We start from the raw sequence: 57,671 nt of genomic DNA, 5'->3' as shown, positions 1-57,671 counted from the left end.
TTACGCAGGTCTATCACGTGGGAGTGACCCGTTTCGCCTTCCTGCTGGCGGACCACTCGCATCACCAGACCGAGGGCCTGCTCGACCGCCTGCGCGTGCGCATGCGCCGGCCGCTGATGGCCGGCAGCATCCCGATGTCACCGCAGTTCCATGCCGGCGTCTGCGACTTCCGCGCGGTAAGCGAGGAGACCGCGGATCTGGTCCGCAAATGCCTGGTCGCCATGCATCATGCCCTGCAGACCGATGCCTGCCTGTGCTGGTATTCGCAGGAACGCGACGATGCCCTGCGCCGCCGTTACCGGTTGGCCTCCGATGCCGGGCGCGGCCTGGCCCAGCACCAGTTCAGCCTGGTGTACCAGCCGCGCTTCGATCTGATCGATGGGCAGCCGGTGTCGGCCGAAGCCCTGCTGCGCTGGACCCATCCGATGCTGGGCCCGATCAGCCCGGGCGAATTCATCCCGGTGCTGGAGCGCACGGCGCTGATGCCCGCGCTCAGCCGCTGGGTCATCGACCACGCGCTGGCCCAGGCCGCGCACTGGCAGAAGACCGTGCCCGGCTTCAGCCTGTCCATCAATCTCTCTCCGCGCGACTTCGATGACCAGTGCGTGTGGAGCGTGCTGTCCGAGCGGCTGCATGCCTACGGCCTCGCCCCGGGCCTGATCGAAATCGAAATCACGGAAGGCCAGTGGCTCAACCACCATCCGGCGGCGCTGCCGCAGTTGCGTGAGATGGCGGCGGCCGGCGTGCGTATCGCGATCGACGACTTCGGCAGCGGCTACAGCAACTTCGGTTATCTCAGCGAGCTGCCGATCAGCCATATCAAGATCGACCAGACGCTGGTGACCGGGCTGGCGCGCTCACGCACCGCCCGGCTGAAGGTGGAAGCCATCATCAAGCTGGCCCGGCAGCTGGGCTACCGTACCGTGGCCGAAGGCGTGGAAAACGACGCCGAGCTTTCGCTGCTGCGGCTGTGGGGCTGCGATGAAGCGCAGGGCTACCAGCTGGCCCGGCCGATGCACCCCGACGCGGTGCTGCACCTGGTCAACGCCTGCCGCGCCGGCCCGTTGCCGGATGCCGGCTGACCCGACCGAACATCACCGCCAATCGGTGCGCGGGGCGATAATGGGCCCCCCGTCTCTGCTACCGCCGCCATGTCCGATCTTTCCCCGCTGCCCACCCTGCCGCTCGGCCACTACCGCCATTTCAAAGGCGGCAACTACGAGGTGATCGGGGTTGTACGCCACAGTGAAACGCTGGCGCCGATGGTGCTGTACCGGCCGCTGGATTCGGATGTCGGCCTGTGGGTGCGTCCGTACGAGATGTTCGTCGCACGGGTGGAGGTGGAGGGGCAGTGGCGGGCGCGCTTTGCGCCGGTGGAGGCGGGCGGCTGAGACGCCCCACGCCTTCCCTGAAGGGCCTTCAGCCCGCCACAGCCCGCGCCCCGTCCACCAGCGCACGCAACTGCGTGCTCACCGCGCGGAACTGCTCCGGCAGCGCGGCCGCGTCGAGCGCGTCGAGCGCGTCCACCTGACGCGAAAGCACCGACAGCGCCTCGGCCATGCTGACCACTGGCTGCCCTTCCCCGGCTGGCGCATCCTGCACATCCAGCTGCGCGCCGATCAGCCCCGCCAGCACCTCGAAGCCTTTCACCGTCGCGGCGTCGAGTCTGGAAGGATTGGGATCCAACGCGCACAGCGTGCCGTGGAAGCCACCATCGCGGCGGAACATCGGGACCGAGATGTAGCTCTCGAACCCATACAGCGCGGGCGTGGGATGGCTGGAGAACACCGGATGGGTGCTGGCCTGATCGAACTGGACCAGATGGCGATGCTCGCGTATCTCATCGCAGATGGTGGTCTCCAGCACCAGGTCATCGCCCGGGCGCAGACCGAAATCCAGACGATCATGCACGGCGCAGGCGGTCCACCGATCGGCGGTGACACGGGCCACTGCAACGAACCGCATGCCGGTCATCGCACTCGCCAGCTCCAGCATGCCCGGCACGGCCGGCATCGCAAGCAGTGCGGCCACGTCGTCCAGGCGCGGATCCGTGGCATGGGCCAACGACGCCGCAGGCGCGCTGCCCGGACCGTCGTCATCCAGCGGGTTCTCCATCGCGGCGAGGCGGCGGTCCAGCGCTTTCGCGTTGACCTCGTTGAACAGGCCACGCACCGAGGCCGACAACGCCCTGGCATCGGTGATCGCACCCACGAAATGGAGGCCCTGCCCGACCAGGCGGATCTGCTCGACGCCGTGATCCAGCCGCAATGATGGCCACGCCAGGCGGTGCAGGATGCGCAGCCAGTCAGCGCGCGGGGTGTCATCCAGCAACGCGGTGACAATCACCCGCTGCGAACGGGTCCCCGCCTGTGGGCCGGGCAGATCGAAACCGATAAGGGCAGGAAAGCCTGGACTGGAAGACATCGCAACCTCTCTGGCGGCATCGCGCAGCCATCGACGGGTGGCCTTGAAGCCAAATTGTCGCATGAATGGGCGAGACTGGCCGTGATCGACTGGTGATATTTCGTCGCCGCACACTGGGCAATGCTCCTGGGCGTGCAATGCGGCCCGGGTACAAAACGCTACGGCTATCATTGAGGTGATCTAGCACCTCTCAACGACAAGGAAGTAAGACATGGGTCCTGCGGGTTCAGGGTTTTCGCTGTTGGTCGCGCTCATTGGCGCGCTGCTCGGGTTGTTGTGGCTGTTCGTTCCGTTTGCCATCTTCGGCATCAAGGGGCTGCTACAACAGATCGTGGCCGAACAACGACGCACCAATGAGATCCTCAGCCGCGTGCACGGCGAGCGCCTTCCGCCGGCGGCGCCCGAGCCGCAGCCGTTCAGGGCGCGGCCGTATCCGTGAAAAGGCGGCGATAGCCAAGCGCGGCGGGCCTGTCCGGACGCTGCGGTACGCCGCTCACGGGGCAGCGCGCACCAGGCAGATCCAGCGTTCCATGGGCCCGGCTGATTAATGCTGCGTCGCAGCAGTACAATGCCGCGCTTCCCCGTTCGACGCCGCCGCCTGCATGAGCTCCTCCTCCGTCCCTCTGGCCGCCCGGCTCTCGCCGCGCGAGCGCACCCTGATCCTGCTGGCCTTGTCGCTGGGCGGCTTTGCCATCGGCACCAGTGAGTTCGCCAGCATGGGCCTGATGCTGGAGATCAGCCGCGGGCTGTCGATCAGCGAAACCCAGGTCGGCCACCTGATCAGCGCCTATGCCATCGGCGTGGTGGTCGGCGCCCCGGTCCTGGCCTTTGCCGGCGCCGGCTTCGCGCGCCGCAACCTGCTGCTGGCGCTGATGGGCTTCTACGCCATCGGCAATCTGGCCAGCGCGCTGGCGCCCAACTACGGCACGATGCTGCTGGCCCGCTTCGTCGCCGGGCTGCCGCATGGCGCCTACTTCGGCGTGGCGATGCTGGTGGCGGCGGCGATCAGCCCGCCAGCGCAGCGTGGCGCGGCGGTGTCCAAAGTGCTGCTCGGCCTCTCCGTGGCGATCCTGGTCGGCAATCCGCTCACCACCTGGCTCGGCCAGCAGGTCAGCTGGCGCACCGCGTTCGCCCTGGTCAGCGTGCTGGCGATCGCCACCGTGGCGATGATCGCGCGCTTCCTGCTGCCCGATCCGGATGAGGTGCGTACCTCGCCGATGCGCGAACTGCGTGCCTTCAATCGTCCCCAGGTGTGGCTGGCACTGGCGATCGGTTCGGTCGGCTTCGCCGGCATGTTCTGCGTGTTCACCTATCTCGCCCCGACGCTGGTGCAGGTCACCGGCCTGGCCGAATCGTGGATGCCGCTGGCCGTGGGCATCTTCGGCATCGGCGCGATCATCGGCAACGTCGCCGGTGGCTGGCTGGTGGACCGCTTCCAGTTCCGCGCCGCCGCCGTCGTGCTGGTCTGGTCGATCCTGGTGCTGCTGGCCTTCCCGCTGGCCGCGCAATCGGTGTGGAGCGTGTTCCCGATGATCATTGCGGTCGGCACCATGGGCGCCCTGGCGGCCGTGCTGCAGACCCGCCTGATGGACGTGGCCGGCGAAGCGCAGACGCTGGCCGCCGCCTCCAACCATGCCGCGTTCAATACCGCCAACGCACTGGGCCCGTGGTTCGGTGGCATGGCGATCGGCGCCGGCTTCAGCCCTGCGGTGACCGGTTACGTTGGCGCTGCCACCGCGCTGGGCGGGTTGCTGCTGTGGTGCGTGGCGATGCTCGTGGACCGCCGCGCGCGCAGCGTGCCGGTGCTGCAGCAGTAAGCGCGCGCCCCGAACCACCGCTCGATCCGGATCCCCGCCCAGGCGGGGATTTTTTTTATTTCCCCTATCATGGGCATCCGATCAAACCGCGCCACCCATGCTGTTCCGGCCACGGCCGCAACGAGGGCCGCACCTGGAACACCGATGACGTACGAATGGGCCCCGAGCGACTGGGGCCAACGCCTCACGCGATCGCCGCACTGGCGCCTGCGCCTGGAAGACGACCAGCTGCTACTGACCATTGGCGGTCATCGGTATCACGCGCCGCTGGATGCACTGCAGGTGTACCCGCGCCTGCCCTGGGCACGGCTGAGCCTCCATCGTGAAGGGCACCCACCGTTGATCCTCGGCGGCCTGCCCGCCGCGTCCGCGCGCTTGCTGGTGTCGGCACTGGAGGAGCGAAGCGGCAAGCAGCGCCAGCGCGACCATGTCGCCTTGTTCCAGCAGTCCCACACCGCCATCCAGCACTGGCTCGCCCAGGTGCAGGCGGCTACCGATCTGGCCGACGAGGAATCGCTGTGGCTGACCTGCGAGCAGCAGCAGGTACTGCTGCAGGCACGCCCCACCCTGCCCCTGGATGAGGACGCGCTGTGGACGGTGTTCGATGATGCCGACCTGCGCAGCCAGCTCCATGGCGACCCGGCCGCGATCGAAGAAGCGCTGATGCTGTGGCTGGCCGACTGGCCAACGATGTGGGCCCGCCGCAATGAGGTCCATCAGGCGCGCGAACGGGTCGCCAGCCGTGCGTTGCTGGACCGCGTCGAAAGCCGGCCACTCACCGATGAGCAGGCCCGCGCGGTGATCTGCTTCGACAACCGCGTCCAGGTGGTGGCCGCAGCAGGTTCGGGCAAAACCTCCACGATGGTCGCCAAGGCGGCGTACGCCATCGAACGCGGGCTGGTCGCGCCCGAGCGCATCGTCATGCTCGCCTTCAACAAGGAAGCCGCCACCGAGCTGCAGGCGCGTGCGGACCGCGCGTTCCAGCGCCTCGGCCTGGATCAGGTGCAGGTGGAAACGCGCACCTTCCATGCGCTGGGCCGGCACATCATCGCCCAGGCCACCGGCCGGATGCCGCAGGTGCCGGACTGGGCGGTCGATGCCACCCAGGGTTTCCATCGGCTGGCCGAGATCATCGACCAGCTCAAGGACCGCTCGCTCGCCTTCCGTACCCAGTGGGACATGTTCCGGCTGGTGTTCGGCCGTGACCTGCCGGTCACCGGCGGGTCGCTGGACGCCGAGGAGTGGGACAAGGATGGCCAGGGGTATGTGCGCACCCTGCAGGGCGAGCGCGTGCATAGCATCGAAGCGTGCGTGATCGCCGACTGGCTGTTCTACAACGGCGTGGCGTACACCTATGCACGCCGCGATGCATTCGATGCCGGGACCGATGCGTACCGCCCGTACCGCCCGGATTTCCATTACCCCGGCATTGCGCTGTATCACGACCACCTCGCCCCGGCGGGACACGACCGCGCGCCCGCGCCTCGCGCTGGCGAGCCGGGCGCCCGCGATGGCATCGAGCGGATCCAGACCACCCCGCAGCAGTTGCGCACCGGCGAACTGTTCGTGCAGTTGGGCGAGGCCTTGTCGCAGCGCGGTATCGAACTGGACCCGAATCCCGACCGCGACCTGCCCGAGGGCGGCGCGACGCCGATGCCGGACAGCGACCTGATCGGCCTGGTCCGTACCTTCATCAGCCACGCCAAGAGCAACGCGCTGCACGTGGAGGACATGGTCGAACGCCTGCGCCGCCTGCCCGACGATCACTTCAAGCACCGCTACCGCCTCTTCCTCGCGCTGATCGTCCCGATCCTGGAAGGCTGGGACGATGCGCTGGTGGCCGAGGGCGGGATCGATTTCGAAGACATGCTCAACCAGGCCGCCGAGCACCTCGAACAGGGGCGCTACGTCGCTCCCTTCGACCTGGTGATGGCCGATGAATTCCAGGATGCCTCGCGCGCCCGTGCGCGGCTGTGCCGGGCACTGGTGCAGGCACCGGGAAAACACCTGTTCGCGGTCGGTGACGACTGGCAGTCGATCAATCGCTTTGCCGGCGCGGACGTGTCGGTGATGACCGGCTTCGTGGACTGGTTCGGTCAGGGCCAGGTGCTCAAGCTGCAACAGACGTTCCGCTGCCCGCAGGCGCTGTGCGATGTGTCCAGTGCCTTCGTATCCCGTAACCCTGCGCAGATCCCGAAGGACGTCCAGTCGGTCACGCCGGCGTACGGCGCGGTGCTGCAGGCCTACCAGGTCGCCTCGCGCGACCGGCTGGCCGGAGCGGTCGAGCAGTATCTGGAGCGATTGCACCAGCAGCTGTTGTCCGGCCAGGTGCCGCCCGGCCGCGATGGCAAGGTCACGGTGTTCGTACTCGGCCGCTACAACGCAGACCGCGCGATGCTGCCGGCCACGTGGCGGGCACGGCATGGCCAACACATGGAGGTCAGCTTCCTCACCGCGCACCGCTCCAAAGGCACGGAGGCGGACTATGTGATCCTGCCCGGCATGCTGGACCGGCGCTTTCCCAACACCCGCGCCGATGATCCCGTGCTCGCGCTGGCGATGCCCGACAGCGATGCGTATCCGCTGGGCGAAGAACGCCGCCTGTTCTACGTAGCGCTGACGCGCGCGCGCCGCTCGGTGGCGATGTTCACCGTGCAGGGTCGGCGCTCGGCCTTCCTGACCGAGCTGGTCAATGACGGTGCGGTGCGCGTCACCTCGATGGCCGGTGAGACCATCCACGAGCAGGCCTGCCCGGCCTGCAGGGTGGGCGTGATCGTGCCGCGCACCGGGCCGTATGGCGCCTTCCAGTCGTGCTCGGGGTATCCGCGATGCGAGTACAAGCCGCCGAAGGCACGCGCAGTGACGGGCTTCCAGGAATAGAAAAAAACCATTGCAGACGCGGTAATCACCTACGAGAAAATCGTAGTTTGTGTATGGCGACAGGGCGCGATCCAGCTTCTTATTCATTTGCACGGCAGCCGCCGGCGATTTGGACAGGAACAGGTAACCCGCATGAGCAATGCCATCAGCGCAGTACGCATCGCCGTCTTGCAGTTCGACCCTCAGGTCGGGGTGCATAACGGTCAGGTCAATCTGGGCAAGAGCCTGTCGCTGGCGCGGGAGGCGGTCGAAAACGGTGCCACGCTTATCGTGCTGCCCGAGCTGGCCAATACAGGCTATCTGTTCGCAGATCGTCAGGATGCCTATGCACATGCCGAGGTCATTCCCGACGGGCCCAGCACCCGCGCCTGGACCGATTTCGCAAGGGAACACCAGATCCACCTCGCCGCCGGCCTGGCCGAGCGTGATGGGGTGCATCTGTATGACACGGCTGTCCTGATGGGGCCGGATGGCCTCATCGGCAAGTATCGAAAGGCGCATCTCTGGAACAAGGAAAAGCTGTGGTTCTCGCCAGGAAATCTCGGTTTCCCGGTGTTCGAAACCAGCATCGGCCGGATCGGATTGATGATCTGCTGGGATGTCTGGTTCCCGGAGGTGCCACGCCTGCTGGGCCAGCAGGGCGCCGACATCATCTGCAGCTTGAACAACTGGGTATGGACACCCCCGCCGCTGTTCGACGACGCGGGAAAGTGCATGGCGTCGTACCTGACAATGACCGCAGCGCACGTCAACAACGTCTTCATCGCTGCCGCCAACCGCGTTGGCAGCGAGTGCGGTGAACGCTTCCTTGGATGCTCACTCATTGCGGGTACCAACGGCTGGCCAATCGCGCCGGTGGCCCCGGCGGAGCACCAGGCCATCGTCTATGCCGACATCGACCTGTCGACCGCCCGCAGCGCTCCCATCTGGAATGCTTTGAACGATCTGCATCGTGATCGACGCACTGATCTCTACGACCCGATGCTGGGCTATCGCCAACATCCCTCTCTGCCGCGGTGAGGCCGGACGAGATGCCGACGCCCTCCACTCTCGACCGGCGTGGCATCTCGGCCTCGCCGTGGGTCTTGATGATCGCCGCCACAGCGATCACGGTAGTGCTGCTCGGCGCGACGGCGCTCGCCCATCGCTCCAGTGGTGCGGGCGACTGGCCGGGCTACGACGACATGATCGCCGGCCTCAGCGCTTCGCCATGGGCAAGGTGGCGCTGGATTGCCGGTGACCTCAGTGAGGTCACCTTCTACAAGCACGAGTGGGCCTCGGCAGGCCTTCTTCTGGGTGCGGCGGTCGGGCATCTCGCCAGTCGCGGCGGACATCGCTGGCAGGGCTTCAGCATCTGCTACGGCAGTGGTTTGTGGCCCTGGGTAGTGTCCAGCTCGCTGCTGGGTATGCTGCTGAGCCATGCACTATGGGGATGGTCACTCGGTACGGGGACTTGGCAGCCCACCTTTGTCGCCGCTGTTTCCTTGCCTGCCGCCATGGTTCTACTGTTCGGGCGAGGGTGGAAGATCGCTGTCAACGGGGCAGTGCTGGGCGCCGTGCTGGTGACTCCGTCCTGCCTGCTGCTGGTCAACTACGTATGCACCCCGCTCCAACTCCCGGCCGTTGTGGGCAATGTACTCGGCATGGCGCTGGGCAGCGCGGCCGCCTTCTTCCTGTGTCGGCGCATCCCGTGGCTGGTCAGCCCGCCTGCTCCGCAGCGGAAGCTTCCGGTGCCGTCAGCGCCGGTGGTCACGCAACGATATGGCATCACCTGGACCGTTCGTCGTGTACTGGCAGATTTCTCAGAAGCCCCCTTCTTCGGTAACGAATGGGCCAGCATTGGCCTGCTCGCGGGGGTATTGCTCGCGTACGCGCTGAATCCGCTCGCGCCAGCCTATGGCTCGGGCCTGCTGCTGCCTCTGATTGCCGGCCAGGCGCTTGCATCCCTCGTCGGTGTCATCCTCTGGCGCCGGCAATGGATGTCGCACGGCTGGCACCCCACCTATGTCCCACTGGTCTCCGTTGTCCCCGCCGCGGTTCTGACCCACGGCGGCGGAATGGCGGTGGTGATCAGCAGCGCGGTGCTGGGCGCCCTGATCGCCCCGCCACTGGCGAGAGCTCTTTCATCCCGGTTGCCCAACCATGTACATCCGTACCTCGGCAATGTCCTGTCGATGGCTGTCAGCACCCTGCTCGTCGTGCCGTCACTGGGCCTGGTTTTCCGCGGTTGAGTTCCCGGAACGTCACGAATCCTCCCTGTTCCCTGAGGTCTGCCTTGCCCACACCCCGAATCTCCATCGCCACGCTTGGCGGCACGCTGAGCATGCAGCACCAACAGGGAGGCGAAGGAATCACACCCGTCCTGGCTGGCGACGCCTTGCTTGCCACCGTGCCTGCCATTTCCGATATCGCGCAGATCGGCGTGCAAAGCCTGAGTCTGGTCCCCAGCGCATCGCTGGACTTCAACCTGCTGCTGCAGGTGCTGGCGTGGGCGGACCGTCAGATCGAAGAAGGTGCTGACGGCGTGGTTGTCACCCAGGGCACGGACACCTTGGAGGAGACCGCCGCATTCCTCGATTACCTCTGGACTCACGATGCCCCCCTGGTCGTTACAGGGGCGATGCGCCCGGCGGGACAGGCCGGGGCGGACGGCCCCGGCAACATACTGGACGCCACCCTGGTTGCCTGCACTGCCGACAGTCGCGCACGCGGTGTCCTGGTCGTCATGAACGCCGAGGTCCACGAGGCCAGGCATGTACGGAAGTCGAGCACGCTGGCCCTTCATGCCTTCACTTCGCCCGTGGTGGGTCCCGTCGGCCTGATGATCGAAGGCCGCGCCTGCTTTCTTCGCCCGGCGCGCGCCCGCATGCTGGTGCCCTTGCCAACGCGTACGCACCAGAAGATTGCGCTCCTGGAAGCAACACTTGCTGCCGATACCCTGCTGTTGGAGCAGTTGCTGCCGCTGGGCTACGAAGGCCTCGTCATCGCGGGTTTCGGCGCAGGTCACGTCAGTGCATCCTGGTCCAACGTCCTGGCGCGCATTGCCACGAAGATTCCGGTCCTCGTGGGCACGCGTACGGGGTCGGGACCGACCGCACAGTGCACCTATGGCTTTGAAGGTGGCGAGATCGGTCTGATCCGCAATGGTCTCCGGATGTGTGGGCTGCTGTGTCCGCGCAAAGCCCGGCTGCTTCTCTGGCTGTTGGCAGGTAGCGGCCGACAGGACGACCTCGTCGACTACCTCCGCGAGTACACCTTGCCCACGCCAGGCCGACCCAGTTGAGCAGCAGATCGATACGGCGGCTCAGCTCAGCCCAGCGCAGCCACCCCCTCCGCATCCATCTGCGCAAGCAGTGCACGGCGGTCCCCCACACCCGGCATCACCCGCACCAGGTTGCGCAGCATCCGTAGGTCCTGCTGCCAGCCCAGCTGATCGCCCAGCGTGTGCAGTGCCCGCGCCTGTCGGCCCGGGCGGCTGCGCTTGATCGAGGCAGCCAGCGCGCTGTCCAGCGTTGGCAGTGCTTCCAGCTGCATGCGCAGGCGGCGTACCCGCCGGCGCCAGCGGTGCAGATCCTCGGTATCGCGGCTGCGTGCGGCGCGCTTTTCCGCCTTGGCGGTACGCCGCTCACTACGCGCCAGTCCCTTGCGCAGGTCACGCCTTCCAAGGGACTCCCATGGCTGGGCCTGGAGATCCCGCACGATACGTCCCAGTGCCGCGTGGCGGCGTGCAAACGCCGGGTCGCGTGCGAGCGCCTGGGCCAGGCGTGCGTCGCGGCGCACCGTCAGCCGTCTGCCGACCTCCGCCCATGGCAGGGCGGGCTGCTGCGCGGCCAGGCGCTGGCAGGTGTCCACCACCACGTGGGCATCGCGCAATGCCGACAGCCCTTGCCCGAGGCGCCGCAGGGCCGCATCGGCCTGGTCTGTCTCAAAATGGCTGTTCTCCAGCAGTGCGAGCAGCGCGCGCAGGCGGCGGATGGTCTTGCGCGCGCGATGCACGGCATCGTGGACATCGGGTTGGGGCGAAAGCGCCTCGGCGATGGCCGTGCACTCACGCGCCGCCAGTGCGCGGGCGGCCGGGCCGATTGCGGGTGGCGACATGGTGGTTTCCCCCGGAGGCGTCAGGGGATTGTACCCAGGCTGCGGGCGAAGCCTGTCAGCCCGGGTTGAACATCTGCCGCACGCCCCGCAGCAGTTCGTTGACACTGAACGGCTTGGGCAGCAGGGACATCCCCTGCCCGAGGAATTCATTGCGGACAGCGGCGCTTTCCGTATAGCCGGTGACGAACAGAACCGGCAGGTGCGGCCGCAGGGCCCGGGCCGCATCGGCAAGCTCGCGACCGTTCATGCCGGGCAGGCCGACGTCGGACAGCAGCAGGTCCAGCTCACGGTCCGAATGCAGTTCCAGCAGCGCCTGCTGCGCGTTGATGGCCTCGACCACCTGGTATCCGGCTTCGACCAGCATCTCCCGGACCATCATCCGCACCGAATCGGTATCGTCCACCAGCAGGATGCGTTCGGCGCTGCCACGGGGCAGCTGTGCCGGTACCGATGCCTGGGCGACCGGCTGGAGCCGGCCCTCCGGCAGCAGCAGCTCGATTTCCGTCCCCTCGCCACGCTCGCTGGCGATGCGTGCGCTGCCACCGGACTGACGCGCGAACCCGTAGGTCATCGACAACCCCAACCCGGTGCCCTCGCCCTGCGGCTTGGTCGTGAAGAACGGCTCGAACACCTTGGTCAGCAGCTCGGTGGGAATGCCCACGCCGTTGTCCAGGACGGTGACCGTGATGTAGTGGCCCGGGGCCAGCTCATGGTCACGTTCGATCTGCGCACGCCCGGCGCGGATGCGGATCAGGCCTTGGCCGGCCAGCGCATCGCGGGCGTTGATGACCAGGTTGAGGATCACGTTCTCGAACTGGTTCGGGTCGGCCACCGCGATCAACGGCTCCGGGCCCAGCTCCAGTTCAAGCTCGATGTTCTCCCCGATCGAGCGCTGCAGCATGTCTTCCAGCGAGCGCACCCGCGCAACGACGTCGAAGGTCTGCGGGTCCAGCGGTTGTTTGCGCGCGAAGGCCAGCATGCGCTGGGTCAGCGCTGCGGCACGGTGTGCCGAGCCGTTGGCGATCTCGACGTAGCGCGAGGCCTTGTCCCATTTACCGCTGGAGGCGGCGATCTCGATCATGTCCAACCCGGAGATGATCGTGGTCAGCAGGTTGTTGAAATCATGCGCGATGCCGCCGGTGAGCTGGCCGAGCGCATCCATCTTCTGCGCCTGCATCAGCTCGATCTCGGTGCGCTCGCGCTCGGCGATCTGGAAGGCCAGTTCGGACGTGGCGCTTTCCAGCTCCTGGCGCTGCTCGTTGGCACGCGCATGGTGCTCGGTCGTGTCTTCGATCAGCACCAGCCCTTGGCCGGCGGCCTGATAGGGGGTCACCCGCCACTCGGTCATGCGGATCGCACCGCCGACGCGAAGGCTGAAGGTTCCCTGCCAGCGCTCGCCCTCGGCGAGGGCGACCTTCAACGCACTCAGCGGCGCAGCCTGATCCTGAAGCAGCTGATCGAGTTGGCCCGGACCGATCTGCTGGCCCAGCAGACGGGTGAACGCGTCGTTGGCGTCGTGCGCGTTGAGGTTGGCATCGAGCACCGCGATGGGCGCATTGATATGGCGGAAGATTTCGCGGAAGCGCGCTTCAGTCTCGCGCAGCGCTTCCTCCGCGCGGCGGACGCGCAGCAGGCTGCGCAGCGTGGCCAGCAGCACATCCGGGTCCACTGGATGGATCAGATAGGCATCAGCGCCTGCGTTGAGGCCGGTGATCATGTCGCCGGTCGCGATCGAGGCCGCCGAGACGTGCACCACCGGCAGCAGCTGCAGCCGCGCGTTCTCGCGCAGCTGGCGGACCACATCGAAGCCACTCATGTCCGGCAGGTTCACATCCAGCACCAGCGCATCGAAATCATGCTCGGCAAGGCGCTCCAGCCCCTCCCCGCCGGTACCGGCTTCCTCGACATGGAACCCGTGATGCTCGAGCACCCGGCGCACCGCATAGCGGGTCGCCACGTTGTCGTCCACCACCAGGATGCGATCAGGGTTCGCCATTCGCGGCCTCCGTGGCCAAGGTCAGCGGCAACACCACATAGAAGTCCGAGCCTGCGCCGATTTCACTTTCGACCCCGACGTGCCCACCCAGCAGCTCGGCAAAGCGCTTGCACAGTGACAACCCCAGCCCGGTGCCGCGCAGGCGTTTCTGCAGCGGTGTATCCACCTGCACGAAATCCTCGAACAGGGTGGACTGCAGTTCGGCGGGGATGCCGATGCCGGTATCGCGCACACTGAAGCGCACGGCGCTCTCCCCTTCCAACCGGGTCGACACCACCACCTGCCCATTGGGCGTGAACTTCAGTGCGTTGGAAATGAAGTTGCGCAGGATCTGCGCCAGCTTCTTGTCGTCGGTGTACAGCAACGGCATCACCGGCGGATCTTCGAACACCAGGTCCACCTGGTTGCCTTCCACCAGCGGGCGGAACATGCCGCGCAGGGCCGAGAACAGGTCCATCAGGTCGAACCAGGCCGGTGAAATGGTGATCCGCCCGGCCTCGATCTTGGCCAGGTCCAACAGGTCGTCCACCATCTCGCGCAGCTCGCTGGTGGAGGCGCTGATGAAGCGCACCTGGCGGCGCTGCTCGTCGGTCAGCGGGCCGTCCATGCCGTCTTCCAGCAGCCGCGTCATGCTCAGGATCGAGCCCAGCGGCGTGCGGAACTCATGACTCATGTATGACAGGAACCGGCTCTTCAGCTCGGAGACCTCGCGCAGCTGCTCGGCCTGCTGGTCCAGCTCGGCATACAGCGCGAGCACGCCCTGGTTGGTTTCATCCAACTCGGCACGCAGCGCATCGGCTTCCAGGCGCAGCCGCTGCAGTTCCTCATCATTGGGGGTGACGCTCAATGCAGATCTCCAAGACGCAGTGCAACAATGCCGGCGTCATCCCGGCCACGATCAAAATCACGCTGCAGCACCGCCACGATCACTGCTGGATGACGGGGAAACAGGCCGGGGTAATCACGCAGGCTCCAACGCGCCTGTAGTCCATCGCTGTGCATGACCAGCAGCGTGCCTGTGGCCGCGTGAAAATGGAATGGTTGTGCCTTGCGGTACTGCACGCCGACGATCCCCGGGTGCGAGGCCAGCCCACGCGAACTGGTGGGCTCGCACAGGCTTGCGGCGATATTGCCGATGCCGGCGAACTCCACCTGGCCCGTCGCCACATCCACGCAGGCCACCGCTGCCGCGCCACCCCGGGTACCGGACATACCGGCATGCAGCACGCCGATCAACGCCGGTGCACCGCCCGCGGCAGAATGCGCGACCGCATCCACACCGGCCCACGCAGCATCGGCCGCAGGAAGCCCGTGGCCGAGGCCATCGATCACCGTGAGCGACACGGTCCGTGCGTCTGCGCGGATATGCCATGCATCGCCGCAGGCCAGCTCGTGGCGCATCGGCAGGCGCAGGGCGCCGTAAGCCACGTCGATGTCGCGCGGGGTGCGGCTGGCGTAGATCCGCGCCACGACCACCGCCCCCTTGGCATCGGACCAGGCATCGAGCACGCTGGCCTGGCGCTGGATCGCCCCCAGCCCGAGGCCCTGGGTGCCGCAGGTCGAATACCCGTCCGGAAGGCACTCGGCCAGGGAAAAGCCCGGGCCGGCGTCCACGGTGCACAGCTCCACCCCGTTGCCGCCGCGGCCACAGACCACGGACAGGTACATGCGGCCACCGCGCCCATGTTTGAGCACGTTGGTCGCCATTTCGGTCGCCACCAGCGCCGCGCGGCCGGCGTCCATTTCATCCAGGCCGACATGATCGGCCAGTGCCAGCGCTTCGCGTCGCGCCTGTCCGACCTGTGAGGTTTCTTCGACCACCACGACCCGCGTTACCTGGCCTGCGAAGTTCAGCTCCATTTGGTGATCGTGATGCGGGTGCCCTGCCCCGGCGCACTCTCCAGCTCGAATTCATCCACCAGCCGGCGTGAGCCGGACAGCCCCAGGCCCATGCCCGAGCCGGACGACCAGCCATCGGTCAGCGCCTGCGCGACATCCGGAATGCCCGGCCCGTTGTCGGCGAAGACCAGCCGCACGCCCTTGCGCAGCCCCTTCTCGACCACGTCCCAGTCCATCGTCCCGCCGCCACCGTAGATCACGGCGTTGCGGGCCAGCTCACTGGCGGCAGTGACCAGCTTGGTCTGGTCGATCAGGCGCAGCTTGCAGGCCACGCACACCTGGCGCGCGGCCTGGCGGGCCAGCACCACATCCTGCTCGATGCGGATCGGCAGCGAACCACTGTTGGCACTCATGAGGCCGCTTCGTCTTCGTCGGTGCGCTGCAGCAGCTTCATGCCGCGCTCCACGTTGAGTGCGGTGCGCACGCCGCTGAGGGTGAGGCCGAGCTCCACCAGCGTGATCGCCACGGCCGGCTGCATGCCCACCACCACCGTGGTGGCATCCATGATCCGGGCCAGCGACGAAATGGTCGCGATCATGCGGCCGATGAATGAATCGACGATATCCAGCGCGGAAATATCGATCAGCACGCCGCGCGCGGAGGTGCTGCGGATCTTCTCGGTGAGGTCATCCTGCAGGGTCAGCGCGAGCTGATCGTGCATGTCCACCTGGATGGTCACCAGCAGCAGATCGCCCATCTGCAGGATCGGGATGCGTTCCATCTCAGCGGGCAGTCCGGGTCACGGTCTGGCCGGTGCGCTTGAGCGCCAGTGCCAGTGCGTCGGCGAGGTTGGCCTTGGTCACGATGCCCTGCAGGTCCAGCCCCAGGTGCACGATGGTCTGGGCGATCTGCGGCCGCACGCCACTGATGATCGCATCGGCGCCCATCAGGCGGATGGCGGTCACGGTCTTCAGCAGATGCTGCGCGACCAGCGTGTCCACGGTGGGCACGCCGGTGATATCGATGATCGCGATTTCCGAACCGGTATCCACGATGCGCTGCAGCAGCGATTCCATCACCACCTGGGTGCGCTGCGAATCCAGCGTGCCGATCATCGGCAGCGCGAGGACGCCTTCCCACAGCTTCACCACCGGCGTGGACAGCTCCAGCATCTCTTCCTGCTGGCGCTGGATCACGTCTTCGCGCGTCTTCTGGAACACGCTGACCGTGTGCAGTCCCAACTGGTCGATCAGCTCGGAGACAGCCCACAACTGGTCGCCCAGCTGCGCCGGATCATTCGCGTAGCCCTGCTGGATCACCTCGAACAGCGGTCGCTTCAGCGAGAAGATGAAGCTGGCGGTCTCCGACGAGTTGAAGCCCTTCAGCACGCGCTCGCGGGAAAGTTCCTCCAGGAAGCGGCGGATGTCCTGCCACTCGACCCGTGCGATGGAGCTGACCTCCGTAGCCGACAGCGCCTCCAGGAACAGACGCCAGAACTCGCGGACCTGCTGGTCCAGCTCGCGGGAGGACAGGCGGCCGTCCTGGGCCTGGCTGGAACCGGCCAGATTGCCGGCCCATGCGGCCAGCAGGGACTCTTGATGGCTGCGAATGAGATCGATCGTGCGCTGCTGCAAAGCCGCCATGGAAAAGGTCCTGAAAGAAGGGAAACACCGGGTGGACAGACGCCCCATCACCGATATGAATGGGGGTCGCAATCGTCCAAGCTTAAATGAATTCAGGAAGATTGGGCATGACGGCAGATGCTGATGGCGTGAAGGTTGTTTGCACTTCCCTGACTCATTCAGAAAGACCGGACCTGGGCTGTTCACCTCGCCAGTTTCCCGGCCGGGCCGCCACAACGCATCAGGCCGCCCGAAGGCGGCCTGATGGTGGAACGGTCAGCGCAGCAGCGCGAACAGGAGCAGCAGCGGAATCGGAATGCCGAGCATCCACAGCAGAATGTACTTCATGGTGTTTCCTCCCTTGGGATGGTCAGGTTCACAGGTCGCGGCGACGGCCGCCCCAGGTGGCACTCAGGCTGGCGATGAAGGCACCGATCAGCAGCGTGATGAACAGCCACAGCGCGGCATAGGCGGTCGCCTTGCGGGCATCGTCGGCCGCCTGCTTGGCCTGCTGCTTGGCGTTGTCCAGCGCAGCGCGCAGGCGGGTCTGGACATCGGTCACGCGGGCCTGTGCTTCGGCCTGGCTCATGCCGGTCTGTGCCGCCACCAGCTGGCCCAGGTACTGGGTATCGGCCGGGTCCATGGTGTCGGACTTGAGGCTGTTGACGATGATGCGATTGACCTCGGTACGCACCTCACGGCTGTCCGCACGACGGTCGGCACCCGGCATCGGGCGCGGCGGCGGCGGTGCGCCGTTGACCGGCGGTGCCGGGGGTGCCGCTGCATCGGCCGGACCCACCGGCGGCGCGGGCTGCGCTGCGGTAGGGTTGGCACGGAACAGCGAATCCACCCAGTACTGCACGTCACCCTCTTCGTTGCCCATCGCGGCCGAGCCTGCGCCCGCTGCGGCAATACCGCCGGCAGTGGACGCCGCCGCACCTGCGGTGGCACCGGCCACCTTGGCGCCAGCGCCGAGAATGCCGCCGATCGCGGAGGTCAGCAGTGCAGCGGTCAGCAGAGTGGCCACCGCCCACGACACGAAACCATGTGCGGTATCGCGGAAGTAGGTCTCATCGCCGTGCAGGTTGCTCCACTTCGTGCGCAGGCGACCGGCCAGATAGCCACCCAGGCCGGAGGCTGCGATGGCGGTGAAGGTCAACCAGGCAATGCTGGACCAGCCGAAGGTCTCGGCAGTCACGCCTTCAAACGACCACGGCGATACCGACGACAGGCCCAGGCCCACGCCGAGAATCACCAGGATCAACGAAAGCGCGGCTGCGGCGATGGCACCGGCCAGGATCGCGCCCCATGACACGGCGCTCTCGCGCGGAAGATCCACCACCGGCGGTGGGGTGACCACGGCCACGGTCGCGGCAGCGACGGGCTCGGGGTGGGCGTAATCGCCTCGGGTATTCATAGCGGATGGCACTCCTTTTCATGCGCTGCGGATGCAGCTCGCATCGGCAGGCTGCGCTTCAGGTCGTGAAATACGCGAGACGCTGAAAACAAGACCGTGTGGACGGCCGCGCCAGACTCACACCCGCCGGCCAAGCAGCATGATCACGCCGACCAGCCCACCCAGCGCGCCGACAACCGCCAGCTCGATGGACGGCTCACGCAACCGCAATGCCATGACGATGCACAGCGCGCCCAGCCCGATGATCACCGCGCCGATGGCCGCCGCACGCGCCGAGCCATAGAAGTGAGTACGCCGGATCGGCTCGCTGAGCGCAGGCTGCCTGCGTTGCCAAGCCTCCAGTGCGTGTTCGAATTCGCGCAGCAGGCGGTCACGGCTCTGCAGATCGGCTGCACTCACCATCAGTGTCGCCCGGCCCGGCCGCACCAGTTTCAGATAGTCATCGGTGCCCCAGCTGGACAACTGATCGAAGGGCACCGCGTCACGTCGCGAAAACATCAGGCCATCGGCCATGACCATCACTTCATTGCGCGTCGGGAAGCCCTGGAAGGCCAACATCGGCGGCAGCACCAGGCACAGCAGTGCCACCACGATGGCGATACCCACCGGACCGCGATTGAGCACGATGAACATGAAACTGCCCGCGGCCAACAGGAATGCGAGCGGGACGGCCAGCTGGTGCCAGCGGGTGTAAACCGAGACCTGGATACCTTCCCTTGGCTTCACGATGGGCTCCCTCCTTAGTATCGGCGCGTGGCCAGGCGCCTCGGGCACCATGGTCTTCGATGCAGGCCACGGCGGCAAATGCGCTGATGTCAAAACGGTTATCAGCCTGCCATCGTCGCGCCGGTGAATATGCTGATGAACATGCGTTCCAAGCCACGATGAACTTTTACGACATTCACGTGGCAATAATCCAGTCACGCCATGGATGGCACGTGACCGGCCAGGGATGGCCTTTCAGCGGATGCAGTGGAACGGGGGCTGCATCGCCGGCGACTTGGCGCGTCCAAGGGGATTATCTGGAAGCACTCTCATGACACTGGCATTATCCGGTCGCGTCGTCGCGGCCCTGTTCCTCGCCTCAAGCCTGTCCTTGGCCCTGCCTGCAGCGGCCGCAGCCACCGCCCCATTTCCTGCCGAAGGCGTGTGGCGCGGCGAATTCAATATCGATGGCGATCCCATTCCGTTCAACTTCGAAGTAAAGGGAAAGCGTGCGCAGGACGCGACCTTCACCCTGCTCAACGGCAGCCGCACCGACAGATTCAAGGTCACCCCGCGCGATGACGGGACCTTCTCGGTGCGGATGAACACCTACGATGCGGTGCTCGAAGGCAAGGTCTCCGAGGATGGCAAGCACCTGGTCGGCCAGTACAAGGACCTGGTGCCCAGCCGCAAAGGGGCGCGCAACCTTGCCTTCACCGCCGAACAGGGCGCGGCATGGCGCTTCGTCAAGCCCGGCCAGGACGAGGCACCGGCGGCGGACCTCAGCGGCAAGTGGGCCGTGCAGACCATCGACAAGGCCGCCCGCCAGGACAAGCGCAACCAGGTCGCCCTGCTCAAACAGGAGGGAAATCGCCTCTCCGGCGTGTTCATGACCGTGGTGGGTGATACCCGCGAGCTGGAAGGCACCGTGCAGGGCAACCGTTTCTACCTGTCCGGCTTCAGTGGGCCCAGCCCGCTGCTGATCCGCGGCACGATCGATGAAGACGGCAACATCCAGGGCGCGTTCGGCAGCGGCATCTACAACGTGGTGAAGTTCGAGGCCGAGAAAAGCGACAAGGTGGAGCTGCCGGATCCGTACAAGCTCACCTTCCTCAAGGATGGCCAGGAACGCATCGATTTCAGCTTCCCCGATCTGCAGGGCAAGCAGGTCTCGCTGCGCGACGACAAATACCGCGGCAAGGTGGTCATCGTTGAAGTGATTGGTACCTGGTGCCCGAACTGCACCGACCAGACCTATTTCCTGGCCCCGTGGTTCAAGCAGAACCAGCACCGTGGCGTGGAGGCGGTGGCGGTCGCCTTCGAGCAGGAAGACAACTTCGATTACTTCAAGAAGACCCTGACCACCTTCAAGGACTACTTCGATATCCGCTACGACATCGTGTTCGGCGGCATCGCCGACAAGAAAGTCGCTACCGAGAAACTCAAGGGCCTCAATTACATGGCCGCCTTCCCGACCACGATCATCATCGGCCGTGACGGCAAGGTCCGCGAGATCTACACCGGCTACACCGGCACCGTGACCGGGGAGTATCACCAGGATTATGTGGCCCGCTTCAACAGCCTGCTCGACGGGCTGATTGCCGAGCCCGATCCGTATGCGGCAAGCGCCGCGACCGCAACCACGACGCCGGCACTGGCCGTCGCCCCGTAACCCTCCGCGGCGGCCGGCCTGCCCGCCCGCCGCGGCCCTCCCTCCTGCGCTGCGCGCCCGCCCGGCCTCCCCGCGATGCCGCGGGCGGCTGCGCGCCACCACGAAGAGACCCGCCCCATGCGCACCACCGTGCTGTTGACCCTGCTCACCGCTGCCACCGCACCTGCCGTGGCGATCGCCGCGCCGGTGACCTACCAGCTCGACCCGACCCATACCGATGTGCTGTTCACCTGGAACCACAACGGCTTTTCATTCCCGACCGGCCGCGCCGCGATCAGCAGCGGCACGCTGGTCTACGACGCCGCCAGGCCCGCCGCCTCGCAGGTACAGGTCGAGCTGCCGCTGGCCGAGCTGGCCACCCACGTGCCGAAACTCGACGAGATCGTGAAGAGCGACAAACTCTTCGATGTCGCCAGGTTCCCGCAGGCTGCCTTCCGCAGCACCTCGGTCGTGTCCCAGGGCGCCGGCCGCCTGAAGATCACCGGCGAGCTGACCCTGCATGGCGTCACCCGCCCGGTCGTGCTCGACGCCACCCTCAACAAGGTGGGCGAGCATCCCAGCCGCAAGGTGCCGACCATCGGCTTCAACGCCACGGGCGTGATCCGCCGCAGCGAGTTCGGGCTGGATGCGTTCCTGCCCAACATCGCCGACGAGGTGCAGCTGCGCATCACCACCGAGGCGCAAGGGGGCAAGGAGTGAGGTACGGCATCCTTTCCCTGGGCGTTGCGTTGCTGCTGAGCGGTGGCAACGCGATCGCCGCCGATACGCCAAAGGTCGCCCTCAAGCCGCGGCTGGAGGCCGCGCCCGACGGGTCCCGCGAGCTGGTCATCGATGCCCGCATCGAACCGGGCTGGATCCTGTACGCCTCGGACTTCGAGCAACCGCAGATCGGCCCGCGCGCGGCACGGGTGATCCTGGCGGACGGGGCGCAGACGCAGGGCCCGCTGCGCTCGGTCGATGCCCGCGAAGGCCACGGCCGCAGTTTCGCCGGTGACTACCGCTACACCTATTTCAGCGAACAAGGGCAGCTGCGCCTGCCCGTGGCGGCGGGCGGCACGCCGGTGAACGGCACCCTGCGCGCGCAGGTCTGCTTCGAAGAGAGCGGCCTGTGCGAGCTGGTCCAGCAGGAGATCGCCGCGCGTTGAGCGCGGCGCCCGCCATGCCACGCCCTGCCCTGTCCCTCTCCCTGCTTGCGGCACTGGCCGGCGGCGCGTTCCTGGCGCCGGTGCTGTCCGCCGATGCGCCGACCTACGACGGCGATCTGTCCGACAACCCGCGCGCCCGGCTGGGCCGACAGCTCTTTTTCGATCCCATCCTGTCTCGTGACCGCACGGTGTCGTGCGCCAGCTGCCATCAGCCGGCCCGCGCCTTCGCCGATGACCGCGCGCTCAGCCTGGGCGTGGAAGGTCGCCTGGGCACCCGCAACACGCCCAGCGTGATGAACAGTGCCGGGCGCACCCGCTTCTTCTGGGATGGCCGCAGCGAGACCCTGGAGGAACAGGCGCTCGCGCCGATCGCCAACCCGCTGGAGATGGACCTGCCGGTGGATGACGCGGTGGCGCGGCTGCGTGCCGATCCTGCGTGGGTGGCACGCTTCCAGGATGCCTACAGCGCCGCTCCCAGCGCGCGCACGCTGGGCCGCGCCCTGGCCGCCTACCAGAAGACCCTCAACACCGTGGACAGCCCGTACGACCGCTACGCGCTGGGCCAGGAGGATGCGATCAGCGACGCGGCCAAGCGCGGCCGCCTGCTGTTCATCACCAAGGCCCAGTGCGTGAGCTGCCACGCCGGGGAGGACTTCACCTCGGACCGCTTCAAGAACATCGGCATCTACAACGGCCGCGAGTTCAACGACGAAGGCCGCGGCGGGATCACCGGCGATCCGGCGCAGAAAGGCGAGTTCAAGGTGCCGGGCCTGCGCAATGTCGCACTGACCGCGCCCTACATGCACAACGGGATGTTCAAGAGCCTGCGCGAAGTGATCGTGTATTACGACGACCCCGGCAAAGTGATCCCCGATTCGATCGGCCGGGACGCGCAGCTGCGCGATCCCCTGCACCTGACCGAGGCGGAGATCGACGACATCGAGCAGTTCCTGCACACCCTTACCGACGACCGCTTCGCGTCGCGCGCGACCTCTTCGACGGCCTCACCTCCATGACCTCTTCCGCTTTGCGCCGCCTGGCGCTGCTGGCTACCGTGCTGATGATCGCGCTGCCCATGGCATCGTTCGCCGCCCCGCCCACCACGGCCGCGCCTGCCGGCCAGGCGGCACCGGCCCTGCACTGGACCGATCTCGAGGGTGCCCCGGCGTCGCTGGCGCAATGGCGCGGCCGCCCGGTGCTGCTCAACTACTGGGCCAGCTGGTGCGGCCCGTGCCTGAAGGAACTGCCCGACCTGCAGGATTTCTCGCAGGCGCAGACCTCGCGGCCGAACGGCGTGCACGTGGTTGGTGTCGCGCTGGATGATGTGGAATCGGCCAAGGCCCTGCGCGACCAGCTACGCCTCACCTACCCGCAACTGGTGGAGGGCGACGGCCCGCCCGGCACCGCCGCCGCGTTCGGCAACCGCATCGGCACACTGCCGTTTTCGGTGCTGATCGATGCGCACGGCACCGTGCTGCAGGTCCACAACGGCCCGCTGCATCCTGCCGACCTCGCCCGCTGGGCTGCCGCCGCCGGCGGTGCGCCATGACCCGCACCGGACGTGGCGCCGCCGCTGCCGAGTGCTGTTGCACGGTTACGCCAGCCACCGGCTGATCCGGTCCATCCGCCCTCGCCTGCCCGCCGCATGCCGCTGTGCATCGGCCTTTCTTCTCCTGGGGATCTTCCATGCTGTCCACGCACCATCGCCTGCCGTTGGTTGTCGCCGTCCTGTCCGCGTTGTCCCTGCCCCTCGCCGCATACGGCGCAGCCGAGGTGGAGGTCGCCACCAGCGTGAGCACCGCCACCTTGGATACGGTCACCGTGACCGGCACCCGTGCACAGGGCCGCACCGTGCGCGAAAGCGCGGCGCCGATCGATGTCCTCTCAGCCGAGGACATCCGCGCCGCCAACGCAACCAGCCTGCTGGATGTGCTCAACACCACCGTGCCCAGCTTCAACCTGCCGCTGGAGACCGGGGATCTGAACAGCATGGTGCGTGCCGGGCAGCTGCGCGGCCTCAATGCCAGCCACGTGCTGGTACTGGTGGACGGCAAGCGCCGCCACGCCACCGCGCTGCTGGGCGCGGGTGGCTTCGGTGGCGCCGCGCCCGCCGATCTCGCCCTGATCCCCACCGGTGCGATCGAACGCATCGAAGTGCTGCGCGATGGCGCCTCGGCGATCTACGGTTCGGACGCCATCGCCGGGGTCATCAACATCGTCACCCAAAAGGCTGCCCGCGGCGGCAACGTCTCCTACCGCGATGGCACCTACTTCGCCGGCGATGGCCGCGCGCGCGTGGTGCAGGCCGATGCCGGGTTCGGCCTGGACGACGGCGGCTATCTGCACCTGGCGGCGCAGCTGGACGACCAGGAAGCCACCAACTACACCAGCCCCGCACGCGATACATTCCTGTACTACTTTCCGCGCAACGCGGCCGGCAATGCGATCCGCCCCGGCGGCAACCAGGCCAGCAACCCGACGCTGCCACCCGGCGCGACGCCGGATCCGCGCGAGGCCACGCGCGACAACAATGCCTGGCGCAACCGGGGCATCCGCGCGTTCCGCACGAAGACCGCCACGGCCAATGCCAGTATTCCCCTCGCCGCGACGGTGGAGGCCTACGGGCTGCTGACCCTGGCCCAGCGTGATGCCTGGGCACCGCAGAACTTCCGCCAACCGCTGCGCAATGAGGTAGTACGCGCGATCGATCCGGATGGCTTTGCACCGACCGAGCACATCGACGAGAACGACGGCGCGCTCACGCTGGGGGTACGCGGCCAGTTCGGCGAGTGGGACTGGGACTTGAGCAGCGGCTACGGGCGCGATGCGATGGATATCAACCTGCACAACAGCATCAACCCCACCTACGGCCTGGACAGCCAGACCGATTTCTACATCGGCGACCTGCGCTACAGCGCCTGGACCCATAACCTGGATCTACGCCGCCAGCTGCAGACGGCGTGGCTGGCCGCGCCACTGGAACTCAGTGCAGGGGCGGAGTATCGCGACGAGCGCTACCGGATCGGCGCGGGCGACGTGCAGTCCTACACCCATGGCGGGCAGCGGGTGCTGGACGGCCCCTACGCGGGCACCGTGCTGGGGATCGGCCTGGGCGGCTCGCAGGCGCTGCCCGGTTACCGGCCCGAGGACGCGGTCGATGTCAGCCGCAACAGCGGCGCGCTGTACCTCGGCGTCGCAGCCGACCTGGGCGCGCGCTGGCGCGTGGACCTGGCCGGCCGGCATGAGCGTTACTCGGATTTCGGCAGCGAAACCACCGGCCGCCTCTCCACCCGTTTCGCGCTGCATCCCCGGCTCGCCCTGCGCGGCACGATCAGCAACGGTTTCCAGGCGCCGTCCCTGGCCGCGCAGGCGTACCGCAACACCTCCAACGGCAATTTCTACACCGACCACATCCTGCAGGCCGGTTCGCCGCAGGCCATCGCACTGGGCGCGCAGCCGCTGCGCCCGGAAACCTCGCGAAGCCTCAGCCTGGGCATCGTGGCCGAGCCATGGCAGGGCGCATCGCTGACGGTGGATGCCTACCGCATCGATGTGGATGACCGGATCGCCCTGTCCACGACCTTCCGCGAGGGGCTGTATCCCGGCTCCGGCGTGCTGGTCACCTCGGTGGGACTCGGCGCACAGGATGGGGTGCGCTACTTCATCAATGCCGCCGATACCCGCACCGATGGCGTGGAGGCCACGCTCGAAGGCCGCGTCGATCTGGGCCGCGGCGGCACCCTGCGCTGGACCCTGGCCAGCAGCCATAACCGCGCCAGGATCACCGGCCTGGCCCCCACCCCCGCCGTGCTCGCCGCCTTCAATGTGCCGGTGTTCAGCACCGGATCGCAGAACGAGCTGCTCTACAAGGCGCCCCAGTCCCGGCAGGTGCTGGGTCTGGACTGGAGCCTGGGCCGCTACCGGGTCGGCCTGCGCCAGAGCCGCTATGGCGACATCCAACGCTATGGTTCGCCGACCACGGTGGCCAGCAGTGGGCCGTATGCCGGCCAGGCCGAGATCGCCTATGACATCGGCGGCCTCTGGATCACCGATCTGCAGCTGGGGGCCACCCTGCCCGGCGGCTGGGACGTGGCGCTGAACGCCAACAACGTGTTCGACCGCAAAGTCACCAGACTGCCCGAGCCGCTGCTTGCCGCGAACGAATACTACCGGTATGCCAATGGCGGACCGGTCGATGGCTCGGGGGGGCTGTGGTCAGCCACCCTCCGTTACCGCTGGGACTGATCCGCGCGCAGCGCAAGGAACACCGTCGCATCCTCACAGATCCGGGCGCCCGCCTATGCAAAAATAAGGGAACTGTGGCACGCCGCGTCGCAGGTGACGGTGTGTGCTCCTGACAACCAGGCGCAGCCGTGCCATTCGTGCGGTGGCCAGTACTGGTAAAGATCAGGAGTCAATGAATGTCCTCGAGGAATTCCGGCGCAAGCGCCTTGGATCTGTCCAGCTGCGCGCGTGAGCCGATCCGTACCCCCGGTGCCATCCAGCCGTACGGATTGATCCTGGTCCTCGATCACACGACATTGACGGTCAACGCCCGCGCGATGGCCGAGCCGGGCCTGCTGGAGGCGCTTGGCGATCCGCTGGGCCAGCCGCTGGATCAGGTGCTGGCCGGCACTCTGGCGCCATGCAGGCCGGTGCTGGAGGCATTGCAGAAGGGTGCCTCGCATTTCCTGGGCGCGCACCCGGTGGGTACGGCGGGCAACCACCACACCGTGGCCCACCGGATCGGTGATGACGTCATCATCGAGCTGGAGGCCCCGGTGCCGGGCGAACCGGGCTCGCTGGAGGACCTGTATCCCTCGATCCGCCGCTTCATGGCCGCCATCGAGCACGCGCCGACGACCCAGGCATTGTGCGAACTCGCTGCCACGCATATCCGCGAGCTGACCGGCTTCGACCGCACGATGATCTACCAGTTCGACAAGGACTGGAACGGCGCGGTGGTGGCCGAGGACCGCAACGACGTGCTGCCCTCCTACCTCGACCTGCGCTTCCCGGAATCGGACATCCCCGCCCAGGCGCGCGATCTGTACCGGCAGAACCGCGTCCGCCTGATCGCCGACAGCCATTACACCCCCGTGCCGCTGGTGCGCGTACCGGCCCTCGCCGATGCGGCGCCCATCGATCTGGGCCCGGCCATGCTGCGCAGCGTCTCCCCGGTGCACCTGCAGTACATGCGCAACATGGGCACGGGCGCCTCGATGTCGGTCTCGGTGCTGTCCGAAGGCGAGCTGTGGGGCCTGATTTCCTGCCACAACCAGGTCGCCCGCCGGGTGCCCTACCACGTGCGTACGGCCTGCGAGTTCATCGGTCAGATCCTGTCGCTGCAGATCGCGGTGAAACAGCGCGCGGTACTGGTCGAAGAGCGCATCGCGCGCCGCGCGATCCAGGTCCGGCTGCTCGGGCGGATGGCCGGTGACACCGACTTCATGGCCGCACTCGGCCGCGACCAGCAGAGCCTGCTGGCGCTCACCCAGTCCACCGGCGCGGCGATCGTGCACCGTGGCGAGTGCATCCTGCATGGCCAGTGCCCCGGCCAGCGCCACGTGATGCAGCTGGTGCAATGGCTGACCGCGCAACAGATCGAGGGCGACATCTTCTGTACCGACACCCTGCCGCTGGACTGGAAGGAGGCCGAAGCCTTCGCCGGCGTGGCCAGCGGCGTGCTGGCCATCTCGATCTCGCAGATCCACGACAGCTTCGTGATCTGGTTCCGTCCCGAAGTGGTCCGCACCGTGCGCTGGGGCGGCGACCCGCGCAAGGAAGAGACCGGACAGCCCCTGTCGCCGCGCACCTCCTTCGAGGGCTGGAAGCAGACCGTGCGCCAGCAGTCGCTGCCCTGGAACGACGTGGACCGCGATGCTGCGCTGGAACTGCGCACGGCCATCGTGGATATCGTGCTGCGCAAGGCCGAAGAGATGGCGGCATTGAACGAGCAGCTGTTGCGCAGCAACAAGGAACTCGAAGCGTTTTCCTATTCGGTGAGCCATGACCTGCGCGCCCCGTTCCGGCACATCGTCGGTTACTCGGAACTGCTGTGGTCCTCGGCCGGCGAAAGATTGAACGATTCAGAAAAGAGATTTCTCGACACCATCGTGGAGTCGGCAAAATCGGCTGGGACCCTGGTCGATGACCTGCTCAGCTTCTCGCAGATGGGCCGCTCGACGATGGGCCAGATCGCGATGGACATGACCGCCCTGGTGGAAGACGTGCGCCACAAACTCGACATGGAGTACGCCGGGCGCGCCATCGACTGGCAGATCGCGGGGCTGCCCAAGGTGCAGGCCGACCCCGGCATGCTGCGGCTGGTCTGGCAGAACCTGCTGGCCAACGCGATCAAGTTCACCCGCGACACGCCCGAGCCACGCATCGAGGTCGGGCATGAACGCAACGACACGGAGGACGTCTTCTTCGTGAAGGACAACGGCTGTGGTTTCGACATGCGCTACGTGGACAAGCTGTTCGGCGTGTTCCAGCGGCTGCATCACGTCGATGAGTACGAAGGCACCGGTATCGGTCTGGCCAACGTGCACCGCATCATCACCCGCCATGGCGGCCGGACCTGGGCGAAAGGTCAGGTCGGCGCCGGCGCGACATTCTATTTCACCATTCCCTTTGTTACTGGAGACCACCTATGAGAGATCTGCGACCGATCCTGCTCGTAGAAGACAACCCGAAAGACGCTGAATTGACCATGGCCGCGCTCGCCCGCTGCCAGTTGCTCAATGACGTGACCCATGTGCGCGACGGCGTGGAAGCGCTGGAGTATCTCCGCTGCCAGGGGCGTTATGAAGGGGCCATGCATGGCGGCCCGGTGGTCGTGCTGCTGGACCTGAAGCTGCCCAAGCTCAACGGCCTGGAAGTGCTCAAGGAAATCCGTACCGACCGTGCCCTCAGCAGCACCCCGGTGGTGATGCTGACCTCCTCGCGCGAAGAGCAGGACCTGATCCGCAGCTACGAGCTGGGCGTCAACGCGTTCGTGGTCAAGCCGGTGGACTTCAAGGAATTCCTTGAAGCGATCCAGGGCCTGGGCATGTTCTGGGGCATCACCAACCAGCCGCCACCGCACGGCACGCTGTTCGGCGGGAAGAGTAGACACGATGGCTGAGGCCGCCACAGCAAAGACCATCAGGATCCTGATGGTCGAAGACAGTGCACTTGATGCAGAACTGATCACCGCGCAGCTCAAGCGCGCCGGGGTGCCGTTCACCGCCGAGCGCACCTGGTCGCACCAGGGCATGCTCGATGCCCTGACCACGACGCCGTTCGATGTGATCCTGGCCGACCACGTCCTGCCGGGCTTCGATGGTGACGCCGCGCTCGCCCTGGCCAGCGAGATCGCCCCCCAGATTCCCTTCATCTTCGTCTCCGGCACGCTCACCGAAGAACTCGCGGTGCAGGCGCTCAAGCGCGGTGCACGCGATTACGTGGTCAAGTCACGCCTGCAGCGCCTGCCCGATGCCGTGCTCAGGGCCATCGGCGAAGCGCAGGAGCGCCGCCGGCTGCAGCGCGTGGAGGCCGAGCTGCATGAGAGCCACCAGCGGCTGAGGCTGATCACCGATTCGCTGCCGGCGCTGATCGCCTACTTCGGTCACGACCATCGCTACCGCTTCGCCAACAACGCCTATGTCGAGTGGCACGGCCGTACGCCGGAGAGCCTGATCGGCCGGCACACCCGCGAGGTGATCGGCGAGGACACCTTCAACAGCATCCAGCAGCACCTGGACCGGGTCCTGCTCGGTGAGAAGGTGAGCTTCGACCTGCTCTCGCTGCGCAGCGATGGCACGCCCCGCCACGCGCAGGTGGACTGCGTACCCGAGCTGGCGCCGGACGGCGCGGTGCTCGGCTATTACGCGATGGCGCGCGACATCAGCGAGCTCAAGCACGCGCAGGCGCAGCTCAGGGCCAACAACGAATCCCTGGAACGCCAGGTCGACGAGCGGACCTCGGCGCTGCACCGCAGTGAAAGCCGGCTGCAGGCGCTGTTCGAATCCAGCTTCCAGCACCAGAACCTGCTGACCCTGGATGGCCACATCATCGACACCAATTCGGCGTCGCTGGCGGCCATCCTCGCCGACAAGGAAGACGTCCGCGACAGCCTCTACTGCGAGTCTGCCTGGTTCGCCGATACCCCCGGGGTACCTGGTGTGGTCTGCACGGCCATTCTCGAGGCGGCGGCCGGTACCGCTTCCCGCCATGAACTGGAGCTGCGCCTGCCCACCGGCAAGCGGACCTTCGATTTCTCCTTCCGCCCCCTGTTCGATCATCAGGCGCGGATCACCGCGGTCGTCTCCGAAGCGGTGGAAACCACCGCGCGCCGGCAGGCCGAAGAGGCGCTGCGGCACAGCCAGAAGATCGAGGCCGTCGGCCAGCTGACCGGTGGCATCGCGCACGACTTCAACAACATCCTGACCGTGATCGCCGGCAACATCGAATACGCCAAGATGCTGACCGACCGCCTGGGTGACGCTGCGGGCAATTCATCGCGCTCGCTGGACAACGCGATGAAGGGCGTGATGCGCGCAGCCAACGTCACCCAGCGCCTGCTGGCGTTCTCGCGCCGGCAGCCGCTGAAGAACATGCCGGTGGACCTGAACGAAGAAATGCGCGGCATGCAGGACATGCTCAAGCGTTCACTGGGCGAGCTGGTGCAGATCGACATGCTGCACAGCCCGGATGTTTGGTGCGTGGAGATCGACCCGAACCAGCTGGAGGCCTCCATCCTCAACCTGGCGGTCAATGCCCGCGACGCCATGCCCGAGGGCGGGCGCCTGACGATCGAGATCGACAACATCCATCTGGACAAGGACTACGCAGCGCAGCACCCGGATGTGCCGCCCGGCCAATACGCCATGATCCGGGTGCGCGACAGCGGCCAGGGCATGTCCGCCGAGGTGATGGGCCGGGTGTTCGAACCGTTCTTCACCACCAAGGAGGTCGGCCGCGGCACCGGGCTGGGCCTGTCGATGGTGTACGGTTTCGCCAAGCAGTCCGGTGGCCATGTCCTGCTCGACTCCATCGAAGGCAGCGGCACCACGATCACCCTGCTGTTCCCGCGCTCGGCCTCGGCCCTGCCCGGCACCCGCCAGGCCGAGGCGCAGGAAGCCAACGCCTACGAGGTGGAGGAGGAGACCACGGTGCTGGTGGCCGAGGACAATGACGATGTCCGTGCCTACACCGTGGATACCCTGCGCCAGCTGGGCTACCGCGTGCTCGAAGCGCATGACGGACCCTCCGCCCTGCGCCTGCTGGAGCGGCCGGACGTGAGCGTGGACCTGCTGTTTTCGGACATCGTGATGCCGGGCATGTCCGGCTGGGCACTGGCCAAGCAGGCGATCGGCCGGAAACCGGGGTTGCGGGTCCTGTTCACCTCGGGCTATCCGCGCGATATCGACGCAAGCGGCACGGTCGGTCGGACCATCGCGCTGCTCGCCAAACCGTTCACCCGCACCGATCTGGCCCGCTCGATCCGGGCCTCCCTGCAGGACGAGAGCCCCGCCCAGGGCGGTGAGACCTTGGACCGAGGGTAATGAAGGAGGCTGCCGTCATCGGCGCCTCCCGGGGATCATGACGCCGGGCTGGCGCGCGATGCACGGCCGGCTAACGCGCGCGGGCGCTAAGGTGGAGCTCCGCACAGGTGGCTGCATGCCACGAGGATCCGCGCCCGCAATGACTGCTGCCCGTTCCCACCCACGATGCCGCGTGCTTCTCGTCGAAGACGATGCGCCCATCCGGGAGATGACCAAGGACATCCTCAACGACGATGGCTTCGAGGTCCTCGACGTTGCCGACGCCGAGGCCGCGCTGGGGTGCCTCAGGCATGACGGCCCGTTCGACCTGCTGGTCTCCGATGTCGGGCTGCCCGGAATGGACGGCCGCGACCTGGCCACGATCGCCACCACGCTGCACCCGGCCATGCCCATCCTGCTGGTCACCGGCTATGCCGGGGCGGCCGGGGCCCGGCCGGACTTTCTCGGCGAGGACATCAAACTGCTGCGCAAACCCTTCACGCTCAAACAGCTGGTGAGCTCGGTCAGGTCCCTGCTCTGAGCGCAGCCAACACCGTCACTGGCTGCTGCCTGCAGTCGCCAACAGCGCGCGCGCACGCCGCTCCAGTTCGGCAGTGGTGAACGGTTTGGTCAGCACTTCCATCCCCTCCTCCAGCTGCCCGGCGCCCACCGCCGCCGACGCCGCATAGCCGGTGATGAACAACACCGGCAGCCCGGGCCGCACTTGGCGCCCTGCATCGGCGACCTGCCGGCCATTGAGCCCGCCAGTGAGGCCAACATCGGTGATCAGCAGGTCGATGGGCTGCCCGGAGTGGAGCAGCTCGACCGCCTGGCCGCCCTCCGGCGCCTCCAGCACCCGATAGCCGGCGCCGCCCAGCACCTCGCTGAGCAGCGCGCGGATCGCCCCCTCGTCTTCAACCACCAGGATCGTCCCGACGCTGGGCGTGGATGTGGCGGGCGCATCCTGCTCGGTCTCCTGCACCGCATTGGCCGCGGTTTCGCCGATGAAGCGTGGCAGGTACAGCTCCACCGTCGTGCCCTGGCCGACCTGCGAATCAATCCGCACCTGGCCGCCGGACTGGCGGGTGAAGCCATAGATCATCGACAGGCCCAGGCCGGTGCCCTGCCCGATCGGCTTGGTGGTGAAGAACGGCTCGAAGACCTTCTCGATCACCGCCGCCTCCATGCCGGTTCCGGCGTCCTTGACGGCCAGCCGCACGTAATCGCCCGGGGGCGTATCCAGCGCTGCCGCAGCCTCGCCCTGCAACGTCACGTTCGCCGCACTGATGGTCAGCGGGCCGCCCTCGGGCATCGCATCGCGGGCATTGATGCACAGGTTCAACAGCGCATTCTCCATCTGCGGCACATCCACCAGCACCGACCATGGATCCGAATCGAGCTGCGTGGCGATCGCGATCGACGGCCCCAGCGTGCGCGAGATGATGTCCAGCATCCCGCGCACCAGGGCATCGGCCACCACCGGCGTCGGCGCCAGCGTCTGCCGGCGGGAGAAGGCCAGCAGCCGCTGGGTCAGCGCGGTGGCGCGCGACGCGCTGGACTGCGCCATCTCCAGGTACCGGCCCACATCATCGTAGCGACGCTGATCGATGCGCAGCTCCAGCAGCTCCAGGCCGACCGAGATGGCGGTCAGCAGGTTGTTGAAGTCATGCGCCAGGCCGCCGGTCAACTGGCCCACGGCCTCCATCTTCTGGCTTTGCCGCAACCGCTCTTCAGCCACCTGCAGCTCGGCGCTGCGCGCCTGCACCCGCTCTTCCAGGGTCAAGGTCAGCTCGCGCAGCTGGTCTTCGGCCAGGCGCCGCTCGGTCACGTCCGAGGCAGTGCCGAACCATTCGGTGATCTCGCCGTTGCCGTCCAGCAGCGGCAGCCCTGCACGAACACGCCCGCAGTGCTGCCGTCTTCGCCGGCCACCGGCTGGAAGACGAGATCCAGCAGGCGCCGGGCCGATGAGGGATCGGACGGGAACGGCGCGTCGTAGACCATCTCGCTGCCGATGTACGGCTTGCCGGTGCGGTACACCTCGTCCAGCAACGGCATGAAACCCTGGTCGACGATTTCCGGCAGCGCCTCCCGGATCGACTTCCCGAGCACGTGGCGGTTGCCGACCAGGCTTTGGTAGCCCGGGTTGGCCAGCTCGACGCGATGCTCCGGCCCGCTGAGGAAGGCCATGAACATCGGCGACTTGTCGAACAGCGCGATCAGGCGCTCGTTCTCCTTGGCCAGGCGCTGCTGCGCCACGATGATGCTGGTCACCTCGTTGGTCACGCAGAACGCGCCGCCGACACTGCCATCGTCCAGGAAGATCGGCGAGAAGGAGAATGTCCACCAGGTCTCTTCAGGCACGCCCTGGCGGCTCATCGAGACAGGCAGGTTCTCGTAGCGGGAGGACCCGCCTGCGAAGGCAGCCTCGATCGGTGCGCGCACGGCGTCCCACGCATCCGCCCACAGCTGCCTCAGCGGCGCCCCCAGCGCCCCCTCCAGGCGCGGCCCCAGGATGGGGCTGTAGGCATCGTTGAAGAAGAAAGTCAGGTCATCGCCCCAGACCACGTACATGCTCTCGGGCGAGGCCAGGATCAGGTTGACCGCATTGCGCAGCGCACTGGGCCAATGGTCGATCGAACCCACCGGCGTCGCCTGCCAGTTCCATCCACGCACCTGCTCGGCCATCGGGCCGGTGCTGCCGGGAAAACGCCCCACCCCTGCACTCATGCGCGCCGCTCCAGGACGGCCGGGGCACGCGCGCCGCGCAGCCGCGCGACAGACCAGGGAAGGACAGACATCATCGGGTCACCGAACCTTGAACTGAAAGGCATCGCAGCAGCAGGGGGACCGGCAGGCAGCGGTCGGCCGGCCGGCCGGTAGGGGGAGAGCAATTTAATCCACGCGGGGCCAACTCCATGTCAACGCCCGCAGCCGTAAACGAACGCTGCCCACGGCCACGGATTATCCCGCGCCACGGGCGGCGGGTACAGCCCCGGCCGCTCAGCGCCGCACTGCCGCCCGGCCTGCCAGGCCCGGACGTGCACGCGCCCGGGACGCGCCGTTGGCGATGATGCCGCACCCTCCCCACCCCCGCCTCCGCCATGGCCAAGCCGACTGGCTCCCGTCTCGTGATCTATGCCGCGCTCGCCGGCAACCTGGCCATCGCCATCGCCAAGTTCGTCGCCGCCGGCATCTCCGGCAGTTCGGCCATGCTCAGCGAGGGCGTCCACTCGCTGGTGGATACCATCAACGAGCTGCTGCTGTTGTACGGCCTGCGCCGGGCCGAGCAGAAGCCGGACACCCTGCATCCCTTCGGCCATGGGCGGGAACTGTATTTCTGGAGCTTCATCGTGGCGCTGCTGGTGTTCGCCGCCGGTGCGGGCGTCTCGGCGTATGAAGGCATCCAGCACATCCGCAACCCGGAGCCGGCCACCAACCACCTGATCAGCTACATCGTGCTGGGCATCTCGCTCGTGTTCGAAGGCACCTCGTGGTGGATCGCGCTGCGCGAATTCCGCGCCACCAAGGGTTCATTGGGCTACTTCGAGGCATTCCGCCGCAGCAAGGATCCCTCCACATTCACGGTGCTGCTGGAAGACAGCGCCGCCCTGCTCGGCCTGGGCTTCGCGCTGGTCGGCCTGCTCGCCGCGCAGCTGCTGGACATGCCCATCCTTGATGGCGTCGCTTCGCTGTGCATCGCCGGTGTGCTGGCGGTCACTGCCTTCCTGCTTGCACGCGAAACCAAGGGGCTGCTGGTGGGCGAACCGGCGCACCCGAGCGTTGCCAAGCGCATTCTCGCCGTGGCCAACACCGATGCCGACCTGCGCCGTGCCAATGGCGTGACCACCATGCAGATGGGACCCGAACAGGTCGTGGCGATGCTGAGTGCCGAATTCGAAGATGATCGCACCACGCCGCAGATCGAGGCGTGCATCACCCGGATCGAGAAAGCGGTGAAAGCCGAGTATCCCGAGCTGGTCGCCTTGTTCGTCAAGCCGCAGACGCCAGAAGTGTTCCAGGCGCGGCGGGCCGCGCTGGCCGAGCCGCATCCGGACACATGAGCGCCGAGCACAGCAGGCAGCGCCCGGGTGAGCAATGCCGGCGCTGCCTACGAGGCCATCACGGATATCGTCGGATGCTCGGCCCATGCGCCGTTTCGCACAAGCCATCGCCGACACCGAGTCACTCCCCGCCGGACTGCCTGCCGCGCTGGCGCGGACGCTGGCCGCCGGCCCGGACCACTACAACATCGCCAATGGCAGCGTGGCCACGGTGCTGGCGCGCGACCACGACGGCTCCATTGCCGTGGCCGACATGGTGTGGGGGCTGGTGCCGCGCTGGTCCAAGGAACCGGCCACGCCCTATACCACGGTGACCGCACGGCTGGAGCGCGCGCCACGCAGCCGCATCTACGCGCAGGCCTGGGCACAGCGCCCGTGCGTGCTGCCCATGACCGGCTATTACAAATGGGACCGCGCGCGCCGGCCGCCGTGGCCGCTGTTCGTGCAGCGCAAGGACGGGCTTGTCCTGCTCGCCGCCGGCCTTTGGGAACACTGGGAAAGCGAGGATGGCCAGCAGCTGGACAGCTTCACGGTCCTGACCGGGCCGAACCACGCGATCCCGGCCCCGCTCACGCCGGATGGACCGATCTTCATCGCACCGGCCACCGCACTGGACTGGTTGAGCGGCGCCTTCAGAACGCCCGCGGCGCTGAACGCCCGCGCCACTACGCCCGCACTCGAGGCCTATGCGGTCAGCCGCGCGTTTCGTGATCCCGCGCGCGACGATTACACGCTGTTGGAACCTGTCGATCCGGATGCCGCCGCAGCCATCACCGAACCACCGCAATGGGATGGCGATGCGTGGGATGAGCGCGATGCGGATGAATGACGTGCAGCGCGCGTGAGCGTCAACCTTTCCGGCGCTTGAACGGATTCCGCATCACCAGCGAATTTCACCTTCGCGCCACTGCCGCCCCGTCAGGGTGGAGATGCCCAGCAACACGGGCCCTCTCTCTCTAACTACATTGTGGAGTCAACCATGGACAAGAATCGCACTGAAGGCGCCAAGAACCAGGTCAAGGGCACCGTAAAGGAAGTCGTGGGCAAGGTCACCGGCGACAAGACGAAGGAAGTGGAAGGCAAGATCCAGAAGGGTGTGGGTGAAGTGCAGAGCGACGTGGGCAAGGCCCGCGACGACGCGCGCCGCTGAGTCTCATCCCACGGCTCTCTGACCGCATCAGCGGCAGGGGGCAGTGGGAGGTCAGCTGAGCGCCGTATCAGGGTGTTTTTCATCTGCCACGCCTTCCATCCGCCGTGTTCTCCACCGGCGTAGGCGATTCGGCCTCTGAGCAACAGCGCGGCATGGAACAAGCCTGGCTGCTCCAATTCCGTTTCTTCCAACGATGCGGCATCTCCCTCGGGCGCTATTCCAGCAGCCCCATCAGGGAGTGGTGCACCGCCACGCCCGCCAGCGCCCCCTCGCCCACTGCCAGCGCGATGCTGCCTGCCATCCGGGCCGCGTCGCCGCACGCAAACACGCCCGGTACCGTGGTCTGCTTGGCCGAATCGGTGGTGATGCACCCGCCATCCTTGAGCTCGCAGCCCAATTGCTCGGCCAGATCACTGGACAATCGCGAATGCGGTGAAATGAACAGCGCATCCACCTCCACCCGGCGCCCATCGGCGAGCACCACGGTGGCGCTGTCTTCCACCGCGCGTACGCGGGTCGATTCGATCACGACGCCGCATGCGTCCAGCCGTGCACGCTGTGCGGGATCGATCCTCGCGGAGGCCTCGCTGCAGAACAGCGTGATGTTGCCCCAGTCGCACAGCAGCAGCGCCTGCGCCGCACCACCATCCTTTGCGCAGCCGATCACCCCGATGCGCCCTTCGAACACCTCGTAGCCGTGGCAGTACGGGCAATGAAAAACGCTCCGGCCCCAACGTTCGCCGATGCCCTGGATGTCGGGCAGATCATCGGTTACGCCGTACGCCAAGATCACCCGATCCGCCAGAAACGCCTGGCCGGCGTCCACCTCGACCCGGAAGGTCCCGCCCTCTTCCGATGCAGTTGCCATTACCGTAGCAGAACGGGCAATACCGGCGAGCCAGGTCAACGAGGGATAGCGCAACAACTCTTCGCGGGCCTGGGAAGCGATATCCGCCGGCGGCAGCCCCTCCCGCCCAAGGAACCCATGCGCGACGCGCGCATTCCGGTTGCGCGGCGCCCCCCCGTCGATGATCAGTACTTTGCGGCGGGCACGCACAAGCTGCAGCGCGGCGGACATGCCCGCGTAGCTGCCACCGATGATGATGACGTCGTAACGATGGGGAGGCAGATCGGCCATGGCGCTGTCCCGGGCGTTGGGAGAGTGACGAATGCGCCAGAGTGCGGGAGCCTGGATCAACGCCGTGCGTGCTGCGCGTGAGCCTGGGCATCACACCGCCCGCACGATCCGGCAGGCTGGAGGGACCGGCATGTTCTTCGACTGCTACTGCCCACGCCGTGATCGCACCGCTTCGGCTCGCGCACGCCAGGTTCAATTCCGGGGGCTGAAGCCGCTACGTTGTCGGTGCGTTCACCAAGGAAGATCACCCATGCACGGAAGGCCAATACGACCCATAGCAACCCGGGCGGCAACGCTGACGGTCGCCCTGTTCGCCGCTGCCGCTGCCGCGGCTGCCGCCGCCGAGCCGGCCAGCTTCTTCACCGCGCTGGATGCCTACGGCAACAACGACTACGCCGCCTGCGGCGCCACGTTGAGTGACCTGTACACGCACGGCATCCCCTTCCCCGACGGAGGCGAGCTGCTGCTGATCGAATGCACGGCGGCAGCCGGCGATCATGCCGCGGCGTTTGCGTACGTCGATGCGCTGCTCGCCAGTGGTCGCCTGCCACTGGAGGAACTGCGGACCAAACAGCGTCCCGGGCTGAATGCGCTGCGCGCCGATCCCGCATGGCCAGCGGTGCTGCAGCGGGTCATCGCCGAAGAAAAGAAGCACGAGGCGCTGCGCGATGCGCCGTTGAGGCAGGCCTTGCTCGCACGCGAGGCAAAGGACCAGACCGCGCAACATGCCGCCATCGCCGCTGGTGGCGGCGATGCGTGGCGGCAGACGGCGCCGGTGAGCGAAGCCAATGCAACGTGGTTGAAAGCCGTGATCGCCGAAAAGGGGTGGCCAGGCACGACGCGGGTCGGCCGCGACGGGGCCAAAGCCGCATGGCTGATCGTGCAGCACGCCGACCATGACCCCGCGTTCCAGGCGCAGGCGTTGGCGTTGATGCAGACCGCCGCCGAGACCGGCGATGCCGACGCCGCGGATGTAGCGCTGCTGACCGACCGGGTGCCCATCGCGCAGGGCAAGCCGCAGCGTTACGGCACGCAGTTCAAGAGCGCCGCCGACGGCGTGATGGAGCTTCAGCCCACCGAAGACATGCAGACCCTCGACGCCCGGCGGCGCGCGGTGGGACTCCAGCCTCTGGAGGCCTACAAGGCAATGCTCTCGGATAGCTACGGAAAACCGGTGAGATAGGTTGGCCGGCCACCGGCGGTAAATCGATCCGGCGCGCCGCCGCCAGTACTTCTACCTAGGCCGTGGCCCGTCTATTTTCGCGTGCCAACGCAGACCCCGCTGGCCACACTGGGGCCTCAGTCCATCGAGGCGCGACCATGAGCCAGGAACTCCCCGGTAGCATCCTTCTGATTCCCGACCAGGCCTACCAGGGCCCCCTGTCGTTCGATGCGAAAAAGCTTGGGGTCAAGCTTCCTCCCATCACGGCAAAGCGCCCGCCGGACGGCGCACCCAATGTCCTGCTGATCATGTTCGACGATGTTGGCTTCGGTGCCGCCAGCGCGTTCGGCGGCCCGTGCATACGCCCACCGCCGATCGGCTGGCCAATAGCGGCCTGCGCTACACCCGCTTCCACACCACCGCCCTGTGCTCGCCCACGCGCGCCGCGCTGCTCTCCGGCCGCAACCACCACGCGGTGGCCATGGGCCACATCACCGAGACCGCCACCCCCGCGCCGGGCTATCGTTCGACACGGCCCAATTCGGTCACGCCGCTGCCGGAAATCCTGCGCCAGAACGGCTACAACACCGCCCAGTTCGGCAAGTGCCACGAAGTGCCGGTGTGGGAGTCCGGACCGACCGGCCCGTTCGACCATTGGCCGGCCTTCAGTGGCTTCGAGCGTTTCTACGGCTTCATCGGCGGTGAAACCAACCAGTGGACGCCCGCACTGGTCGATGGCGTCTCTGCCGTGGAGGCGCCGCTGGATCCGGACTACCACCTGATGCCGGACCTGGCCGACAAGGCCATCGACTATGTCCGCCTGCAGAAGAGCCTGACGCCGGACAAACCTTTCTTCGTGTACTTCGCACCCGGAGCGACGCACGCCCCGCACCACGTCCCGAAGGACTGGATCGCCAAGTACAAAGGCGCGTTCGATCAGGGCTGGGATGCCATGCGCACCGCTACCTTCGCGCGCCAGCGCGAGCTGGGTGTCATCCCCGCCGATGCCGTGCTCACCCCGCGGCCGGAGGGCATTCCGGCATGGGAGGACATGCCGGCCGAACTCAAGCCGATCCTCGCGCATCAGATGGAAGTCTATGCCGCCTTCCTCGCGTACGCCGACCACCATACCGGCCGCGTGATCGACGCGCTGGAGGAACTTGGCGTTCTCGACGACACGCTGGTGTACTTCATCATCGGCGACAACGGCGCCTCCGCCGAGGGCGGCATCAACGGCGCCTTCATGCTCACCACCGCCTCCAACGGGGGCGCCGAGTACGAGACCGCAGCGTTCTGGCAGCAGCACCTGGACGAAGTGGGCGGACCCACGGCCTACAACCACTACGCCGTCGGTTGGGCGCATGCGTTGTGCACGCCCTACCAGTGGACCAAGCAGGTGGCCTCGCACTACGGCGGCACGCGCAACGGCACCATCGTGCATTGGCCGGCCCGGATAACCGGCAGTGGCGAACTGCGCAGCCAATGGCACCACGTGATCGACGTGGCGCCGACCATCCTGGACCTCGCCGGGCTGGCACAGCCGCATACGGTCAACGGTGTCACCCAGGTACCGATGCACGGCGTTTCCATGGCCTACACCCTCAACGACGCCGATGCCGAGGAGCGTCACCTCACCCAGTACTTCGAGATCATGGGCAACCGCGGCATCTACCACAACGGGTGGACCGCGCAGACCAAGCACCGCACCCCCTGGAATGTGGTGGCCAAGGGCGTGGATTTTTCGCAGGACGTCTGGGAACTGTATGACACGACCAAGAACTGGACCCAGGCCGACAACCTGGCCGCCGCGCAGCCGGACAAGCTGGCCGAGCTGCAGCAGCTGTTCCTGATCGAGGCGGTTCGCCACAACGTCCTGCCGATCGACGATCGCGCCGCCGAACGCATGAATCCCGAACTTGCCGGACGTCCCACGCTGACCACCGGCGACAGCCTGCGGCTGTACCCCGGCATGACCCGCCTGGGCGAGAACGTGGCGATCAACGTCAAGAACCGTTCCTACGCGGTAACCGCCGAGATCGAAGCGGCCGCCAGTGGCACGCTCAACGGCGTGATCGTCGCCCAGGGCGGACGCACCGGTGGCTGGTCGTTCTTTGCCGAAAACGGCAAGCTGGGCTACCACTACAACCATTGCGGACTGCTGCGGAAGACGGTGCTGTCCGAGGCCGACATCGGCACCGGCCGCCATCAGGTGCGGGTGGAATTCGCCTACGCGGGCGGCGGCATCGGGCGCGGTGGCACGGTCACCCTGTACATCGACGGGAAAGCCTCAAGCACCGGCGAGGTGGAGCGTACCCATCCGCTGTACTACTCCTTCGATGAGGGCCTGGACGTGGGCATCGACACCGGCATGCCGGTGTATGAGGGCTATGTGACCGAGCGCGGCAGGTTCAACGGGGTCATCCACTGGGCGGAGATCCAGCTGGATCAGGATGACCACTCGCACATGATCGATCCGGAGGCGCATCTTGAGGCGGTGATGCGGCACCAGTAGCGGCCGAGCTGACAGGGCCGTCAGGGACCGCCCGGCGCCGGGCGGGAGGCCGGCGTGGGCGTGGGAGCGAGTTGTTTCTGGACCCGCGCATGCTCCTCGGGCTGCGTGCGAACGAACGAACGACTACGTCGCCTTGCGCCGGACATTGGCGAGGTGCGCCTCCTGCTCCTTGGCGGACATCCTGCTGAACTGGCGGATGAGCTCCGCGAGGTCATCCGTCTCCGCGTACAGATAGGCAACGGAAACCCCCAGCACAGACGCGATCCTCTGCGCTGTCTCGATATCGCAATTGTGCACGGCCCGTTCGTATCGGTTGATGCGAACGCCCGCCACGTCTTCCGGTAATCCCACAAGCACCCCCAACGCGCGTTGAGACAAGCCCTGATCTACCCGGCACGCCTTCAAGCGGCGGGCGAATACAGAGCGGATCGAGGTAGGCGTGCGGGTCATGGCAACAAGCATGACCCGGACCTACGCTGAACGTAAATTACGTTCAACGTAGGTCCGGGTGCAAGGCCAGAAACGTCATCGGCGCCACTGCTTTTCTATAGCGCCCCTCGGACATCGACCTTCCGGTCGACGATGGTCGACGTGTCGATACTTCCCGTGAGGAAGCCCTTCCCAGGACAAGGGTCAGATCCTGATGTTCATCTCCCCGGATGCTTCGTTTCGACCCATCGGTGAACGCGGTATGTGCAGGGACACAGGCGGATGGGACCCGCCGTCAACAGCCATCGTCGACATCTCTGGAGAAACCGTGCTGCTCTGTTGAAAGCCTTCCTGCACCGCTGCAAGCAATCGGCTGGCACAGCGCACAGCGCTTCCCAGGGCCGGGTCCAGCCCGACGAGGTAGACGAAGCAGCCGTCGAACTTCGCCGACGCGGTCTCCAGGCCCTCCGAGTACATCATCTCCCGCTTGAGCGCCTTGAACCAGCGCTTCGGTGGCTCGGCGGCCAGCTCGATCACGACGGCGGCTTCGCCGAAGCCCAGCGGCATCGCTTCGATCCTCAGCACCTGGGGGTTTGACGGGGTCTTTTGTCTGGCGGCCATTGCCCTTCTCCTCTGGAACAATGACGGAAAAGTATCCTCAGCAGGCGCCAAGAACGCGTCAAAATCTGCTGACCGCCTGCGCTATTTCTCTGCAACTGCAGTGGCGCTGCGTAGCCGCGCAGGAAAAGCGCGACGGCGGCATCGCCTCTGGACTGACGGTGCTCACAGGCGCCTGAAGAGCGCACTGGCATTCACTCCGCCAAACCCGAACCCGTTGGTCAGGGCGTATGCGATGTCCGCCTCTCGGGGCACACCGCCTACGATCGAGAGCCCGTCTGCCAGCGGATCCGGTTGGACCAGGTTGAGCGTCGCGGGGGCGACCTGATCACGCAGGGCAAGCACGGTAAAGATGGCCTCGATGCCGCCTGCCGCCCCGAGCAGATGGCCGGTGCTCGACTTGGTGGCGGAAATCAGAAGGTCGCCACGGGTGCCGAACAAGGCACGCATGGCGGCAAGCTCCGCCCGATCCCCGACCTGGGTCGAGGTTGCGTGGGCGTTGATGTGGTCAACCTGCTCAGCGGCAATACCCGCCTGCGCCAACGCGATCTCCATCGCGCGGCGTGCCCCGCTGCCGTCGTCAGGACCGGCGGTCAGGTGGTACGCATCCGCGGTCGTACCGTAGCCGACCAGTTCGGCCAGCGGCCTGGCGCCCCGCGACAGGGCGTGATCCAGTCGCTCGATCACCAGCAACCCGGCGCCTTCGGACATGACGAACCCGTCCCGCTGCGTGTCAAACGGGCGGGACGCGGCTGTGGGTGTGTCGTTGAACGCGGTGCTGAGCGCCTTGGCAGCGGCGAAGCCGCCCAGGCTGACGCGGTGCATCGCCGCTTCCGCACCGCCGCACAATGCGATATCCGCTTCGCCGGACCGGATCAGGCGCGCCGCATCACCGATGGCCTGCACGCCCGCCGCGCAGGCCGTAACCGGCGCGCCCTGCGGGCCCTTGAACCCGTACCGGATGGACGCCTGCCCCGCGGCCATGTTGGCCAGGAAGGTGGGTGCAGTGAAGGGCGACAACCGGCCAGGTCCACGGCTTTCGGTGGTGTGGACCGCATTGACGATGGAACCAAACCCACCGATCCCCGTCGCAATCACGGTCGCCGTTCGCAGCAGGCCACGCTCATCGGCTGCGTTCCACCCTGCCTGCGCAAGCGCTTCGTGGGCGGCCACCAACGCGAACTCGACAAACCGATCCATCTTCTTCAGATCTTTCGGCGCGATGATGCCGCCGGAATCGAAGCCCGCCTCAGGATCCTGTTCCCGGTCCGGCACACGGCCGCCTACGTTGCAGCCCGTTCCGGCCGAAAGCGCCTCGCCCAGCGGGCCAATCCCGGAGCGTCCCGCCAGCAGGCGCGACCACACCGTTTCCACTCCGCACCCGAGGGGGCTCTCCACGCCCATCCCGGTCACCACGATGCGATCTTTCTCGGCAATGCTCATCACTCACTTCCCATATAAAAGAGGTCCCGGCCGCACTCAGGCAACAGGGGGCGTTTCCGCTCGGACCTTGAACCAGATGGCATACATCGCCGGCAGGAACACCAGCGTCATCACGGTGCCGGCGATGGTGCCGCCAATCAACGTGTAGGCAAGCGTTCCCCAGAACACGGAATGGGTCAGCGGAATGAACGCAAGCACCGCCGCCAGGGAGGTCAGAATCACCGGGCGGGCGCGCTGGACGGTCGCCTCGATGATCGCGTGGAAGGTCGCCATCCCTGCCATTTCGTTCTCGTGGATCTGGCCGATCAGAATGAGCGTGTTGCGCATCAGGATGCCCGACAGTGCAATGAGTCCCACCAATGCGTTGATGCCAAACGGCTGCTGGAACAGCAGCAGGGTCGGCACCACGCCGATCAGGCCCAAGGGGCTGGTCATGAAGACCATGATCATGGCGGAGATGGAGCGCACCTGCAGGATGATGATCAGCAAGGTGACCGCCAGCATGATCGGGAACAGCGGCAGCATGGCGCTCATCGCCTTGCCGGATTCTTCAATGGAACCGGCCTGGGCAATGGCGTAGCCGTCAGGCAGCGACGCGATGAGCGGCGCAAGCTGCTTGCTGATGGCCGCTGATACGTCCGGTGGCTGCAACGCATCATCGATATCACCCCGCACGGTGATGGTCGGCACACGGTCGCGCCGACGCAGCACCGGCTCTTCCATGCGAACCTCAACGGCACCGATCTGCGACAGCGGCACGCGCTGGCCAGCGGCGCCAACCAAGGTGAAATCCGCAATGCGCGCGGGGTCCAGGCGCGTGTCCCCGCCCGATCGAGCGACCACCTCCACGGTCCGGATGTCCTCACGAACGGCGGTGACCGGCACCCCGCTCAGGAAAAACCGCAACTGCTGCGATACCGACGCCGAGGTCATGCCCATCGCCTGCAGGCGGTCCTGGTCCAGCGTGAAGTGCAGCGTGGGCGTGCGCACACCCCAGTCGGTGTTCACGGTCCGCATCATCGGGCTGGCGTGCATGATCTGCTCCACCTTGGCGGCAATGCCACGAATGACATCCGGATCCGGACCACTGACCCGATACGCCACCGGATACGGCGAGTAAGGCCCGAACACCAGCTGCGTCACGCGCACGCTGGCTTCGGGCGCCAGGCCCTCTGCCACGGCCTGGCGAAGCCTCGCCTTCAGGGCATCGCGCTGTTCCTGGCTGTCGGTGCGGACCACGATCTTGGCAAACGCAGGGTCCGGCAGCTCCGGCGAAATGGCGAGGTAGAAGCGCGGCGCACCCTGACCGATGTAGGCCGTGACGATCTTCGATTCCGCCTGCGCCGACAGCCACGTTTCGACCTTCCTGGCCGCCAGGCTGGTCTGTTCGATGGCGGTGCCATAGGGCATCTGCACCTCGACCAGCACCTCCGGGCGATCAGAGATGGGGAAGAACTGCTTCTTCACCGCCCCCATGCCAACCACCGAAAGCACGAACAGGCCGATCACCGACCCTGCGGCAAGCCACTTGCGCGCAATCACCCGCGCCAGGATCGACCGGAAGCGGTTGTAGCGCGGCGTGTCGTAAAGGCTGCTGTGACCGCCCTCCACTGCCTTCAGGTCAGGCAGAAGCTTCACGCCCAGGTAGGGCGTGAAGAACACCGCGACTACCCACGACACGATCAGCGCAATGCCGACGATCCAGAACATGTTGCTGGTGTATTCACCGGCGGTGGACCGGGCAAAGCCATTGGGCATGAAGCCCACGGCCGTCACCAGGGTGCCGGCCAGCATGGGCGCTGCCGTATGACTCCACGCATAGGCCGATGCCTTGACCCGGCTGTAGCCCTCTTCCATCTTCACCACCATCATTTCGATGGCAATGATCGCGTCGTCTACCAGCAACCCCAGGGCCAGGATCAGCGAGCCCAGCGTGATGCGGTCAAAATTCTTTCCGGTGGCCGCCATCACCAGGAACACCGTGGCCAGCGTCAGCGGCACGGCAGCTGCCACCACGATGCCCACCCGCCAGCCCATGCTGACGAAGCACACCACCATCACCACCAGCAGGGCGACGAAGAACTTCATCATGAACTCGTCCACCGACGCGCTGATGTTCACCGCCTGGTCGGTGACCTTCTCCAAGGCCATCCCCACCGGGAGGCCGTCGTTGATCTTCTTGACCTCGGCGTCAAGCGAGGCGCCCAGATCCAGGCCGTTCCAGCCGTCGCGCATGACGATCCCCAGCAGCATGGCCGGCTCGCCCCCGTTGCGGATCATGAAGGTCGACGGATCTTCATAGCCACGCTTCACGGTGGCGATGTCCTGCAGCTTCAGCGTCCTGCCCTGCGCAACGATGGGGGTATCGCGGATCTTCTGCAGCTGATCCAGCGCGCCGTCGAGGCGGATGAAGATCTGCGGGCCCTTGGCCTCCACTGAGCCGGCGGGCGTCAACGCGTTCTGGCCGTTCAGCGCCGCGAACACCGCCTGCGGCGTCATCCCCAGGTTTGCCAGACGTTCGTGGGAAAGTTCCACATAGATTCGCTCGGACTGCTCGCCGATGATGTTGACCTTCTTGACGCCGGGAACATGCAGCAGGCGCTGACGAAGGGTTTCGGCGTCGCGTGCAAGCACGCGGAATGGTTCGCCCTTGGCCTTCAATGCGAACAGCGCAAACGTGACATCGGCATACTCGTCGTTGACCATCGGGCCGATCACGCCTGCGGGCAGGTTCGCGGCTTCGTCGGCCATTTTCTTGCGCGCCTGGTAGAACTCCTCCTGCACTGCGGACGGGGGCGTGCCGTCCTGCAAGGTCAGCGTGGTGAACGACAAGCCGGGACGCGTATAGGTTTCACTGCGGTCATACCAGCGCAGCTCCTGCAGGCGCTTTTCCAGCTTCTCGGCCACCTGGTCCTGCATCTCCGTGGGCGTGGCCCCCGGCCAGGCCGTCACCACGGTCATCACCTTCACGGTGAATGCCGGGTCTTCTGCGCGGCCCAACTGGAAAAACGACACGATGCCGGCAACCGAGACCAGGAAGATCAGAAAAACCGTGATGGCGCGCTCGCGCACCGCAAGCGCCGACAGGTTGAACCCACTCACGGGTGGGCTCCCTTGCCCGCTGTGGCGGTGGCCGTGGCGGTATCGGCCAGACGAACCACCTGCCCTTCGTGGAGCAGGTGCGCGCCCAGCGCGGCCACGCGGTCGGATGCTTTCAACGCGCCCTCAACCAGGGCCAGGTCGTCCCCCAGCCGCTTGACCACTACCGGCGTCCAACGGGCGCTGAGTGGCTCGCCCCCGATCACCCAGACGCCGGTTCCGGTGCCAGGATCAAACACCGCGCCCAACGGGACCTCAACGCCCCCCGCCTCACCTGCGGTGCCTTCAACCGCTACCGTCACGGTAGACCCCAGCGGCAATACGGTGTTGCCGTCCTCCAGGGTGTAGCGGGCTTCAAAGGTGCGGGTTGCAGGGTCTGCCGATTCGGAGAGCACGCGCAACCGTGCCGGCATCGAAACGCGCGCACCAAACAACGACGCCGATGCGGCCGAGCCGATCTGCGGGCGAAGCGTCTCGGGCAGTTGGACCACGGCTTCACGACTGCCCGCACGGGCAAGCCGGGCGACGATCTGCCCCGCCGCCACTACCTGGCCGGGCTCGGCCAGAACGGCCATGACCACCCCATCGGCATCGGCAACAAGCGCGGTGTACTGACTGGCGTTGCGTGCCACCCGGGCCTGCGCGTCGGCCGCCTTGAGCTGCGCAGCCGCCGCGTCTGCCGCCGCCTTCATCTGATCGTACGCCGAGCGGGACACCACGCCCTTGGCTGCCAAGTCGCGATAGCGCGCCTCGTCCGCCGTGGCCTGCACGCTCTGCGCACGGGCCGCGATGACGGCCTGCTGCTGGGAAGCTGCAGCCAGATTCAGGTCGAGCGGATCCATCCGATAGAGCACGTCGCCGCGCTTGACCGTCTGTCCCGTCTCAACGCGGCGCTCAGTGACCTTGCCTCCCACCCGGAAGGCCAGATCGCTCTGCACCCGTGCGGCGATGGTGCCGGTGAAGGTGCGCGCGTTTCCGATGCCCGGCTGCACCTGCGCCACCCGGACGATCGGCGGTGCGGTTCGGGGGTCGCTTTCACCCGGCTTGCTGCAGGCCACAAGGAACAACGGAACAACACAGGAAATGGCTGTGAGTACAGAACGGCGCCGCATACGGTCTTCCGGAGTGGGATATCCGGGCGCATTCTGTTCCTAGTGACCAATCCAGTCAATAGTCACTTGGGTGGCATCGCAAGGCTCCGCAGGACCAGTTGGTGCAGAGCCTCGGGCGCTTCCGCATGCAGGGCCGATACGTGCGGCAGCGTCACCGGGTTCAGGTAAGGCACCAGAACCTGGTAGACGGCGCGGCTGGTGTCGCCCAACGGTGTCGTGCTCTCGAACACCCCGGCAGCGCGACCTTCCTGGACGATGTCCTCCACCCGCTGGCGGATGCGGTGCTTGTACGCCTGGACGGAGGGCCAATCGTCCGTCGCGGCCGCGACCGCGATCTCATACAGTCGCCGATCCTGCAGGAACAGGCGAAGACTGGACGCCACAATCACGGTGAACAGCGCGCGGAGCCTCTCCGGCGGCGCCTGGATACCCTCCAACGCGTCATCTACGTCGCGTTCGATCTGGCTGAGGCAGTTGGCGCAGATCACCTCACCGATCGCCTGCTTGGAGGTAAAGAACTTGTAGATGTACGCCTTGGAAAAGCCGATGGCTTTGGCCAGGTCGGACACCGTGGTCTTGTCGTAGCCGTAATGGCTGAAGTGCGCGGTGGCCGCCTCGATGATCTGGGTGCGCACATCGTGCTCGGCGGGGCCACGCCCGGCATCGGGCACTGCGGAGGTTGAAATAGGCATACCGCAAGGGTAGCGCTGCCAGATAGAGCGGGCAAATAGTGACCAATCGGGTATGGGTTCACCATCGCATGGGGCTCGCCCGACACGCGTCAGGGCGCAGACACCCCTGACATCCGCGCCAGCACATCCGCCCGGCAGACATCCAGAAGTTCGTCCGCCATCGCCGAATCGTCCGGGCAGGACCGGGACAGCACCATCGCCCCTACAGCCTGCGCCATCAAGGCGATCCGCCGCGCGCGCGCCTGTTCGGCCGTGGCGGTGTCGGCCTGCTCTTCCCGGGTGGAATCGGCCGCCAGCTGCGCCTCGATGCCTGCCGCAAAGGCCGCCTTGACCGCGGCCGGCTGACGCGCCGCGTCGGTGCACAACGCTGCCATGGTGCAGCCCTGGCCCGGCGCGTCCCGGTGCTCACGCGAAAGGTAATGGCGCACGAAGCTCTCCCGGTCCGTGCCGGCCGCGGCCTCGGCCGATCTGGCCAGGCCGCAGCTCGCCGCCTCGGCCATCAGGTCGGCCTTCGACCCGAAATGCTTGTAGAAGCCGCCGTGGGTGAAGCCGGCAGCCGCCATCAGATCGGCCACGCCCACGCCGTCGTAGCCCCGCTCCCGGAACAGCGTGGAGGCGGTGTCGACGATGTGCGCCCGGTTGGCCTGCGCCTGTGCCTTGGTGACCTTCATGACCCGGTCTCTCTTCACGCTCTGCCTTGGTGAAGCGCACTTTACCACGATAGATGACTACCATCATCAAACCGTTGACATCTAAGATGACGGTCATCATCATTGCTGCGCACCGTCAGCCGTCGCCACCGCCGGGCGGGACTACCCCGCGTTGACCGATACAACGCCCCGGTAAGCCGTCGACAACGCCCTGCCGCCCCCCCTTCCACGAGACACACCATGAGCCAGCTTCCCACCGTCCTCATCACCGGCGCCTCCAGCGGTATCGGCACCGTCTACGCCGAACGCTTCGCGCGCCGCGGCCACGACCTGGTGCTGGTCGCGCGCGACACGGCCCGCCTGGAGTCGCTGGCCGCCCGCCTGCGCCAGGACACCGGGGTCGCCGTAGACGTCCTGCCGGCCGACCTCACCGTGCGCACCGATCTGGCCACCGTGGAAACCCGTCTGCGCGACGATGCCTGCATCGGCATCCTGATCAACAACGCGGGCGTGGCGCAATCCGGCGGCTTCACCGACCAGTCGGCCGACAGCATCGATCAAGTGGTCACCCTCAACACACTCGCCCTGACGCGCCTGGCTGCGGCCATCGCCCCGCGGCTGGCCAACGCCGGCGAAGGCGCGATCGTCAACATCGGCTCGGTGGTCGGCTTGGCGCCCGAGTTCGGCATGTCCGTCTACGGTGCGAGCAAGGCCTTCGTCCTGTTCCTGTCGCAGGGGCTCAGCCTGGAGCTGTCGCCCAAGGGCGTTTACGTGCAGGCCGTGCTGCCCGCAGCCACCCGCACCGAGATCTGGGAGCGTGCCGGTATCGACATCAACACGTTGCCCGAAGTGATGGACGTCGGCGAGCTGGTCGATGCCGCCCTGGTCGGCTTCGATCGCCGCGAAACCGTGACCATTCCGCCATTGCATGTGGCCGCCCGCTGGGACACGCTGGAGGCATCGCGCCAAGGCCTGATCTCGGACATCCGCCAGGCGCAGGCAGCGGAGCGCTATCGCCCATGAAAGCCTTCCTCATCGACCGCTATGGCAAGAACGAAACGGGCCATATCAATGACGTGCCAACGCCAGCGCTGCGCGACGGCGATGTGCTCATCCTCGTGCACGCGGCCAGCGTCAACGCGCTGGACCCCAGGATCCGGCGTGGCGAATTCAAGGTGATCCTGCCGTATCGCCTGCCGCTGATTCTGGGCAACGACCTGGCCGGAACGGTGGAGCGCGTGGGCGCCGGCGTTTCCCAGTTCAAACCGGGCGATGAGGTGTATGCACGTCCCGACGATGACCGCATCGGCGCGTTCGCCGAGTTCATCGCCGTCAACGCCGCCTCCGTGGCCCTCAAGCCCGCCAACCTCACCATGGTAGAGGCCGCCTCGCTGCCGCTGGTCGCGCTGACTGCATGGCAGGCCCTGGTGGAAACCGCCCAGCTGAAGCCCGGGCAGAAGGTCTTCATCCAGGCCGGCTCCGGCGGCGTCGGCACCGTGGCGATCCAGCTGGCCAAACACCTTGGCGCGTTCGTTGCCACCACCACCAGCACGCCCAACGTGGGATGGGTAAAGGCGCTGGGCGCGGATGTGGTCATCGACTACCGGCGGCAGGATTTCGCCGCGGACCTGCGCGACTACGACGTGGTGCTCAACAGCCTGGGCAAGGAGGAACTGGAGCGCTCGCTGCAGATCCTCAAGCCGGGTGGCCACCTCATCTCCATCTCGGGCCCGCCCACGCCCGCCTTCGCCGCCGCGCGTGGCTTGGCTTGGCCGCTCAAACAGGTGATGCGCCTGCTCAGCCACGGCATCCGCAGCAAGGCCAAGAAGAAGGGAGTCACGTATACCTTCGTCTTCATGCGAGCCGATGGGGCGCAATTGAGCACCATCACCTCGCTTGTGGAATCCGGCGCGATCGCACCGGTCATTGATCGGGTGTTTCCGTTGCAGGACACCCAGGGCGCGCTGGCTTACGTGGAGAGCGGGCGGGCGAAGGGCAAAGTGGTCGTGGAGCTGTAACGCCGGAGCGGCTCAAGCGCGCGCTATCCCGTGGCCTTGCGCCGCACGTCCAGGAGCAACGCGACTTGCATTATCGGGCGCTGCACCGCCTTGGGGTGATGCAGCCGATTGAGCGACTGAGGCTGCATGTTAATATTTCTCATTCGCAACTACGCCCCCCCCCTGCCCCCGATGACCCGCCCGTCGCTTCGTCTCTCTGCCCTGGGCCTGCCCCTGACCTTCGCCTGCCTTTCGGCACACGCCGCTCCTCCCTCCTCCCCCGATGTGCAGCAGCTCGACGCCGTTCAGGTCCTCGGCCGCGCCCAGACCCTCTACCGGGTCGACGACGCCGCGGTGGGCACGCGGACGGATACGCCGCTGGCGCTGGTGCCGCAGTCCATCCAGGTGGTGCCGCGTGAGCTGATCGAAGACCAGGCGGCCCGCCAGATCACCGACCTGTACCGCAGCATCAGCGGCATCAGCTTCTTCAGCTACGCCGGCGTGACCCTGCGCGGCTTCCGCCAGGAAAACGTGCTGTATGACGGCCTGCGCGGCGACCCCTATGCCGGTTTTTCGGTCCCGCAGCTGTTCAACATCGAGCGCGTGGAGGTCCTGAAGGGACCGGCCGGCGCCCTGTACGGCGGCGGTGATGCCGGCGGCGTCATCAACTACGTGACGCGCAAGCCGAAAGCCACGCCCGAGCGCCGCATCGAACTGCAGGCCGGCAACAACGATTTCCGTGCTGCATCGATCGAGGCCACCGGGCCGATGAACGCCGCTGGCAGCGTGCGCTACCGCGCCGGGCTGTATGGCGACACCGAGCAGGGCGTGCGCTGGAACGCGGACAGCGAAAGCGTGATCGGTGATGCATCGCTCGCCTTCGACGTGGGCGACACCGGCGAGTTGACCCTGCAGTTCACCGACATCACCCAGAACCTGGGCGGCAACCGCCTGCGCGGCGTACCGGTGGACGACAACGGCAGTTTTCTGACTGACCGGCGTTGGAACCACAACGAAGCCACCGACTTCCTCGACATGCGCGCCAAGGTGGCGCTGGCGCAGTACCGCTTCTCGCCCAGCACCAACCTGGACGTGGATGTGGGTGCGCGCTGGTTCGAGAACAACGAGCACCAGATCTACCACGAGCCGATGGGGCTGATCGACCGCAACCGCGACGGCATACCCGAATGGATGACCCGCCAGCTGCGCAACCAGATCCGCGACAACGATGCCTTCACCGCCAACGCCAACGCAGTGTGGCGTGTCAGCACCGGCCGCATCGAGCACAAGGTGCTGTTTGGCGCCGATGTGTACCAGCAGGATGCCGACTTCACCGCGCAGACGGCCAACAGCGCGGACCTGGCGCGGGGTGCCGGCCCGGTGCCGGGCATCGACCTGTTCCACCCGGTGTATGGCGCAAGTTCGTGGCGCGACTACAACCTGGCCGCCCTGCCCTGGCGGAGCACGAGCACGCGCAGCAAGCGCTATGGCGGCTACCTTCAGGACGAACTGACGCTGACCCCGCGCTGGCATGTGCTGGCCGGACTGCGCTGGGACGGGTTCAAGGACGATGACCGCATTGCCGGCACCGCGGTGGATGGCAACGACATCAGCTGGCGGCTGGGCAGCACGTACACCGTGCGGGAAGGCATCAATCTCTACGCCAACATCGCCAGCGGCTTCATGCCCCAGAGCGCGGCCAACCAGAGCGCCGAGGCGGGCGGCCCGTTCGATGCCGAGCGCAGCAGACAATGGGAAGTCGGGTTGAAATCCCTGCTGGCCGAGCGCGTCACCTTGAACCTGGCCGCGTACCGGATCGACCGCAGCAATATCGTGCAGGCCACCGGTGAGATCGTGGACGGCGTCAACCAACTGGCCGCCCTGGGCCTGGTGCGCAGTACGGGCATGGAGCTGGACCTGCTGGCCGATGTCACCGACCGCTGGGTGCTCAACCTCACCTACGCGTACAACGATGCGCGGGTGAAAGATGCCGGCAGCAACGGCATCACCAATGCGTCCGGCGATCGCTTCGCCAATGCGCCGCAGAACAAGCTAGGCTTGTGGACACGCTACGACCTGCCGGCAATCCGTTCGGCCATCGGTTTCGGCGCCGATTACGTGGATGAGCGCGTCAGCCTGGATGGCCAACGGGTGAAGCCGTACACCGTGTTCGACATGAGCTGGAAGACCCAGTGGCAGCAGTGGCAGTTCCAGGCCAACGTCAAAAACCTGTTCGACAAGGTGTACGCCGCCAGCGGGTTCACCGAGCGCACCGGCCACTTCCCGGGTGAGCCGCGCCGTGTGTACGTGCAAGCTGCGTACACCTTCTAGGCCCGACCATGCCACTGGCCAAGGGCATGACGGCCGTGCGCTGCCCCTGGCGCGCAGCGAGGCAAGGCATGGGCCGCTGGCGCTGGATGTGGCTGGCCCTGCTGCTGGTGTGGGCGTCACTGGTGCCGATTGAGGCCATGAAGTAGAAGCACTCACCCGTCGAACGATGGCATCCTGCCTGTTCGCGCTGGAGAACAACGATGCGGACGACGGGAAATCTTCTTGCAGCAGCGGCTGTCACGCTGAAGGTCGGCGTGGTGTTCTGGGTGCTGGTGGCCTGGCGGACACCCGGCGGCGAGCCTTGGGATGCGCCGGCGTTCTGGACCGTCGTCTATCCCATCGCACTGGCTATTGCCGCGGTTCTAGGCGCCTGCTTCCCCCGCAACGCGTGGCTGTGGGGACTGTTGCTCATGGCGCTGCAGGTGCCGGTAGTGGCCGTGGTCTCGGGCGTTGGTCCGTTGTTGCTGGCCGGACTGGTGTATGCACTGGTGCTGGCGTTGCCTGCGATGGCCATCGCGGCAGCGGCGGGCGCGCTGCGTCGCCGCCTGCATGAGAGGGTTTGAGACGCTCAGCGCTTGGCCGCCTGCCACCCTGCCCGCACTGCGTCGGCAGGGCTGCAGAACATGCGCTCGCCGCGGCTCGTGTCGATACTCGTGCGCGCGTAGTCCCGCTGGCCCGGCACGTGGTAGATCTTCTTGCCTTGGCGGGAGATGTTGCCCTTGATTTGGCATCCGCCCGGCGCCGGCTGCGTGGCCACCGGGGCGTGTCGCGCGGCCTGGTCACGCTTGCTGCGACGATAGTCGGCTGGCATCTGGAACGGCCCCTGCCAGAGGTTCCGCTGGTGCTGGCGCGCGTCGGCTTCGTCTGCGATGAATGCCGTGGCGTACTGGCGGTACGCCACCGCCCAACCGGAGCGCACCATCCACCGATTGACCGACGCCCCCTGGACAAAGCACTCCGCCACCACCCTGCCGTAGCGGTCCGTGTCCTTGGGCTGGCAACGAACGGTTTTTTCCAGCAGATAGCCGTCCAGCGCGGCGGCTGACCGACGCCCACAGGGCCAAGTGCGCCCATCTTTACCGGTGCATTGCTGCGCGCTTTCCGGCGCATCGATGCCCCACAGGCGGATGCGCTGCTTGGCCACGGTGAGGGTGTCCCCGTCCGTGACCGTCGCGCGGCCGACCAGCTCTGCTGCCACACCAGGAACCGACGCAGAAACCAAAAACAACACCACCAGACCTTTCAACACCATCAACAACAACGTCCTTCAAGTGCACGCTCGGGAGCGAGCGCCAGTTAAAACAGGGCCGAGCACTTTAGCGGAAGCGAAGACAGGACGCCGACTACATCGACAGTCCTTCACTCCCGACGTGCATTCCTGGTGTGCCTAGATATGAAACGCCGGACCCGCCGACAACGGCGCCGAGCTCACCCTGACCCGGAACGCGATGAGCAGGCTGGCGAGGAGCATCACCGCCGCGGCAACGACAAGGACTGCAACGATGCCGCCCAGCCCGAACACCACGCCACCCAACGCGGCGCCCGCTGCGATGGACGACTGCACCGCAGCGACCACCATCCCGCCGGCACTCTCGGCCTGGTCAGGCACCGCACGCGCGACCCAGCTCGACCACGCAACCGGCACGCCGCCGAAGGCCAGACCCCACAGCGCTACCAGGATCGACAGCCCGCCGACGCCCACCGGCAACAGGAGCATGCCCAGCGCGGCTACGCCAACCAAGGCAGGCATGAGCACCAGCGTGACTTTCAGACTGCGCTCCATGAGCCAACCGGCCAGGAGAGTGCCAACGAAATTCGCCACACCGAACCCGAGCAGGATCAGCGCCAGGCCATCGGCGCTCATCTGCCCCAGGCTCTCCAACGTGGGGCGGATGTAGGTAAAGAGCGAGTACTGACCGGTGTGCGCCAGGACGCAGCCCAGCATGCCGACCGCAACGCCCGGGCGGCGCAGCAGCGCCACCACCGACTGCGGAACTGCCGCCTGGCGCGGGGCCATCCGGGGCAGCGTGAACCACTGGAACGCAAACGTGAGTCCACCGACCGCCGTCGCCGCCCAGAAGGCGCTGCGCCAACCCAGCAGCCCGCCAAGGTAGCTCCCCAACGGAACCGACACCACCGTGCCGACCGCAATCCCGCTGAAGATGATGGACAGCGCGCGAGGCACGCGCTGGGCCGGCACCAGCCGCATGGCCACGGCCGCTGCCATGCTCCAGAAACCGCCCAGCGCGATGCCCAGAAGGACCCGCATCACCAGCAGCACGCCCATGCTGGACGACAACGCCACCAAGGCGTTGGAGAGGATCATCAGGGCCGTGAAACTCAACAGCACCAGGCGCCTGTCTATCGAGCGGGTCAGCCGCGGCACCAACAGCCCAGCGAACAAGGCCACAACCGCAGTGACCGTCACCGCTTGCCCGGCCAGCGCCTCCGACACCCCCAGGTCCGCCGCCATCGGCGTCAACAGGCTGGCAGGCAGATATTCCGCCGTGAGCAGCCCGAAGACCCCCATGGCCAGCGAAAACACCGCCACCCACGCCGATGAAGAAGGCTCCCCGCTCCCCCTGTCCACAGAATCAGGCGTGTTCGCGACATCAACTACGTTATTGCTCATCACAGATCCCAGTGCATTCGTGCAGCCGAGAGTCTAGGGAGCCCAGCCAGGATGATCTATGATTGCCCGACCTGTATTTTTGATCGAAACCCCGGACCGTCTCAATGAGCCACATGCCAATCCGGCCCACCGACCTGATCAGCGAACTGCTGACCGGCATGCGGCTGCATGGCGTTCAATACCGGCGCATTCAGACCGGGCCGACCTTCGGGCTTGGCTTTCCCTCGAAGCCAGGCCATGCCTACTTCCATTACCTGGCAGTGGGCACGGCGATTCTTCGTGGCGCAGACGGCAGCCAACACCGTCTATCCGCCGGGGATGTCGTGCTTCTTCCCCGCGGAGACGAACACGCGTTGCTGTCGGGCGAGGACCATCCCGTCCAGTGCCTGGAAACGATCGACGCAGCCCCGTTGGGCGACGCGGTGAGCGGAATAGACACGTGCCCGAGCACACATGCCGTGCCCAGCGCCGTGCTCTTCCACGGCTGCATGGTGTTCGATCTGGGCGGCATGCAAGGGTTGAGCAAGGTGATGCCGGCGGCGATGTTGTGCGATGGCAACGCCACGCAGTTCCCGGGGCTGTTGCCGATGGTCGACGCGATGAAGCGCGAGGTGTGTTCCGGACGCATTGGCTATGCAGGAATCCTCGCCCGGCTGGCGGATGCAGTGGCCGCCATGATTGTCCGTGACTGGGTCGAGCGCGGTTGCGACGGCGCCTCCGGCCTGGTCATGGCCCTGCGCGACCCGCGTCTGTCACTGTCGTTGCTTGCCCTGCACAAAGACCCTGGGCGTGACTGGACGGTCGAAGCGCTGGCTGCGGAATCCAACATCTCACGGTCTGTCTTTGCGGAACGGTTCCAGACTGTCATGGGAACCGCGCCGCTGCGATATGTGACCGAGCTGCGTATGCACTTGGCCAGTCAATGGCTGAGCCACCAGAACCTCTCCATCGAGGTGGTGGCAGAGCGTCTTGGGTACGCGTCGCAGGCGGCTTTCAGCCGGGCTTACAAGCGTGTTATGGGGTACTCGCCTGGTGCGACTCGGCGGGGGCGTGGGTTGGCCTCTGTGTAGGAGCGCGGCTAGCCTTGGGTCTGCAAATTGGTCATTGGCGGAGACAGTGGGACTAAACAACCCCAACACTAACCCATTGCTCTTAATGAAGAACTCTAGCCAGAATGTGTCCTGGTGAGTGTCCTTCCAGTCTATTGCCAAAGTGCATTGACTCAAGCACAGCGATGTCGGCTGGCGTTGGTTAGGGCGTCAATTTAATCGGCCGCCGCTGCCTCCACACCTGAATTGACGTCAAAGCTCCATCCGCACCCAGAGCAGACAATCAAATTTTGCTCGTAAAGCTTGAACAAGGACTCGTTGTCCGACGTCCCCCCGGAAATTGCCCGCTCCACTTCGATGGCAACAGCCTCGTGGGTGGCGTCGTCGACGATGGTCAGGCACTTGATCACCCGGCCTTCCGCGGTGCGGTCGAACACGAAGTCCATCGACC

49 protein-coding genes and 2 pseudogenes (1 of these 51 running past the window's edge) are annotated in these 57,671 nt (G+C 66.5%); 29 read left to right on the top strand and 22 right to left on the bottom strand.

The features are described from left to right. Together C0R07_RS16370 and C0R07_RS16365 are read left to right on the top strand one after the other, a co-directional pair. On the top strand, nucleotides 1-1,082 hold the 3' portion of the coding sequence (locus C0R07_RS16370) for a putative bifunctional diguanylate cyclase/phosphodiesterase (RefSeq protein ID WP_254427885.1). Its footprint begins 703 nt before the window's first position; the window shows 1,082 of its 1,785 coding nt (coding positions 704-1,785); its start codon lies beyond the left edge, outside the window; it ends in the stop codon at nucleotides 1,080-1,082. A 69-nt stretch (nucleotides 1,083-1,151) separates the two neighbouring features. Next, entirely contained in the window at nucleotides 1,152-1,391 is a 240-nt protein-coding gene (locus tag C0R07_RS16365; RefSeq protein WP_102789462.1) for a DUF1653 domain-containing protein, read from the top strand. Between the two features lie 28 nt (nucleotides 1,392-1,419). Here the strand turns inward: C0R07_RS16365 and C0R07_RS16360 are convergent, their stop codons facing one another. Then, on the bottom strand, nucleotides 1,420-2,424 hold the full coding sequence (locus C0R07_RS16360) for a GAF domain-containing protein (RefSeq protein ID WP_254427884.1): 1,005 nt from the start codon (nucleotides 2,422-2,424) through the stop codon (nucleotides 1,420-1,422). A gap of 211 nt (nucleotides 2,425-2,635) precedes the next feature. Between C0R07_RS16360 and C0R07_RS16355 the strand changes: the two genes are divergently transcribed. From C0R07_RS16355 to C0R07_RS16330, 6 genes are all read left to right on the top strand, one after another. Further along, nucleotides 2,636-2,863: a hypothetical protein gene (locus C0R07_RS16355; RefSeq protein ID WP_046273396.1), complete on the top strand. Its 228-nt coding sequence runs from the start codon at nucleotides 2,636-2,638 to the stop codon at nucleotides 2,861-2,863. Nucleotides 2,864-3,026: 163 nt separating this feature from the next. Further along, nucleotides 3,027-4,241 (top strand): MFS transporter, encoded by a 1,215-nt coding sequence (locus tag C0R07_RS16350; RefSeq protein WP_019184168.1) that lies wholly within the window; start codon nucleotides 3,027-3,029, stop codon nucleotides 4,239-4,241. Between the two features lie 144 nt (nucleotides 4,242-4,385). Beyond that, entirely contained in the window at nucleotides 4,386-7,121 is a 2,736-nt protein-coding gene (locus C0R07_RS16345) for a UvrD-helicase domain-containing protein (RefSeq protein ID WP_102789460.1), read from the top strand. A 132-nt stretch (nucleotides 7,122-7,253) separates the two neighbouring features. Then, complete coding sequence (locus C0R07_RS16340; protein ID WP_102789459.1) at nucleotides 7,254-8,141, top strand: nitrilase family protein; 888 nt, start codon at nucleotides 7,254-7,256, stop codon at nucleotides 8,139-8,141. A gap of 11 nt (nucleotides 8,142-8,152) precedes the next feature. After that, entirely contained in the window at nucleotides 8,153-9,352 is a 1,200-nt protein-coding gene (locus C0R07_RS16335) for a hypothetical protein (RefSeq protein ID WP_217350032.1), read from the top strand. A 44-nt stretch (nucleotides 9,353-9,396) separates the two neighbouring features. Further along, a complete protein-coding gene (locus tag C0R07_RS16330; protein ID WP_102789458.1) occupies nucleotides 9,397-10,404 on the top strand; it encodes an asparaginase in 1,008 nt (335 codons plus the stop codon). Between the two features lie 26 nt (nucleotides 10,405-10,430). On the opposite strand, the gene C0R07_RS16325 is transcribed toward C0R07_RS16330, so the two are convergent. From C0R07_RS16325 to C0R07_RS16285, 9 genes are all read right to left on the bottom strand, one after another. After that, entirely contained in the window at nucleotides 10,431-11,219 is a 789-nt protein-coding gene (locus tag C0R07_RS16325) for a CHAD domain-containing protein (protein WP_070474609.1), read from the bottom strand. A 55-nt stretch (nucleotides 11,220-11,274) separates the two neighbouring features. Then, complete coding sequence (locus tag C0R07_RS16320) at nucleotides 11,275-13,215, bottom strand: response regulator (RefSeq protein ID WP_102789457.1); 1,941 nt, start codon at nucleotides 13,213-13,215, stop codon at nucleotides 11,275-11,277. Further along, the gene (locus tag C0R07_RS16315) at nucleotides 13,202-14,062 is read right to left on the bottom strand and encodes a sensor histidine kinase (RefSeq protein WP_019184172.1); all 861 of its coding nucleotides are present in this window, start codon (nucleotides 14,060-14,062) and stop codon (nucleotides 13,202-13,204) included. Before C0R07_RS16315 ends, C0R07_RS16320 begins: the two co-directional genes overlap by 14 nt. Then, nucleotides 14,059-15,075, bottom strand: coding sequence for an ATP-binding protein (locus C0R07_RS16310; RefSeq protein WP_102789456.1), 1,017 nt, complete (start codon nucleotides 15,073-15,075; stop codon nucleotides 14,059-14,061). Before C0R07_RS16310 ends, C0R07_RS16315 begins: the two co-directional genes overlap by 4 nt. Further along, nucleotides 15,066-15,467, bottom strand: a complete 402-nt coding sequence (locus C0R07_RS16305; protein ID WP_019184174.1) for an anti-sigma regulatory factor — start codon at nucleotides 15,465-15,467, stop codon at nucleotides 15,066-15,068. Before C0R07_RS16305 ends, C0R07_RS16310 begins: the two co-directional genes overlap by 10 nt. After that, nucleotides 15,464-15,835 (bottom strand): STAS domain-containing protein, encoded by a 372-nt coding sequence (locus C0R07_RS16300; RefSeq protein ID WP_019184175.1) that lies wholly within the window; start codon nucleotides 15,833-15,835, stop codon nucleotides 15,464-15,466. The genes C0R07_RS16305 and C0R07_RS16300 overlap by 4 nt, the downstream gene beginning before the upstream one ends. 1 nt (nucleotide 15,836) lies before the next feature. Then, entirely contained in the window at nucleotides 15,837-16,697 is an 861-nt protein-coding gene (locus C0R07_RS16295; protein WP_102789455.1) for an STAS domain-containing protein, read from the bottom strand. A gap of 355 nt (nucleotides 16,698-17,052) precedes the next feature. Beyond that, nucleotides 17,053-18,093 (bottom strand): hypothetical protein, encoded by a 1,041-nt coding sequence (locus tag C0R07_RS16290; RefSeq protein ID WP_019184177.1) that lies wholly within the window; start codon nucleotides 18,091-18,093, stop codon nucleotides 17,053-17,055. A 117-nt stretch (nucleotides 18,094-18,210) separates the two neighbouring features. After that, nucleotides 18,211-18,819, bottom strand: a complete 609-nt coding sequence (locus C0R07_RS16285; protein ID WP_102789454.1) for a hypothetical protein — start codon at nucleotides 18,817-18,819, stop codon at nucleotides 18,211-18,213. A 310-nt stretch (nucleotides 18,820-19,129) separates the two neighbouring features. Here C0R07_RS16285 and C0R07_RS16280 point away from each other — a divergent pair, with 310 nt between their 5' ends. From C0R07_RS16280 to C0R07_RS16235, 10 genes are all read left to right on the top strand, one after another. Continuing rightward, a complete protein-coding gene (locus C0R07_RS16280) occupies nucleotides 19,130-20,470 on the top strand; it encodes a peroxiredoxin family protein (RefSeq protein ID WP_070474598.1) in 1,341 nt (446 codons plus the stop codon). A gap of 117 nt (nucleotides 20,471-20,587) precedes the next feature. After that, nucleotides 20,588-21,169, top strand: a complete 582-nt coding sequence (locus C0R07_RS16275; RefSeq protein ID WP_019184180.1) for a YceI family protein — start codon at nucleotides 20,588-20,590, stop codon at nucleotides 21,167-21,169. Continuing rightward, a complete protein-coding gene (locus C0R07_RS16270; RefSeq protein WP_102789453.1) occupies nucleotides 21,166-21,615 on the top strand; it encodes a protein-disulfide reductase DsbD domain-containing protein in 450 nt (149 codons plus the stop codon). Before C0R07_RS16275 ends, C0R07_RS16270 begins: the two co-directional genes overlap by 4 nt. A gap of 14 nt (nucleotides 21,616-21,629) precedes the next feature. Continuing rightward, nucleotides 21,630-22,631 carry a cytochrome-c peroxidase gene (locus C0R07_RS16265; protein WP_102789452.1) on the top strand — a complete coding sequence of 334 codons (1,002 nt, stop codon included), beginning with the start codon at nucleotides 21,630-21,632 and terminating at the stop codon, nucleotides 22,629-22,631. After that, the gene (locus C0R07_RS16260) at nucleotides 22,628-23,164 is read left to right on the top strand and encodes a TlpA family protein disulfide reductase (protein WP_102789451.1); all 537 of its coding nucleotides are present in this window, start codon (nucleotides 22,628-22,630) and stop codon (nucleotides 23,162-23,164) included. The genes C0R07_RS16265 and C0R07_RS16260 overlap by 4 nt, the downstream gene beginning before the upstream one ends. Before the next feature lie 137 nt (nucleotides 23,165-23,301). Next, a complete protein-coding gene (locus C0R07_RS16255) occupies nucleotides 23,302-25,860 on the top strand; it encodes a TonB-dependent receptor plug domain-containing protein (RefSeq protein WP_102789450.1) in 2,559 nt (852 codons plus the stop codon). A gap of 176 nt (nucleotides 25,861-26,036) precedes the next feature. Further along, nucleotides 26,037-28,274: an ATP-binding protein gene (locus C0R07_RS16250; protein ID WP_102789449.1), complete on the top strand. Its 2,238-nt coding sequence runs from the start codon at nucleotides 26,037-26,039 to the stop codon at nucleotides 28,272-28,274. Then, the gene (locus tag C0R07_RS16245; protein ID WP_019184186.1) at nucleotides 28,271-28,744 is read left to right on the top strand and encodes a response regulator; all 474 of its coding nucleotides are present in this window, start codon (nucleotides 28,271-28,273) and stop codon (nucleotides 28,742-28,744) included. Before C0R07_RS16250 ends, C0R07_RS16245 begins: the two co-directional genes overlap by 4 nt. Next, nucleotides 28,737-31,166 carry a hybrid sensor histidine kinase/response regulator gene (locus C0R07_RS16240; RefSeq protein WP_102789448.1) on the top strand — a complete coding sequence of 810 codons (2,430 nt, stop codon included), beginning with the start codon at nucleotides 28,737-28,739 and terminating at the stop codon, nucleotides 31,164-31,166. The genes C0R07_RS16245 and C0R07_RS16240 overlap by 8 nt, the downstream gene beginning before the upstream one ends. A gap of 139 nt (nucleotides 31,167-31,305) precedes the next feature. Next, nucleotides 31,306-31,686 carry a response regulator gene (locus C0R07_RS16235; RefSeq protein WP_070427419.1) on the top strand — a complete coding sequence of 127 codons (381 nt, stop codon included), beginning with the start codon at nucleotides 31,306-31,308 and terminating at the stop codon, nucleotides 31,684-31,686. Nucleotides 31,687-31,701: 15 nt separating this feature from the next. Here C0R07_RS16235 and C0R07_RS16230 read toward each other — a convergent pair. Further along, nucleotides 31,702-33,872 (bottom strand): annotated as a pseudogene (locus C0R07_RS16230) (ATP-binding protein). A gap of 374 nt (nucleotides 33,873-34,246) precedes the next feature. On the opposite strand from C0R07_RS16230, the gene C0R07_RS16225 reads away from it, so the two are divergent. The 3 genes from C0R07_RS16225 (at nucleotide 34,247) to C0R07_RS16215 (ending at nucleotide 36,356) form a co-directional block, all read left to right on the top strand. Beyond that, nucleotides 34,247-35,206 carry a cation diffusion facilitator family transporter gene (locus C0R07_RS16225; protein WP_046273381.1) on the top strand — a complete coding sequence of 320 codons (960 nt, stop codon included), beginning with the start codon at nucleotides 34,247-34,249 and terminating at the stop codon, nucleotides 35,204-35,206. Between the two features lie 85 nt (nucleotides 35,207-35,291). Further along, complete coding sequence (locus tag C0R07_RS16220; RefSeq protein ID WP_167390396.1) at nucleotides 35,292-36,035, top strand: SOS response-associated peptidase; 744 nt, start codon at nucleotides 35,292-35,294, stop codon at nucleotides 36,033-36,035. A 150-nt stretch (nucleotides 36,036-36,185) separates the two neighbouring features. Further along, the gene (locus C0R07_RS16215) at nucleotides 36,186-36,356 is read left to right on the top strand and encodes a CsbD family protein (protein WP_019184192.1); all 171 of its coding nucleotides are present in this window, start codon (nucleotides 36,186-36,188) and stop codon (nucleotides 36,354-36,356) included. Between the two features lie 214 nt (nucleotides 36,357-36,570). Here the strand turns inward: C0R07_RS16215 and C0R07_RS16210 are convergent, their stop codons facing one another. Next, nucleotides 36,571-37,494 (bottom strand): NAD(P)/FAD-dependent oxidoreductase, encoded by a 924-nt coding sequence (locus C0R07_RS16210; protein ID WP_102789445.1) that lies wholly within the window; start codon nucleotides 37,492-37,494, stop codon nucleotides 36,571-36,573. 250 nt (nucleotides 37,495-37,744) lie between these two features. Between C0R07_RS16210 and C0R07_RS16205 the strand changes: the two genes are divergently transcribed. Continuing rightward, on the top strand, nucleotides 37,745-38,677 hold the full coding sequence (locus C0R07_RS16205) for a DUF6624 domain-containing protein (protein ID WP_102789444.1): 933 nt from the start codon (nucleotides 37,745-37,747) through the stop codon (nucleotides 38,675-38,677). A gap of 334 nt (nucleotides 38,678-39,011) precedes the next feature. Continuing rightward, entirely contained in the window at nucleotides 39,012-41,168 is a 2,157-nt protein-coding gene (locus C0R07_RS16200) for an arylsulfatase (RefSeq protein ID WP_302476399.1), read from the top strand. Nucleotides 41,169-41,291: 123 nt separating this feature from the next. Here C0R07_RS16200 and C0R07_RS16195 read toward each other — a convergent pair whose 3' ends face one another. The 7 genes from C0R07_RS16195 to C0R07_RS16165 all read right to left on the bottom strand — a co-directional run bounded on the left by C0R07_RS16195 (nucleotide 41,292) and on the right by C0R07_RS16165 (nucleotide 49,232). Continuing rightward, nucleotides 41,292-41,630, bottom strand: a complete 339-nt coding sequence (locus C0R07_RS16195) for a helix-turn-helix domain-containing protein (protein ID WP_083298854.1) — start codon at nucleotides 41,628-41,630, stop codon at nucleotides 41,292-41,294. Between the two features lie 171 nt (nucleotides 41,631-41,801). After that, nucleotides 41,802-42,218 (bottom strand): hypothetical protein, encoded by a 417-nt coding sequence (locus C0R07_RS16190; RefSeq protein WP_070474567.1) that lies wholly within the window; start codon nucleotides 42,216-42,218, stop codon nucleotides 41,802-41,804. Between the two features lie 162 nt (nucleotides 42,219-42,380). After that, complete coding sequence (fabF, locus tag C0R07_RS16185; protein WP_102789443.1) at nucleotides 42,381-43,658, bottom strand: beta-ketoacyl-ACP synthase II; 1,278 nt, start codon at nucleotides 43,656-43,658, stop codon at nucleotides 42,381-42,383. 36 nt (nucleotides 43,659-43,694) lie between these two features. Next, nucleotides 43,695-46,760, bottom strand: a complete 3,066-nt coding sequence (locus C0R07_RS16180) for an efflux RND transporter permease subunit (protein ID WP_102789442.1) — start codon at nucleotides 46,758-46,760, stop codon at nucleotides 43,695-43,697. Continuing rightward, nucleotides 46,757-47,869, bottom strand: coding sequence for an efflux RND transporter periplasmic adaptor subunit (locus tag C0R07_RS16175; RefSeq protein WP_070474557.1), 1,113 nt, complete (start codon nucleotides 47,867-47,869; stop codon nucleotides 46,757-46,759). Before C0R07_RS16175 ends, C0R07_RS16180 begins: the two co-directional genes overlap by 4 nt. A gap of 62 nt (nucleotides 47,870-47,931) precedes the next feature. Continuing rightward, entirely contained in the window at nucleotides 47,932-48,561 is a 630-nt protein-coding gene (locus C0R07_RS16170) for a TetR/AcrR family transcriptional regulator (protein ID WP_070474555.1), read from the bottom strand. A gap of 89 nt (nucleotides 48,562-48,650) precedes the next feature. Then, on the bottom strand, nucleotides 48,651-49,232 hold the full coding sequence (locus tag C0R07_RS16165) for a TetR family transcriptional regulator (RefSeq protein ID WP_070474553.1): 582 nt from the start codon (nucleotides 49,230-49,232) through the stop codon (nucleotides 48,651-48,653). A gap of 219 nt (nucleotides 49,233-49,451) precedes the next feature. Here C0R07_RS16165 and C0R07_RS16160 point away from each other — a divergent pair, with 219 nt between their 5' ends. The 5 genes from C0R07_RS16160 to C0R07_RS16145 all read left to right on the top strand — a co-directional run bounded on the left by C0R07_RS16160 (nucleotide 49,452) and on the right by C0R07_RS16145 (nucleotide 54,102). Continuing rightward, a complete protein-coding gene (locus C0R07_RS16160) occupies nucleotides 49,452-50,234 on the top strand; it encodes an SDR family NAD(P)-dependent oxidoreductase (RefSeq protein WP_070474550.1) in 783 nt (260 codons plus the stop codon). Further along, nucleotides 50,231-51,229, top strand: a complete 999-nt coding sequence (locus tag C0R07_RS16155) for an NADP-dependent oxidoreductase (protein WP_102789440.1) — start codon at nucleotides 50,231-50,233, stop codon at nucleotides 51,227-51,229. The genes C0R07_RS16160 and C0R07_RS16155 overlap by 4 nt, the downstream gene beginning before the upstream one ends. Before the next feature lie 171 nt (nucleotides 51,230-51,400). Beyond that, nucleotides 51,401-53,539 carry a TonB-dependent siderophore receptor gene (locus C0R07_RS16150; RefSeq protein WP_102789439.1) on the top strand — a complete coding sequence of 713 codons (2,139 nt, stop codon included), beginning with the start codon at nucleotides 51,401-51,403 and terminating at the stop codon, nucleotides 53,537-53,539. 8 nt (nucleotides 53,540-53,547) lie between these two features. After that, nucleotides 53,548-53,685: a hypothetical protein gene (locus C0R07_RS19950; protein WP_167390395.1), complete on the top strand. Its 138-nt coding sequence runs from the start codon at nucleotides 53,548-53,550 to the stop codon at nucleotides 53,683-53,685. A gap of 54 nt (nucleotides 53,686-53,739) precedes the next feature. Beyond that, complete coding sequence (locus C0R07_RS16145; protein ID WP_102789438.1) at nucleotides 53,740-54,102, top strand: hypothetical protein; 363 nt, start codon at nucleotides 53,740-53,742, stop codon at nucleotides 54,100-54,102. Between the two features lie 5 nt (nucleotides 54,103-54,107). Here the strand turns inward: C0R07_RS16145 and C0R07_RS16140 are convergent, their stop codons facing one another. Both C0R07_RS16140 and C0R07_RS16135 read right to left on the bottom strand, forming a co-directional pair. After that, nucleotides 54,108-54,791: a thermonuclease family protein gene (locus C0R07_RS16140; protein WP_070427420.1), complete on the bottom strand. Its 684-nt coding sequence runs from the start codon at nucleotides 54,789-54,791 to the stop codon at nucleotides 54,108-54,110. Nucleotides 54,792-54,926: 135 nt separating this feature from the next. Then, nucleotides 54,927-56,171, bottom strand: coding sequence for an MFS transporter (locus tag C0R07_RS16135; protein WP_146027627.1), 1,245 nt, complete (start codon nucleotides 56,169-56,171; stop codon nucleotides 54,927-54,929). 104 nt (nucleotides 56,172-56,275) lie between these two features. On the opposite strand from C0R07_RS16135, the gene C0R07_RS16130 reads away from it, so the two are divergent. After that, nucleotides 56,276-57,241: an AraC family transcriptional regulator gene (locus tag C0R07_RS16130; protein ID WP_102789437.1), complete on the top strand. Its 966-nt coding sequence runs from the start codon at nucleotides 56,276-56,278 to the stop codon at nucleotides 57,239-57,241. 311 nt (nucleotides 57,242-57,552) lie between these two features. On the opposite strand, the pseudogene C0R07_RS16125 reads toward C0R07_RS16130, so the two are convergent. Further along, a pseudogene (locus C0R07_RS16125) lies at nucleotides 57,553-57,671 on the bottom strand (IS3 family transposase); the annotation flags it as partial.

Origin of the sequence: Stenotrophomonas bentonitica (genome assembly GCF_002887735.1) — a bacterium.
Lineage (GTDB): Bacteria > Pseudomonadota > Gammaproteobacteria > Xanthomonadales > Xanthomonadaceae > Stenotrophomonas > Stenotrophomonas bentonitica_A.
The sequence above is the reverse complement of the archived record's forward strand: the minus strand, read 5'-3'. Positions and strand labels throughout refer to the sequence as shown.

Coding starts and splice junctions, on each gene's coding strand:
- C0R07_RS16300 (WP_019184175.1), bottom strand. CDS start 15,835: ATGGAACGCATCCCGATCCTGCAGATGGGCGATCTGCTGCTGGTGACC.
- C0R07_RS16220 (WP_167390396.1), top strand. CDS start 35,292: ATGCGCCGTTTCGCACAAGCCATCGCCGACACCGAGTCACTCCCCGCC.
- C0R07_RS16240 (WP_102789448.1), top strand. CDS start 28,737: ATGGCTGAGGCCGCCACAGCAAAGACCATCAGGATCCTGATGGTCGAA.
- C0R07_RS16210 (WP_102789445.1), bottom strand. CDS start 37,494: ATGGCCGATCTGCCTCCCCATCGTTACGACGTCATCATCATCGGTGGC.
- C0R07_RS16345 (WP_102789460.1), top strand. CDS start 4,386: ATGACGTACGAATGGGCCCCGAGCGACTGGGGCCAACGCCTCACGCGA.
- C0R07_RS16290 (WP_019184177.1), bottom strand. CDS start 18,093: ATGAATACCCGAGGCGATTACGCCCACCCCGAGCCCGTCGCTGCCGCG.
- C0R07_RS16215 (WP_019184192.1), top strand. CDS start 36,186: ATGGACAAGAATCGCACTGAAGGCGCCAAGAACCAGGTCAAGGGCACC.
- C0R07_RS16280 (WP_070474598.1), top strand. CDS start 19,130: ATGACACTGGCATTATCCGGTCGCGTCGTCGCGGCCCTGTTCCTCGCC.
- C0R07_RS16160 (WP_070474550.1), top strand. CDS start 49,452: ATGAGCCAGCTTCCCACCGTCCTCATCACCGGCGCCTCCAGCGGTATC.
- C0R07_RS16340 (WP_102789459.1), top strand. CDS start 7,254: ATGAGCAATGCCATCAGCGCAGTACGCATCGCCGTCTTGCAGTTCGAC.
- C0R07_RS16365 (WP_102789462.1), top strand. CDS start 1,152: ATGTCCGATCTTTCCCCGCTGCCCACCCTGCCGCTCGGCCACTACCGC.
- C0R07_RS16155 (WP_102789440.1), top strand. CDS start 50,231: ATGAAAGCCTTCCTCATCGACCGCTATGGCAAGAACGAAACGGGCCAT.
- fabF (WP_102789443.1), bottom strand. CDS start 43,658: ATGAGCATTGCCGAGAAAGATCGCATCGTGGTGACCGGGATGGGCGTG.
- C0R07_RS16205 (WP_102789444.1), top strand. CDS start 37,745: ATGCACGGAAGGCCAATACGACCCATAGCAACCCGGGCGGCAACGCTG.
- C0R07_RS16275 (WP_019184180.1), top strand. CDS start 20,588: ATGCGCACCACCGTGCTGTTGACCCTGCTCACCGCTGCCACCGCACCT.
- C0R07_RS16235 (WP_070427419.1), top strand. CDS start 31,306: ATGACTGCTGCCCGTTCCCACCCACGATGCCGCGTGCTTCTCGTCGAA.
- C0R07_RS16260 (WP_102789451.1), top strand. CDS start 22,628: ATGACCTCTTCCGCTTTGCGCCGCCTGGCGCTGCTGGCTACCGTGCTG.
- C0R07_RS16265 (WP_102789452.1), top strand. CDS start 21,630: ATGCCACGCCCTGCCCTGTCCCTCTCCCTGCTTGCGGCACTGGCCGGC.
- C0R07_RS16145 (WP_102789438.1), top strand. CDS start 53,740: ATGCGGACGACGGGAAATCTTCTTGCAGCAGCGGCTGTCACGCTGAAG.
- C0R07_RS16190 (WP_070474567.1), bottom strand. CDS start 42,218: ATGGCCGCCAGACAAAAGACCCCGTCAAACCCCCAGGTGCTGAGGATC.
- C0R07_RS16295 (WP_102789455.1), bottom strand. CDS start 16,697: ATGGCGGCTTTGCAGCAGCGCACGATCGATCTCATTCGCAGCCATCAA.
- C0R07_RS16175 (WP_070474557.1), bottom strand. CDS start 47,869: ATGCGGCGCCGTTCTGTACTCACAGCCATTTCCTGTGTTGTTCCGTTG.
- C0R07_RS16170 (WP_070474555.1), bottom strand. CDS start 48,561: ATGCCTATTTCAACCTCCGCAGTGCCCGATGCCGGGCGTGGCCCCGCC.
- C0R07_RS16355 (WP_046273396.1), top strand. CDS start 2,636: ATGGGTCCTGCGGGTTCAGGGTTTTCGCTGTTGGTCGCGCTCATTGGC.
- C0R07_RS16305 (WP_019184174.1), bottom strand. CDS start 15,467: ATGAGTGCCAACAGTGGTTCGCTGCCGATCCGCATCGAGCAGGATGTG.
- C0R07_RS16350 (WP_019184168.1), top strand. CDS start 3,027: ATGAGCTCCTCCTCCGTCCCTCTGGCCGCCCGGCTCTCGCCGCGCGAG.
- C0R07_RS16150 (WP_102789439.1), top strand. CDS start 51,401: ATGACCCGCCCGTCGCTTCGTCTCTCTGCCCTGGGCCTGCCCCTGACC.
- C0R07_RS16130 (WP_102789437.1), top strand. CDS start 56,276: ATGAGCCACATGCCAATCCGGCCCACCGACCTGATCAGCGAACTGCTG.
- C0R07_RS16255 (WP_102789450.1), top strand. CDS start 23,302: ATGCTGTCCACGCACCATCGCCTGCCGTTGGTTGTCGCCGTCCTGTCC.
- C0R07_RS16310 (WP_102789456.1), bottom strand. CDS start 15,075: ATGGAGCTGAACTTCGCAGGCCAGGTAACGCGGGTCGTGGTGGTCGAA.
- C0R07_RS19950 (WP_167390395.1), top strand. CDS start 53,548: ATGCCACTGGCCAAGGGCATGACGGCCGTGCGCTGCCCCTGGCGCGCA.
- C0R07_RS16250 (WP_102789449.1), top strand. CDS start 26,037: ATGTCCTCGAGGAATTCCGGCGCAAGCGCCTTGGATCTGTCCAGCTGC.
- C0R07_RS16135 (WP_146027627.1), bottom strand. CDS start 56,171: ATGAGCAATAACGTAGTTGATGTCGCGAACACGCCTGATTCTGTGGAC.
- C0R07_RS16325 (WP_070474609.1), bottom strand. CDS start 11,219: ATGTCGCCACCCGCAATCGGCCCGGCCGCCCGCGCACTGGCGGCGCGT.
- C0R07_RS16335 (WP_217350032.1), top strand. CDS start 8,153: ATGCCGACGCCCTCCACTCTCGACCGGCGTGGCATCTCGGCCTCGCCG.
- C0R07_RS16195 (WP_083298854.1), bottom strand. CDS start 41,630: ATGCTTGTTGCCATGACCCGCACGCCTACCTCGATCCGCTCTGTATTC.
- C0R07_RS16140 (WP_070427420.1), bottom strand. CDS start 54,791: ATGGTGTTGAAAGGTCTGGTGGTGTTGTTTTTGGTTTCTGCGTCGGTT.
- C0R07_RS16225 (WP_046273381.1), top strand. CDS start 34,247: ATGGCCAAGCCGACTGGCTCCCGTCTCGTGATCTATGCCGCGCTCGCC.
- C0R07_RS16360 (WP_254427884.1), bottom strand. CDS start 2,424: ATGTCTTCCAGTCCAGGCTTTCCTGCCCTTATCGGTTTCGATCTGCCC.
- C0R07_RS16165 (WP_070474553.1), bottom strand. CDS start 49,232: ATGAAGGTCACCAAGGCACAGGCGCAGGCCAACCGGGCGCACATCGTC.
- C0R07_RS16320 (WP_102789457.1), bottom strand. CDS start 13,215: ATGGCGAACCCTGATCGCATCCTGGTGGTGGACGACAACGTGGCGACC.
- C0R07_RS16245 (WP_019184186.1), top strand. CDS start 28,271: ATGAGAGATCTGCGACCGATCCTGCTCGTAGAAGACAACCCGAAAGAC.